Source organism: Brevibacterium sp. HMSC08F02 (assembly GCF_001807555.1).
GTDB classification, from domain to species: Bacteria; Actinomycetota; Actinomycetes; order Actinomycetales; family Brevibacteriaceae; genus Brevibacterium; species Brevibacterium ravenspurgense.
In genome coordinates this window covers 110,514-167,058 of the sequence record NZ_KV789345.1, presented here as the reverse complement: position 1 = coordinate 167,058, position 56,545 = coordinate 110,514, and the positions used below count along the sequence as shown (strand labels likewise).

Annotated in this window: 57 protein-coding genes and 4 tRNA genes (2 of these 61 only partly in view); 38 read left to right on the top strand and 23 right to left on the bottom strand. The window is 62.6% G+C overall.

Features of this window, described 5'->3' with window-relative positions:
- From pstA to HMPREF3172_RS02520, 4 genes are all read left to right on the top strand, one after another.
- A protein-coding gene (pstA, locus tag HMPREF3172_RS02535) for a phosphate ABC transporter permease PstA (protein ID WP_070515158.1) crosses the window boundary here: on the top strand, nt 1–397 show its end. It extends 764 nt beyond the left edge of the window; only the last 397 of its 1,161 coding nucleotides appear in the window; its start codon lies off the left edge, out of view; its stop codon occupies nt 395–397.
- Between the two features lie 109 nt (nt 398–506).
- Nucleotides 507–1,286: a phosphate ABC transporter ATP-binding protein PstB gene (gene pstB / locus HMPREF3172_RS02530; protein WP_070515156.1), complete on the top strand. Its 780-nt coding sequence runs from the start codon at nt 507–509 to the stop codon at nt 1,284–1,286.
- A 305-nt stretch (nt 1,287–1,591) separates the two neighbouring features.
- Nucleotides 1,592–2,125 (top strand): glycosyl-4,4'-diaponeurosporenoate acyltransferase CrtO family protein, encoded by a 534-nt coding sequence (locus HMPREF3172_RS02525; RefSeq protein WP_070515154.1) that lies wholly within the window; start codon nt 1,592–1,594, stop codon nt 2,123–2,125.
- Nucleotides 2,126–2,174: 49 nt separating this feature from the next.
- A tRNA-Lys gene (locus HMPREF3172_RS02520) sits at nt 2,175–2,247 on the top strand.
- A 184-nt stretch (nt 2,248–2,431) separates the two neighbouring features.
- Here the strand turns inward: HMPREF3172_RS02520 and HMPREF3172_RS02515 are convergent.
- The 9 genes from HMPREF3172_RS02515 to HMPREF3172_RS02475 form a co-directional block, all read right to left on the bottom strand.
- Complete coding sequence (locus tag HMPREF3172_RS02515; protein WP_070515153.1) at nt 2,432–2,833, bottom strand: DoxX family protein; 402 nt, start codon at nt 2,831–2,833, stop codon at nt 2,432–2,434.
- A 107-nt stretch (nt 2,834–2,940) separates the two neighbouring features.
- Complete coding sequence (locus tag HMPREF3172_RS02510) at nt 2,941–3,444, bottom strand: hypothetical protein (protein ID WP_070515151.1); 504 nt, start codon at nt 3,442–3,444, stop codon at nt 2,941–2,943.
- Between the two features lie 70 nt (nt 3,445–3,514).
- Complete coding sequence (locus HMPREF3172_RS02505) at nt 3,515–3,877, bottom strand: hypothetical protein (protein ID WP_141741556.1); 363 nt, start codon at nt 3,875–3,877, stop codon at nt 3,515–3,517.
- Between the two features lie 2 nt (nt 3,878–3,879).
- Complete coding sequence (locus HMPREF3172_RS02500) at nt 3,880–4,485, bottom strand: hypothetical protein (RefSeq protein WP_141738864.1); 606 nt, start codon at nt 4,483–4,485, stop codon at nt 3,880–3,882.
- Between the two features lie 32 nt (nt 4,486–4,517).
- Entirely contained in the window at nt 4,518–6,086 is a 1,569-nt protein-coding gene (locus HMPREF3172_RS02495; RefSeq protein WP_141741555.1) for a hypothetical protein, read from the bottom strand.
- Nucleotides 6,087–6,154: 68 nt separating this feature from the next.
- Nucleotides 6,155–6,775: a prepilin peptidase gene (locus HMPREF3172_RS10240; protein WP_176746119.1), complete on the bottom strand. Its 621-nt coding sequence runs from the start codon at nt 6,773–6,775 to the stop codon at nt 6,155–6,157.
- Entirely contained in the window at nt 6,772–7,233 is a 462-nt protein-coding gene (locus HMPREF3172_RS10365; protein ID WP_141741554.1) for a hypothetical protein, read from the bottom strand. Before HMPREF3172_RS10365 ends, HMPREF3172_RS10240 begins: the two co-directional genes overlap by 4 nt.
- Nucleotides 7,234–7,244: 11 nt before the next feature.
- Complete coding sequence (locus HMPREF3172_RS02480; protein WP_070515138.1) at nt 7,245–8,459, bottom strand: hypothetical protein; 1,215 nt, start codon at nt 8,457–8,459, stop codon at nt 7,245–7,247.
- Nucleotides 8,456–10,165, bottom strand: coding sequence for an OmpA family protein (locus tag HMPREF3172_RS02475; protein ID WP_070428178.1), 1,710 nt, complete (start codon nt 10,163–10,165; stop codon nt 8,456–8,458). The genes HMPREF3172_RS02480 and HMPREF3172_RS02475 overlap by 4 nt, the downstream gene beginning before the upstream one ends.
- A 576-nt stretch (nt 10,166–10,741) precedes the next feature.
- Between HMPREF3172_RS02475 and HMPREF3172_RS02470 the strand changes: the two genes are divergently transcribed.
- The 13 genes from HMPREF3172_RS02470 to HMPREF3172_RS02410 all read left to right on the top strand — a co-directional run bounded on the left by HMPREF3172_RS02470 (nt 10,742) and on the right by HMPREF3172_RS02410 (nt 23,267).
- Nucleotides 10,742–11,560, top strand: coding sequence for a hypothetical protein (locus tag HMPREF3172_RS02470; protein WP_070515136.1), 819 nt, complete (start codon nt 10,742–10,744; stop codon nt 11,558–11,560).
- Nucleotides 11,557–12,351 (top strand): Flp pilus assembly protein CpaB, encoded by a 795-nt coding sequence (gene cpaB / locus HMPREF3172_RS02465; RefSeq protein ID WP_070428180.1) that lies wholly within the window; start codon nt 11,557–11,559, stop codon nt 12,349–12,351. The genes HMPREF3172_RS02470 and cpaB overlap by 4 nt, the downstream gene beginning before the upstream one ends.
- Before the next feature lie 32 nt (nt 12,352–12,383).
- Nucleotides 12,384–14,174 (top strand): CpaE/TadZ family protein, encoded by a 1,791-nt coding sequence (locus HMPREF3172_RS02460; protein ID WP_070515134.1) that lies wholly within the window; start codon nt 12,384–12,386, stop codon nt 14,172–14,174.
- Nucleotides 14,171–14,575, top strand: a complete 405-nt coding sequence (locus HMPREF3172_RS02455) for a TadE/TadG family type IV pilus assembly protein (protein WP_070515132.1) — start codon at nt 14,171–14,173, stop codon at nt 14,573–14,575. The genes HMPREF3172_RS02460 and HMPREF3172_RS02455 overlap by 4 nt, the downstream gene beginning before the upstream one ends.
- Nucleotides 14,575–15,903 carry a TadA family conjugal transfer-associated ATPase gene (locus HMPREF3172_RS02450; protein WP_070515130.1) on the top strand — a complete coding sequence of 443 codons (1,329 nt, stop codon included), beginning with the start codon at nt 14,575–14,577 and terminating at the stop codon, nt 15,901–15,903. The genes HMPREF3172_RS02455 and HMPREF3172_RS02450 overlap by 1 nt, the downstream gene beginning before the upstream one ends.
- Nucleotides 15,900–16,832, top strand: coding sequence for a type II secretion system F family protein (locus HMPREF3172_RS02445; RefSeq protein WP_070515129.1), 933 nt, complete (start codon nt 15,900–15,902; stop codon nt 16,830–16,832). Before HMPREF3172_RS02450 ends, HMPREF3172_RS02445 begins: the two co-directional genes overlap by 4 nt.
- Nucleotides 16,829–17,737 carry a type II secretion system F family protein gene (locus tag HMPREF3172_RS02440; RefSeq protein ID WP_083272024.1) on the top strand — a complete coding sequence of 303 codons (909 nt, stop codon included), beginning with the start codon at nt 16,829–16,831 and terminating at the stop codon, nt 17,735–17,737. Before HMPREF3172_RS02445 ends, HMPREF3172_RS02440 begins: the two co-directional genes overlap by 4 nt.
- Nucleotides 17,734–18,939, top strand: coding sequence for a sensor histidine kinase (locus tag HMPREF3172_RS02435; RefSeq protein WP_070515126.1), 1,206 nt, complete (start codon nt 17,734–17,736; stop codon nt 18,937–18,939). Before HMPREF3172_RS02440 ends, HMPREF3172_RS02435 begins: the two co-directional genes overlap by 4 nt.
- Nucleotides 18,908–19,636: a LuxR C-terminal-related transcriptional regulator gene (locus HMPREF3172_RS02430; RefSeq protein WP_070428186.1), complete on the top strand. Its 729-nt coding sequence runs from the start codon at nt 18,908–18,910 to the stop codon at nt 19,634–19,636. Before HMPREF3172_RS02435 ends, HMPREF3172_RS02430 begins: the two co-directional genes overlap by 32 nt.
- A 43-nt stretch (nt 19,637–19,679) precedes the next feature.
- Nucleotides 19,680–20,450, top strand: a complete 771-nt coding sequence (locus HMPREF3172_RS02425) for a hypothetical protein (RefSeq protein ID WP_070428187.1) — start codon at nt 19,680–19,682, stop codon at nt 20,448–20,450.
- A gap of 136 nt (nt 20,451–20,586) precedes the next feature.
- Nucleotides 20,587–20,805: a hypothetical protein gene (locus HMPREF3172_RS02420; RefSeq protein WP_070428188.1), complete on the top strand. Its 219-nt coding sequence runs from the start codon at nt 20,587–20,589 to the stop codon at nt 20,803–20,805.
- Between the two features lie 121 nt (nt 20,806–20,926).
- Nucleotides 20,927–21,445: a ferritin gene (locus HMPREF3172_RS02415; RefSeq protein ID WP_070515123.1), complete on the top strand. Its 519-nt coding sequence runs from the start codon at nt 20,927–20,929 to the stop codon at nt 21,443–21,445.
- 151 nt (nt 21,446–21,596) lie between these two features.
- On the top strand, nt 21,597–23,267 hold the full coding sequence (locus HMPREF3172_RS02410) for a long-chain-fatty-acid--CoA ligase (RefSeq protein ID WP_070515121.1): 1,671 nt from the start codon (nt 21,597–21,599) through the stop codon (nt 23,265–23,267).
- Nucleotides 23,268–23,439: 172 nt separating this feature from the next.
- On the opposite strand, the gene HMPREF3172_RS02405 is transcribed toward HMPREF3172_RS02410, so the two are convergent.
- On the bottom strand, nt 23,440–24,981 hold the full coding sequence (locus tag HMPREF3172_RS02405) for an AMP-binding protein (RefSeq protein WP_256173121.1): 1,542 nt from the start codon (nt 24,979–24,981) through the stop codon (nt 23,440–23,442).
- 143 nt (nt 24,982–25,124) lie between these two features.
- Between HMPREF3172_RS02405 and HMPREF3172_RS02400 the strand changes: the two genes are divergently transcribed.
- A complete protein-coding gene (locus HMPREF3172_RS02400; RefSeq protein WP_070515118.1) occupies nt 25,125–25,748 on the top strand; it encodes a PH domain-containing protein in 624 nt (207 codons plus the stop codon).
- 68 nt (nt 25,749–25,816) lie between these two features.
- Nucleotides 25,817–26,044 (top strand): amphi-Trp domain-containing protein, encoded by a 228-nt coding sequence (locus HMPREF3172_RS02395; RefSeq protein ID WP_070423803.1) that lies wholly within the window; start codon nt 25,817–25,819, stop codon nt 26,042–26,044.
- Nucleotides 26,045–26,144: 100 nt separating this feature from the next.
- Here HMPREF3172_RS02395 and HMPREF3172_RS02390 read toward each other — a convergent pair whose 3' ends face one another.
- From HMPREF3172_RS02390 to HMPREF3172_RS02360, 7 genes are all read right to left on the bottom strand, one after another.
- Nucleotides 26,145–27,911 (bottom strand): dipeptide ABC transporter ATP-binding protein, encoded by a 1,767-nt coding sequence (locus HMPREF3172_RS02390; RefSeq protein WP_083281375.1) that lies wholly within the window; start codon nt 27,909–27,911, stop codon nt 26,145–26,147.
- Entirely contained in the window at nt 27,908–28,840 is a 933-nt protein-coding gene (locus HMPREF3172_RS02385; protein WP_070515116.1) for an ABC transporter permease, read from the bottom strand. The genes HMPREF3172_RS02390 and HMPREF3172_RS02385 overlap by 4 nt, the downstream gene beginning before the upstream one ends.
- A gap of 3 nt (nt 28,841–28,843) precedes the next feature.
- Entirely contained in the window at nt 28,844–29,773 is a 930-nt protein-coding gene (locus tag HMPREF3172_RS02380; RefSeq protein ID WP_070515114.1) for an ABC transporter permease, read from the bottom strand.
- A 130-nt stretch (nt 29,774–29,903) separates the two neighbouring features.
- Nucleotides 29,904–31,541 (bottom strand): peptide ABC transporter substrate-binding protein, encoded by a 1,638-nt coding sequence (locus HMPREF3172_RS02375; protein WP_070515259.1) that lies wholly within the window; start codon nt 31,539–31,541, stop codon nt 29,904–29,906.
- Nucleotides 31,542–31,701: 160 nt separating this feature from the next.
- Nucleotides 31,702–33,009, bottom strand: a complete 1,308-nt coding sequence (locus HMPREF3172_RS02370) for a TRAP transporter large permease (RefSeq protein ID WP_070515112.1) — start codon at nt 33,007–33,009, stop codon at nt 31,702–31,704.
- The gene (locus HMPREF3172_RS02365; RefSeq protein WP_062020632.1) at nt 33,006–33,485 is read right to left on the bottom strand and encodes a TRAP transporter small permease; all 480 of its coding nucleotides are present in this window, start codon (nt 33,483–33,485) and stop codon (nt 33,006–33,008) included. Before HMPREF3172_RS02365 ends, HMPREF3172_RS02370 begins: the two co-directional genes overlap by 4 nt.
- Entirely contained in the window at nt 33,482–34,531 is a 1,050-nt protein-coding gene (locus tag HMPREF3172_RS02360) for a TRAP transporter substrate-binding protein (RefSeq protein WP_070515110.1), read from the bottom strand. Before HMPREF3172_RS02360 ends, HMPREF3172_RS02365 begins: the two co-directional genes overlap by 4 nt.
- A 262-nt stretch (nt 34,532–34,793) precedes the next feature.
- On the opposite strand from HMPREF3172_RS02360, the gene HMPREF3172_RS02355 reads away from it, so the two are divergent.
- Nucleotides 34,794–35,564 (top strand): enoyl-CoA hydratase, encoded by a 771-nt coding sequence (locus HMPREF3172_RS02355; protein ID WP_070515108.1) that lies wholly within the window; start codon nt 34,794–34,796, stop codon nt 35,562–35,564.
- Between the two features lie 130 nt (nt 35,565–35,694).
- On the opposite strand, the gene HMPREF3172_RS02350 is transcribed toward HMPREF3172_RS02355, so the two are convergent.
- The gene (locus tag HMPREF3172_RS02350) at nt 35,695–36,972 is read right to left on the bottom strand and encodes an MFS transporter (protein WP_070515107.1); all 1,278 of its coding nucleotides are present in this window, start codon (nt 36,970–36,972) and stop codon (nt 35,695–35,697) included.
- Nucleotides 36,973–37,227: 255 nt separating this feature from the next.
- The gene (locus HMPREF3172_RS02345; RefSeq protein WP_070515257.1) at nt 37,228–38,250 is read right to left on the bottom strand and encodes a hypothetical protein; all 1,023 of its coding nucleotides are present in this window, start codon (nt 38,248–38,250) and stop codon (nt 37,228–37,230) included.
- A 49-nt stretch (nt 38,251–38,299) separates the two neighbouring features.
- On the opposite strand from HMPREF3172_RS02345, the gene HMPREF3172_RS02340 reads away from it, so the two are divergent.
- The 3 genes from HMPREF3172_RS02340 (at nt 38,300) to HMPREF3172_RS02330 (ending at nt 40,727) form a co-directional block, all read left to right on the top strand.
- On the top strand, nt 38,300–38,896 hold the full coding sequence (locus HMPREF3172_RS02340; RefSeq protein ID WP_070515104.1) for a hypothetical protein: 597 nt from the start codon (nt 38,300–38,302) through the stop codon (nt 38,894–38,896).
- A gap of 185 nt (nt 38,897–39,081) precedes the next feature.
- Nucleotides 39,082–39,696 (top strand): DUF47 domain-containing protein, encoded by a 615-nt coding sequence (locus tag HMPREF3172_RS02335; protein ID WP_070515102.1) that lies wholly within the window; start codon nt 39,082–39,084, stop codon nt 39,694–39,696.
- A gap of 2 nt (nt 39,697–39,698) precedes the next feature.
- Complete coding sequence (locus HMPREF3172_RS02330; protein ID WP_083281372.1) at nt 39,699–40,727, top strand: inorganic phosphate transporter; 1,029 nt, start codon at nt 39,699–39,701, stop codon at nt 40,725–40,727.
- Between the two features lie 31 nt (nt 40,728–40,758).
- On the opposite strand, the gene HMPREF3172_RS02325 is transcribed toward HMPREF3172_RS02330, so the two are convergent.
- Nucleotides 40,759–41,400, bottom strand: a complete 642-nt coding sequence (locus tag HMPREF3172_RS02325; protein WP_070427861.1) for a YitT family protein — start codon at nt 41,398–41,400, stop codon at nt 40,759–40,761.
- A gap of 18 nt (nt 41,401–41,418) precedes the next feature.
- Between HMPREF3172_RS02325 and HMPREF3172_RS02320 the strand changes: the two genes are divergently transcribed.
- The 12 genes from HMPREF3172_RS02320 (at nt 41,419) to HMPREF3172_RS02265 (ending at nt 54,486) form a co-directional block, all read left to right on the top strand.
- On the top strand, nt 41,419–42,618 hold the full coding sequence (locus HMPREF3172_RS02320; RefSeq protein ID WP_070515100.1) for an MFS transporter: 1,200 nt from the start codon (nt 41,419–41,421) through the stop codon (nt 42,616–42,618).
- Between the two features lie 64 nt (nt 42,619–42,682).
- The gene (locus tag HMPREF3172_RS02315; protein WP_070515098.1) at nt 42,683–43,501 is read left to right on the top strand and encodes a (Fe-S)-binding protein; all 819 of its coding nucleotides are present in this window, start codon (nt 42,683–42,685) and stop codon (nt 43,499–43,501) included.
- The gene (locus tag HMPREF3172_RS02310; protein WP_070515096.1) at nt 43,498–45,006 is read left to right on the top strand and encodes a lactate utilization protein B; all 1,509 of its coding nucleotides are present in this window, start codon (nt 43,498–43,500) and stop codon (nt 45,004–45,006) included. Before HMPREF3172_RS02315 ends, HMPREF3172_RS02310 begins: the two co-directional genes overlap by 4 nt.
- On the top strand, nt 45,003–45,656 hold the full coding sequence (locus tag HMPREF3172_RS02305; protein WP_062020656.1) for a LutC/YkgG family protein: 654 nt from the start codon (nt 45,003–45,005) through the stop codon (nt 45,654–45,656). Before HMPREF3172_RS02310 ends, HMPREF3172_RS02305 begins: the two co-directional genes overlap by 4 nt.
- A 242-nt stretch (nt 45,657–45,898) precedes the next feature.
- A complete protein-coding gene (locus HMPREF3172_RS02300; protein WP_083281384.1) occupies nt 45,899–47,191 on the top strand; it encodes an MFS transporter in 1,293 nt (430 codons plus the stop codon).
- 257 nt (nt 47,192–47,448) lie between these two features.
- Nucleotides 47,449–48,237 carry an ABC transporter substrate-binding protein gene (locus tag HMPREF3172_RS02295; RefSeq protein WP_070515092.1) on the top strand — a complete coding sequence of 263 codons (789 nt, stop codon included), beginning with the start codon at nt 47,449–47,451 and terminating at the stop codon, nt 48,235–48,237.
- Nucleotides 48,238–48,370: 133 nt separating this feature from the next.
- Nucleotides 48,371–49,186: an ABC transporter substrate-binding protein gene (locus tag HMPREF3172_RS02290; protein ID WP_070515090.1), complete on the top strand. Its 816-nt coding sequence runs from the start codon at nt 48,371–48,373 to the stop codon at nt 49,184–49,186.
- A gap of 89 nt (nt 49,187–49,275) precedes the next feature.
- Nucleotides 49,276–50,070: an amino acid ABC transporter permease gene (locus tag HMPREF3172_RS02285; protein WP_062020666.1), complete on the top strand. Its 795-nt coding sequence runs from the start codon at nt 49,276–49,278 to the stop codon at nt 50,068–50,070.
- A 1-nt stretch (nt 50,071) separates the two neighbouring features.
- The gene (locus HMPREF3172_RS02280) at nt 50,072–50,845 is read left to right on the top strand and encodes an amino acid ABC transporter ATP-binding protein (RefSeq protein ID WP_070515088.1); all 774 of its coding nucleotides are present in this window, start codon (nt 50,072–50,074) and stop codon (nt 50,843–50,845) included.
- A 26-nt stretch (nt 50,846–50,871) separates the two neighbouring features.
- Nucleotides 50,872–52,548 (top strand): amidohydrolase, encoded by a 1,677-nt coding sequence (locus tag HMPREF3172_RS02275; RefSeq protein ID WP_070515086.1) that lies wholly within the window; start codon nt 50,872–50,874, stop codon nt 52,546–52,548.
- A 28-nt stretch (nt 52,549–52,576) separates the two neighbouring features.
- Entirely contained in the window at nt 52,577–53,812 is a 1,236-nt protein-coding gene (locus HMPREF3172_RS02270; protein ID WP_083281370.1) for a M20 family metallo-hydrolase, read from the top strand.
- Between the two features lie 2 nt (nt 53,813–53,814).
- Nucleotides 53,815–54,486 (top strand): YigZ family protein, encoded by a 672-nt coding sequence (locus tag HMPREF3172_RS02265; RefSeq protein ID WP_083281369.1) that lies wholly within the window; start codon nt 53,815–53,817, stop codon nt 54,484–54,486.
- Between the two features lie 45 nt (nt 54,487–54,531).
- Here the strand turns inward: HMPREF3172_RS02265 and ybaK are convergent, their stop codons facing one another.
- The 3 genes from ybaK to HMPREF3172_RS02250 form a co-directional block, all read right to left on the bottom strand.
- Nucleotides 54,532–55,020: a Cys-tRNA(Pro) deacylase gene (gene ybaK, locus HMPREF3172_RS02260; RefSeq protein ID WP_070515082.1), complete on the bottom strand. Its 489-nt coding sequence runs from the start codon at nt 55,018–55,020 to the stop codon at nt 54,532–54,534.
- 194 nt (nt 55,021–55,214) lie between these two features.
- Nucleotides 55,215–55,589, bottom strand: coding sequence for a thioredoxin (gene trxA / locus HMPREF3172_RS02255; protein WP_070515080.1), 375 nt, complete (start codon nt 55,587–55,589; stop codon nt 55,215–55,217).
- 116 nt (nt 55,590–55,705) lie between these two features.
- Entirely contained in the window at nt 55,706–56,059 is a 354-nt protein-coding gene (locus tag HMPREF3172_RS02250; RefSeq protein ID WP_019175866.1) for a metallopeptidase family protein, read from the bottom strand.
- Nucleotides 56,060–56,236: 177 nt separating this feature from the next.
- Here HMPREF3172_RS02250 and HMPREF3172_RS02245 point away from each other — a divergent pair.
- From HMPREF3172_RS02245 to HMPREF3172_RS10490, 3 genes are all read left to right on the top strand, one after another.
- Nucleotides 56,237–56,309 (top strand) — tRNA-Glu (locus tag HMPREF3172_RS02245).
- A gap of 32 nt (nt 56,310–56,341) precedes the next feature.
- Nucleotides 56,342–56,415 (top strand) — tRNA-Asp (locus HMPREF3172_RS02240).
- A gap of 62 nt (nt 56,416–56,477) precedes the next feature.
- A tRNA-Phe gene (locus tag HMPREF3172_RS10490) sits at nt 56,478–56,545 on the top strand; it runs 52 nt beyond the window's last position.

Genomic DNA, 56,545 nt, shown 5'->3' with positions numbered 1-56,545 from the left:
TCTGCGCCTGGTCCCTCACGACCTGCGCGAAGCTTCCTACGCGCTCGGTGTTCCCAAGTGGAAGACAATCGTCAAGATCGTCCTGCCCACCGCGATTTCGGGCATCCTGTCCGGTATCACCATCGCAATTGCCCGCGTCATCGGTGAAACAGCGCCGATCATGGTGACAGCCGGCTTCGCGGCAAGCGTCAACTGGAACGTATTCTCGGGATGGATGTCCACCCTGCCGACGTTCATCTACGACTCCGTGACCCGACCGACCGCACCGGGCAGCGCAGCAATCGCCTCGGTTGACCGCGCATGGGCCGCAGCGCTCGTGCTCATCATCATCGTGATGGTGCTCAACCTCGGTGCGCGCATCATGGCAAAGGTCCTTGCCCCCAAGGCCGGCCGCTGACCCACCCAGCACAACAGACAAGAATTCAGCCGACTTCCACCTCGTGAATTCAGTCGGCACCCCGGATCCCGGGAAACGGCATAAGCCGCAACAGATTTTTGGAGGAAACGTGTCCAAGCAGATCGACATCGAAGATCTCAACATCTTCTACGGCGACTTCCGCGCTGTCGAAGGCGTGTCCATGACCATCGAACCGAAGTCCGTGACCGCTTTCATCGGCCCATCGGGCTGCGGTAAGTCCACCGTGCTGCGCACGCTCAACCGCATGCACGAAGTGATCCCGGGCGCCAGCGTCCAGGGTTCCGTCAAGATGGACGGCAAAGACATCTACGGCCCCGGCGTTGACCCCGTCAACGTGCGCCGCGAAGTCGGCATGGTGTTCCAGAAGGCCAACCCCTTCCCCACCATGTCGATCAAAGAAAACGTGCTTGCCGGGGTTCGCCTGAACAACAACAAGCTTTCCAAGTCCGAAGCTGACGATCTCGCCGAGCGCGCCCTGCGCGGCTCGAACCTGTGGGAAGAGGTCAAGGACCGTCTGGACAAGCCCGGCTCGGGTCTTTCCGGTGGTCAGCAGCAGCGTCTGTGCATTGCACGCGCAATCGCCGTCGAACCGGAAGTCATCCTCATGGACGAACCGTGTTCAGCTCTTGACCCGATTTCGACGCTCGCCATTGAGGACCTCATCAACACCCTCAAGGACAAATACACCGTCGTGATCGTCACCCACAACATGCAGCAGGCCGCCCGTGTGTCGGACAAGACCGCGTTCTTCAACATCGCGGGAACCGGCAAGCCCGGCAAGCTCATCGAGTTCAACGAAACCTCGACGATCTTCTCGAACCCGGACAAAGAAGAAACGCAGAACTACATCTCCGGCCGATTCGGATGATCTGCGACTGAAACCGCCTGCCTGCACGGTTTGTTGACGGTACAGGCAGGCCGCTCCCAGCAGGCCCACAGGGTCTGAACCACACAGTCTGAGGCGTTCACCGAGGAGTTTCTGGGTAGGTTCTCCCTTTGGACGGCTCATCCCCCGCGGGGGTGGAAGGAACTAGTCCTCCTTCCACCCCCGCATTCTTATTGTCTGGTATTCGAAATGAACGGGACTCGTCCGGCACGCCGTGTGAGGCGGCGTTTGAACCTGCCGGATGTCCCGGTGTGGGATCATTTCACGCGGAGAGGTGGGGAACAGACGTGATTGCACTTCTGCTGACGCTCGCATCAGCGGGCGGCCTTTTTGTCGTGGCAAATGCCGCTGGCGCAGGCTCGGTGGGCTTCGCGATTACGGCGGCGCTCTTGAGCTTCGGACTTGCCCCTTTCGTCGGAGATTCTCTGCAGCGCCGCATTCCCGATGGAGTATGGGCGCAGCTGTCGTTGTCAAGCACTGCCGCACGACGATGGGGAGTCGATCTGTTCAACGCGATTCTGTCGACAGTCGGATGGAATCGCCACGTCCTGGCCCTGCGAAAAGGCCGTTCAGAACGTCCGACAGCTCAGATGGATCCGCGACACATGCGGGCTGCCGCTCTCGGCCACGCGTGGGCGTTCGCACTGCACATCGTCAGCACCGTGTTGGCGAGCGCGTATCAGGGACAGCTGTGGGCCGCGGCGCTCTTGATAATCGGCATCGTGGGTCACCTCTACCCTGTCCTCCTACAGCTGCGCATACTGACACGGTTGCGGCTGCTGCATACCCGACTGGGCGCAGACCAGAACCGCAGCGGGTGATTTGAGCCGCGGCATGCCAAAGGATAAACTGGTCAGGCGCTGTGTGCGCGGGCCTCTAGCTCAGTTGGTAGAGCAACGGACTTTTAATCCGTGGGTCGTGGGTTCGATCCCCACGGGGCCCACTTTTTTATGCCCTTTACGCCCTGCACGAATAGTCGTGCAAGCTGTTTCGCACACCCCTTAGCCGGAATACACCCGTTAGCAGTGCGCACACTCCCTGTAGCCGGATTCTGCGGCATAGAAGCTGCTTCTATGCCGCAGAATCCGGCTACAGAGTGGGCGGGCGTATGGACGGGTCTCGACGTCTTACTTCTTTGCGCCCACCACAGCCAGCAGACCTCCGACGATGGCCGCGTTCTTGTAGAACTGAGTCTTCTGAGCCGCCCGCTTGCTTTCGTCTTCTTCCTTCCAAAAAGCGTGGCCTGCGATCGTAGTCGGAATGAGCGAACCGGCGAGCACGGCGGCCGATGTCTTTGGGAAGAAGCCCAGGCCCAGGGTGAGGCCCGCTGCTGCCTGGATGCCGCCGTTGATGCGCACAACGAGCTCATCGTCATTTGGGATCGCCGGAATGTACTCGCGCAGAGCGTCGAGCGTCGGAGCAGCCATCTGGGGTCGAGGTCCTGGCGCCTTGGCAGCCGCGAGACCGTTGACAGCGAACAGCGGAGCAATCGCAACACGGCCGGCGGTGCGAGCAAGAGCGTTGAACATGCGTCCTCTTTTAAGTCGGGTGAAATCTGCTTGCACTTTCAACCCTACGCTTGGGGGGCGCCGTGGTGGTCACGGCCATAGCCGATAGTGAGTGACCCCACTCCCCTTCAGTTCAGCCGCCACCTGATCCGCTCATCCGGTGAGTTCGGTGGAATAAACAACACCGGCAACGGTCTGGCCAGCTGGAATTCGTAGCCGCCGTGCTCGGCTGCTTCTGCCGCGCGCCGGCGCTCAGCCTCGTCGTCAATGTTGAAGTTGAGATTGTGTCGGCGGGCTTTCAGGCTGTAGACCTGCCTCCGGATCTTCATCGGCAGATTGTTCGGACGCACGGGCCGATCAACAAACCGCTGCCGTCCATGAGGTGTATCTGCGTCGATGCATACCTGGTTGAGCCGACGGTCGATCCGCACTCCGACCTTGGCGAATGGGTCCGGTTCGAGGGTCACGCGCACTGCGCGCACGACGCCGTCGACGGCCCCGGAGCGCTTTGACACGCTTGCTCTGCCCGGCATCATGCGGAAGACCCCAAAGACGATGATGCCGAGGATTGCTGCAACGCCCAAAAAGTTGCCAACAAGCGACATGATCACCATCATCAGATCCGAAGTCATATCCGAATCCTAAGTCGGACGGGATAGTCTGCAACACAGCAAGCGCCCGCGTCGTGCACCATCGAAAAGCTCAGGCGTCCGCGGACAGGACGAAGCGCTCCACCACGTGCACAATCACTGCGCCAATTGTCGCAGCCAGTGCGAACAGCGCGCCCGTGGTGATGTCCATGAGGATACCCGTCGACAGGTTCCACGGGGTAAACAGCGCGTAGTAGATCGACAGCAAGATCGGTGCGCCGAGCACTGCGATCGCGTGGCGAATCCAGCCTCCCTCACCCGACCACAGGTGCACGGCTGCCGCTGCGACACCCGCCAGGAGGGGGCACAGGAAGTTGAGGAACATCAGCGACCCAAACGGCAGGACCAGTCCCAGGATGAAGTCAACGACGACGAAAACGACTGCGCCGACAACCCATGCGCGGATGATGTCCATGATCACTTCCCCGGCTTGAGCTCAATCGAGTCCGCAATCTTCTCCATGAGATCCTCGCTGAGGGTGTCCTGTTCGCCGGCGATCTCGATTGTCACGACCTTGTTGGTCTCCGGGTCCGTCATAAGGACCCACCGGCCGCGCATCTGCGAATCATCATCGGCAACATAGGTGAAGTCGGCAGTGAAGCCGCGTGACGCTCCGTCGATGTCTGCTTTCTCGCGCTTACCGCCCTTCCAGTCGGGACCGTAGAATCCGCCGACCTGCGCACGAGCCGCCAGCTCGGCCTCTACAACATCCGGGTGAGGCGAGTCGTTGATCTCCGGTGCTACGCGAACGCGGATCGTGGGGCTATCAGCAGAATCGTCGTAGCCTTCAGTCCAGTCGCCGTCGAAGTCCTCTTCGGGGCTCTTCACCCAGCCTTCGGGAACTTCGAGGCTGACCTGGTCAAGCATTACGTCCTGCATACTGCCTTTCTTCGTCTGCTGCGCTTCCTGAGCCTGGGGAGCGTCACCGGCGCTCTGCGACTCCGAGGAGTCACCCGAACCACCGCACGCGGTCAGCGAGAGCGCAAGCACCAGACCTGCACATCCCAGCGTCGTCTTCCGCATATTCAGCTTCACAGTGTTGTCCTCTCCCTTGCTCACTTGAGGCAATCGGCGTTGGTTTCGACCTTTCGGAGACCGTCCTCGCCTATATCTCCAGCGTACTTCGAATCGACAAGCTCGTAATTGGAGTTCTCCTTTTCACGTTCAGCGCCGAAACCGAGGATCTTGGCCCCATCCGATGATTCGCTCTTATCGAGTTCGTACGTGTCCTGCGCCAAATCGCTGGCCTCGGTATTGTTGTAGATGATCTCCTCGAGCTCATTGCTCGGGCCTTTGTTCATGAGCTGATTGAGATTCACATTGTCAAGACGGCCGGTAAAGGCTGCCATTTCGACCTTCTCGCGGTCTTCCTTCGAAAGCTTCGTGAGATCGACATCGAGGGATGTCCACCTCTCCTTGATCTTTCCGCCCTTCAAACTGCGATCACGATTACCGTAGTCCGGAAGATCTTCGTTATTCGCGTCTTTGCCGTTTCCGTTTGGACCAGCTTGCGGAAGTTTGGCCTCACCGGAGACCTTGCCCTGTGCGCCGTAGGTGAACTTCTGGCGGACGCGGACGTTATTCAGTTCGTGGTTGTCGTTGAATCCCAGCACCGTTCTTTCTCCGCCGCCCAGCTGGCCGCCGAGGTTGGCGTTGCCTTCGATCTGTGGTGCTGACTTGCTATCAGCCTTTGACTCAGCCTTGAACTGGCCGTTGAGTTCGCCCTTGCGGTTGGAATCGACGATGATGTTGTAGTCGCCGCTGTCGGTGAAAGTCTCGATCCCGTACATTTTGTTGCCATCGAGACTGAGTTTTGCTCCGAGCTTGGTGTCGAACGCTTTGCCGGATTTGAAACCGGCATTGCCCTGCACTTCGCCCTTGCCGCTGATGTCAAGCGCTTTGCGCTTTGAGTCGGGTTCCGGTGGCGGCTTCGGCCCACCGGTCAGCCTCGAGAAGAATTGGCCCACAGTGTCGCCGCTGACATTGTCAAACATCTTGTAGTGCGCGTAGTCCTTGAGGTTTTCAGCAAATTCCTGCGCCTCTTCTGCACTGTCGACCTCCCACGTGTCACCCATCTCGAGGCCAAGGCGTGCGCGAATCTCAGCTTTCAGCTTTGCTTTGCCGACGTCTCCGCCTTCTTCCGCACCTATGCCGCCTCCGTAATCCGTCGACAGTCGCAGCTTGTGCTTGCCGTCGCTGGTGACATCGTGTTGCAGCCCCCAGCCACTGTCGATTTCGAAGAACTTGCCCGATCCGGAGTACGAAGTCTTTTCCTTAGAGCGGCTCACGGTGCACGTCGGCGGTTCGACCTCGTGCTGTTCACCGTCGCTTTCAGCAATGGGGCTCTGCCCTTGGGGGCCGCCTTCGCACCCCATGCCGAAGATCTTGCACACTGCGTCTTTGAAGCCGTTCGTCACCGTCGGCTGCGTCGAGACCGGAACGGCGACGAGCACACCGATGAGTGCAGCGGCAATGAACGCTGTGGCCAGGTACTCCACTGATACGAGGCCGCGCTCGCCATTCCGTCGACGAGGGGCACCCGAGGTGCCTTCCGGGGACTGTCGGTGTTCGCTGTGCTGCCGTTCTTCTTCACGACGATGCCGAGGTGGCGCAAAGACTGTCATGCACGTCACGGTATGGCCTGGCTCGCCTGGGCAGAACAGCACAAGGGCCCACCTTGGGGCCCATATGTTCAGGTCAGCGCTGCGGCACCAACACAGGTGATGAGAGCAGCCACCAGCATCGCGGGACCAAAGGCGATGTGAACGTTCTTCACACGCCGGAGCACGACCGCGACAAGCAGCCCGTGAACAACTCCCACGCACAGCGTCAGGACGAGGGCGCCAATGACCATTCGCCAGCCATACCAGCCGATCAGCAGGCCGATGACCGCGGCGAGTTTGACATCACCGAACCCCAAAGACGCGGGAGCCAGAACAAACAGAACGCCGAAAACCGCGGTGAGGAGCACCGCGCCCACAACCGCCTGAACTAAGCGGTCCCCCGCATCGTCAGCTATCGCGGCCCACACGCTGCCCGCAATGACAAGCCCCAACAGCGGCAGAACAACAAGGTCCGGCAGTCGGTGCTCACGCAGATCCACCCAGATCAGCAGCGGCACAGCAAGAGCGAAGATCACCGCGGGAACCCGGTGCCAACCGGCACTGGGCCCCATAAGCAGCCACACGGCACAGGCAAGGACAACCGCAACAACAGCACAGATACCCCAGCCCCACCTCGTGGGCTCAGAGTCAGCGAACAGAGTTCGCGTCCTCAGCCAGGTGCGGAAGCGACTGTCTGATTCCCGGCTCATAGGCGCCGGTTTCGCTGCCGCCGGTTCGCAAAGCGCTGAGACACACCGGCACTGGCCGAAGGCCACACGGCAGCGACTGCCAGCCCCAAAGCAACGCTTAGCACGGCCCATCCCAGCATGAAAGCCGCCTGCACGTACAGTTCATGTTCCACCGGCTGGGCCCACACGTAGATTCCCGCGGCAGCCAACCCCACCCCGAGCGCAATGACAATCACGTGCGCAACCAGCATGTTCACCGCGCACATGGAAAAAGACGCCGACAGTCGGCGCATAGCCACCGTGAACGCACCGTCAACACAGACGTGCAAAAGCAGCACACCGACAAGGACCAGAACAGACGCCGCCGCACTCCCCCACAGAACGGAAACGCTCGGAATGACCATCAGACCGACGGCCGTCGAAAACAGAACAACAACCAGGTGCGCGAAAGCAGCGAACACGACGATGGAGGGAAACACGCGCACCCCACTCACCCCTGTCCTTCGGGAGTGCTGTCCGCATCGCAGTTGACGAAGGGCTCAAACCGGTCCTGCGGCCGCTGCAGGTCGATTGCCTCACCGCTGATCAGCCGCGGTTCAAAGGCGTCAGCCGCACCTGCCGTGCCAGACGAGCCCGCAGCCATGGGCGCGCCCGCGGCCAAAGCCAACGTCGCCTGCGCCGAAAGGGGCCCGCCGGTCGGGTTCTTGTACGAGGTTTCAACGAGAACCGCGTCCGACTGCAGTCGCCGTGCAAGATCGTCTGTTGGGTACCTGCGGTCATCACCCGGCGCTGAGCTTTCCGCGTACGGGCGCAGCGGCAGCGACCGGAAGGTGTAGCCCACAGCGCTCTGCTCATTTGTAAACGCCGCGTCGAAAACCTGCGCGTTCTTCTCTTCAGTCAGATCCAGGGTGTAGGACCGCAGTGTGAACAGCTGGCTGTCCGTCTGGCTTTTCTTCGTAAACTTCACTGACGGCTGCGTACCCGTCAGAACACGCAGGTCCCATCCTTTGCTAGCAGGCCCCAGCAGGGTCAGGCTTAAAGGCTTGCCGTCAGCGCTGTACTCGGTGGCGACGATGACGTGGTGGTCAATACCCAGCCACTGCACCAGGCCCGTCAGCCGTCCCCCGACCGGCGCTGGGAGTTCGACTGCCTGAGCCACGCTGTAGCCGCCGCCGGGCTTGCCGGCGGCCACCGTCGAGCCGTCTTCGGTCCGAGCAACGTCCGAGGTGTCGCCCGCCTCGGTGCGCGATCCCAAGCCCACTTTGTCGAGGGAACCGAGGACCGCTTGGGTTGGTCCTGTCACGCCTGGACCCCAGACCCGGTCTGCTGCCCGGGACTCTGTTTGGTTTCGCCCGACCATCCACCGCAGGGCTCTCTGGCCGCTGGAAAAGCGATGAGACCGCATCCCGTCCCCACCGTCGCCGACCACGCCGGCTGTGCCATCGGCGAAGAACCGCAGACCCATACCGCCCGCCTGTTCGTAGTAGACGGGGGTCGCAGCCTGTCCTCTCACGGTCGAGGTGGTGTCGACGGTGCACGCACGGGTCATGACTTCCGCTGTGCGACAGGAACCGAACGCTTCGCACGTCTTCGCCTGCCCGCTGAAGCCGATGCGCGGGGCCACCGGGATGAGCACCGCGCTGGCAACGCCGATGACCGCCAGGCCGGCGATTGCGGCCGACTGCAGGCGGCCGAAGAGCCTCACTCCTGCCCGCCGCTGCTGATTTCGTCAACGGTCAGCGGCCACGTTCCGCTGTTGGCGATGCGCAGGGTCAGCTTTTCGCGTTCCAGCACTTCCGCCGGGAACATCGAGAACATCTGGGAGGGTTCGACAAAGGCGCCTTCGACCGTTGAAGCGCCTTCCGTGCACAGGCAGTCCGCGTCGCCGCCGGTGACCGGCAGGAACTGCTCCCCAGTTTCTTCGTCGATGAGCGACACGTTGGCGCCCGACGGCGCACCTGCGTAACTGTAGGGGTTGAGACCGAAGTGCAGAAATCTGGTCACCTGTTCGGTTCCGACGAACAGTCCGGCTACAGGCTGCGCATTTTCGTCCGGCAGCGCAAACGCGTAGTCAAGCCGGGCGAACTTGCCATCGGCTTTCAATCCGCGCAGGTCAATGCGAAGGTCCTTGCCGCCTGTCGACATTCCCGGCTGCTTGAGGATGGCCGATGCAGCAGCACCGTCCGCTGTTTCGGCTTCCTCCATTTTTGGAGCGTCCTCCAGCTTTTCGCCAGTGTCGATCTTCGTGTCGGCACCTTCTTTCGGCGTGTAGTCGAAAGACACGCGGCGGTTCTGCTTGCGGTTCTCTTCGATCGGCTTGCCCTCTGAGTCCTTGTTCGGCGCCAGCGGTTCTTTTTCACCGCGGCCTTCCGTCTTCAAGGTGATGTCCGCACCTTCGAGGGGCTTTTTGAGGGCTTTTTCAACAGCCTTCGCCCGCTCTTCGGAGAGCTTCTGGTTGTACGCCTCTTCACCCTGATCGTCCGTGTGTCCGACGATCGTCACAGTCTGTCCCTCAGCGCTTTCGCGCAGCGTCTTCGCGGCATCATCAAGAACCTTTTTGCCCTCTGAGGTGATGGTGCTGGAATCGAAGTCGAAGAGGACGTCCGAAGTCACCGACAGCTGAAGCTGGTCATCTGCCTGTGTCTGGCGCGAACCAGCGACGTTCTTGATGTTCTCTCGCAGCGGCAGAACAGCTCGCTGTGCGTCAGCACTGCCGTATTCGTCCGGAGGGTCTTCTTCGAAAGCGGCCTTTTCTGGAATCGGGTTCTCAAAGGGCGTGTCTGTGCTTATGGGAAGGGCTTCGGTCGGCACCGCGTGTTCGCCCATGAGAACACGGACATCGGAAGACTCCGGTGCGGGGAAATCAACCCAGAAAAGTTCGACGTTCCCCTCCCTCGGCTCAAAGAACGTCCTGCTTTTGGCCTCGGAGCACAGGCACGCGTCTTTTCGATCGAAGGATCCAGCTTCAGCGCCTGCTTCCTGCAGCGGCTCGTAGAGCTTGCCGCCGGCTTCGTCGACCAGTCGAATCCAGGGACCCCTGTGGAAGGCTTTGCGGCCCACCGCCAGAGTCTCCGAACCCAGCGAGGCGCCCTCAGAAGAGCGCAGCCACGCGCCGACCATGCGAACCGTATCGCCGTTCTTGTCGAGTGACAGAATTCTGGCGCGGCTCTTTGCTTCCACGCTGCCGTCTGCGCCGAATGCGGGAACGTTAAAATCCACGGTGCCGATGCCGGCGAGTTTCGGGTCGCTGAAGAACCCCGAGTCATCCACTGCCGGCTGTGTCGACTGCGTGTCCTCGGTCGCGTGATCTTCTGTCTTGTCCGCTTTACCCTCCGATTCACCCCCGAAGGAACATCCAGAGAGCACCAGAAGAGACGTCACAAAAACAGAAGCAGCGGTTCGCAGGCGCACCGTGGAATTCCTCCTATGCGAGTTCGGCCTGGTCAGGCTAGCCGCACGGGCTAAGACACAGGCGAACTTAGCACCCGATGCTCAGCCGGATCAGCACTGTCAGAAAGCGTGCACACACTGTTCACGTGGAGTTAACTGACTTTCACGCCACCTCCGCTACCGATGTTCCGCGCCTGGTCAGGGCTGTGCGGGGGCATCACCACCACAGCCCCGCCGACTCCCCCTCTCATCATGTGGACGCCACTTAGGACCGTAGACCCTAATCGAGGCCCACAGAAACGAAGCCGCGGCGTGCCGCTGGCGGCAGGCTCAGACGCCGAGATCCCCGAGTTTTCCGGCCAAACAGCCTCTGACCTGCACAAACAAGCGCGCATACAGCGGGTTAATCCTTATTGAACCTTCGCTGACCAGGACTTTTGGGCCTTGATTGGCAGGAAAACGCCGCCCTAGAGTCAAGGCCGTAAGCACTTGGGCACCGCGTCCCGCCGCCTCGTAATCCGTATCGATGCAGTGAGCGGCCACTAGCCACGAACCTGCGCCAAGTCACAACCGATACAGCAAACGAGGGAGATATCCGTGTCCGACCGCCGGGTCCTGCTTCCCGAGAATGTCTGGTGCTTCGACGGTACGTTCGAATGCGCCGCCCTCGCGGTCGAACGCGCGGGGGGCAATCCCCCGCTGATCGTCATCGAAGCCGGCAACACCAGCGAAGAAACCCTCGTCGGCCAGGCGCGTTCCGCTCAAGTCGACTCTGAGCTCATCATCTTTCCCAGCCGCCTGGGCTCTCTGGGGCGCGCAGCCATGGCCGATTTCGCCAGGCAGCTGACAGCTCAACACGACCCCGGCCTCGTCATGGCGATCCTGGAGGAAATCGAGCGAGCCTCGCGCAACTTCGTCATCACCGGCAAGCCGGGCAGCCTCAAGCGCCCCAACCCCAAGCTGTGGCAACACCTCCTCGGTTTTCTGCCGTCACGGACCGCGCTCGGCGAGCTCGACGGAAGCGTAAGAATCATCGGTCCCAAGGGACTCCCCGACGACACGCGCCGCGAGTACGCCTTGCCGAACATGGTGCTGCACTCCACTGCACCACAGGCAAACGCTGAAGCGTGCCGCAGAGTGCTCAGCGAGTTCTCGCAAGCTGCTTCAGCGGCACAGCACATCACCCACCCGCGGCTGACAGAAACCCAAGCCGAATGGTGGGGACCGCGCGACGCCGTCGAAATCGTCGCCGTACCCGCCGACATTTCGCCGATCACCGCTTCGGTCAAACACCGAGCGCGCACCTGCTCCTGGTGCGGTCTGTCGACCGTCACCCCTGTGTGCGGCTTCTGCCGCGCGGACGGCGAAGCACCCCGTTCCACCTCGCGCCCCAAACCTGAAGGACAGTACGCATGAATCCTCGTCAGCGCCGCGGTGTCATCACCCTGATCATCGCCGCTATCGGTGCGATCGCCGTGTTCCTCGGGATCGTCGCCTACGTCGGAAACGTCAACGCCGAAGTGGGCCCCCGCGTGACCGTGTACAAAGCGGCCGAAGACATCGGCACGTACCAGACGATCAACCCCGAAGAAGACGTCGAAACGGTCGAGATTCCCGAAAAGTACGTCACCCCGCTCATGATCACCTCGCTTGATCAGCTTGCCGGGCAGAAGGCGCGCACATCGATCACCGCCGGTTCAATCCTGCAGACCGATTCGCTCACCCCCGTTTCAGCTCTCGAAGACGGCGAGCGCGAAGTGACCATCACGTTTGAAGCCGCGGAGGGCATCAACGGACGCGTACAGCCCGGTGACGTCGTCGACGTGGTCGCCGCCTTCGCCCGCGAACGCGAAGACAAATCAAACGGCGGGGACTACCGACGCGCGGACATCCCCTACAACGTCGCCGGTGTTCTCGTGGCAAACGCCAAAGTCATCGCGGTCGGCCAGGCCGCCCCTGAGATCGACGTCAAAGGCGGCCAGGGCGCTGGCGAATCCGCTGTCGAAGGCGTAGCTGAAAAAGTCGCCGTGACATTCGCAGTATCGGTCAAAGACGCTGCCCGACTGTCCTACGGCGAAAGCTTCGCGGTGTCCATGCGCCTGCTGCGCTCGGGCAACAACGAAACCGGTTCGAAGATCAAGGACGGCGACAAGTCCTTCGAAGATCCCGATCTGCCGCCGGCTCTTGGGTCGACGGGCAGCAAGTGACCAACGCGGCAGAACACAGGAGGAAGCACACCATGACCACCGCGCTCATCGTCAGCGCCGATGAACAGAGGGCCTGGCAGATCCGGGAGGCACTCAGCGCTGCCGATGTTGAAATCGGCCAGGTATTCGCCACCTCCCACGCACTGCTTCACCGACTGGCCCAGCCCGGCGAAGCTCCCGTCGACCTTCTGGTGATCGACGAGAACTCAACCCCGATGAACCAGTGGGACCTTATCCGCGAACTCGGAGTTCGACAGCCGACAAGCGCTGTTCTCGCGGTTGTCACCGAGCCTCAGCCGGAGGACTACACGGCCGCGCTGTCCAACGGCGCCCGCGGTGTTGTGCGCTTCCCGCTGTCCTACGAAGAGATTGCCTCGCTGGTCGAAAGCGCTGTCGGCTGGTCGGCCGTTCTGCGCGACGCGGTTGCCACACCGACAGAAGACACGATTGACCGCGGCGGCAAGATCCTCGTCACAGCAGGAGCGAAGGGCGGCACCGGTACAACCACACTGGCCCTGCACATGGCTCTGCGCGCAGCGGCGCACCGCCCCAATGACCGGATCGTCTTCGTGGACCTCGATCTGCAGAAGCCCGACGCTTCGGTGCTGCTGGACGTGCCCCAGAACCGCAACCTCACGGACCTCCTGGGCGTCATCGAGGAACTCACACCGCGTCACCTCGACGATGTTCTGTTCCGCCACCCCAGTGGCCTGCGGGTTCTCTTCGGCCCGGAACACGGCGAAGACGGCGAGCGTGTTACAGAGTTCGCCGCGCGCCAAATGCTCAGCATGCTCGCCGCACGCGCGGACTTGGTCGTGGTCGACATCGGCTCTGTCATCGGCGAAGCGGGAGCCACCGCTTTGGAAATGGCGCACACAATCCTCAGCGTGTCGACCCTCGACGTTCTGAGCCTGCGCGGTGTGCACCGGCAGACGGAGCTGTGGGACAGGCTCAACATCCAAACGGAAGGCTCCGTGCGGATTGTTCTGAACAAGGTCACGAAGAACAGCGACCTCAGCCCGAGCGCTGCTAAGCGCATCCTCAACTATCCACTGCTCGAAGCCGTGGCTCACGAAGACACAAAGGGCTTGGAAGCAGCGGTCAACCGCCGCGATGCCGAGCTTGCCTCACCGGTGTGGAAGCAGGACCTCGACGCTATCCTGCAGGAGCTGGGCATCATTGCTCCCCCGTCGATTCACGACAAGCCACAGCGTCCCCGCTTCGGCAGAGGCGGCAAGAAGAAAAAGGGCAGCGACTCTCCCGAGGCTCTCCCACCCGGCGGACAGAACAGCAGTCCAGCCCCGGCGGCACAGGCAGACCATGGCCAGCTTCCGCCTCGACCCGAACAGCCACCGGCAGTCGGCAGCCAGCCCACAGGTGCTCTCCAACCTGCTGGCGCGTCAGCACCCGTCGCGAGCGCAGACAATGCGGAGGCTTCGCTCAAGCGCCCTCGATCGCGCAGCCGCTTCCGCAGGGCGGGCAAGGCCGGTTCGGAACACGGAGCAGTCAGCATCGAGGCGTTGGGCATCGCCACCCTATTCGGCGTCTGCGCGGCAATTGCATTCCAGATGCTGCTCGTAGGCGTCACGTTCGTGCTCGCCAGCCACGCAGCTGACGAAGGTGCCCGCGCAGCCGCGGTCGGGGACAATGCCACCGCCGCCGCGGTGAGCGCCACACCCGGCGCGTGGGCTGACGACATGACGGTGAGCCAGGCCGGCGATCGGGTCACCGTGAGGATGAAAGCCCCGACTCTCATTCCGAAGACCAGCGATTTCGCCCTGACCATTCCCGCCAGCGCAGGCGTTGTGAAGGAGCCATCATGATGAGCGTCCGCAAACTCAAAGACCGCCTGTACGCTGCGCGCAAGGGTGAGCGCGGAGTCGTCAGCATCGAATTCCTCGGCAGCGCCACCATGTTCCTGGTCGCAGGGCTGATCGCCCTGCAGATCATGCTCGCCATGCACGCCCTGTCTCAGGCAAACCACGCTGCGCGCAACGGCGCTCGTGCCGAGGCCATCAGCATGGGCAGCGGCACCCCGGCAGCCTACGCGGCAGTCAGCGAATCGCTGCGCAGCGAAACCCGCGCGCACTGCGGCGGGGCCAAAGAGATCAACTGCACGGTGCAGATCGACATGCCGTACCTGGGCATGAACTGGATTTCGCAGATCATTCCGCCCGTCACGGTCACGCGCACTGCACACTTTGTACGGACGGAACCCTTCTGATGGCACTCCTCAACCGCACCCGCGGCAAACGCACCGACGACTTCGAGTTTACAGGCGGTGAACAGCTCAGCCCCGAACAGCAGACCATCCGCACCTACCGGAAGATGCTGCTGGACGAAGTCGACCTCGACGAGCTGAGCAAATACGACGCAACACAGCGCCGTGTTCGGCTCGAGCGTGTGCTCAGCCACCTGATTTCCCAGTCCGGTCCCGTCATGTCGGCATCTGCCCGGCAATCGCTCATCCGCCGCGTCGTCGACGAAGCACTCGGCCTCGGTGTTCTCGAACCCCTGCTGGCTGACCCATCCGTCACCGAAATCATGGTCAACGGACCCGACGATGTCTACGTTGAACGCCGCGGTCGCCTGCAGAAGCTCGACATGGGCTTTTCGAACTCCGCACAGCTGATGCAGACAATCGACAGGATCGTCGCGGCGGTCAACCGCCGCGTTGACGAGTCCTCCCCCATGGTGGATGCACGCCTGCCCACCGGTGAGCGCGTCAACGTCATCGTCCCACCCCTGGCGCTCGACGGCCCCACCATGACCATCCGCCGCTTCCCCACTCCCTTCACCCTCGACGACCTCATCGAAAAAGGATCACTCGACCCCACCTCGCGCGACTTCCTCGCATCATGCGTGCGGGCACGATTCAACATCGTGGTCTCCGGAGGCACCGGCACGGGTAAGACGACGATGCTCAATGCGCTGTCCGGTCTGATCTCGGATGCCGACCGCATCGTCACGATCGAAGACTCCGCCGAACTCCAGCTGCAGCAGCCCCACGTGGTCCGCCTGGAATCCCGTCCGGCCAATATCGAAGGCAAGGGGCAGGTGACGATTCGCGACCTGGTCCGCAACAGCCTCCGCATGCGGCCTGACCGCATCATCGTCGGTGAGGTCCGCGGTGGTGAGACCCTCGACATGCTCCAGGCGATGAACACCGGTCACGACGGCTCTTTGGTGACAGTGCACGCCAACAACGCAGCCGATGCGGTATCACGACTTGAAACCCTCGCATCGATGAGCGAACTGTCAATTCCCTACGCTGCGCTGCGCGACCAGATCAATTCCGCGGTCGACCTCATCGTCCAGCTGTCCCGCGGTGTTGACGGTTCGCGCCGCATTTCCGAGATCGCCGCCGTGACCTCCAAGAGTCGCGAAGAGTTCACGCTCTCCCCCATCATGAGCTTCAACGCCGACCCGATCACGGAAGAGCGCAGGGTTACGGGACGCTTCGTCTTCCACCCCCTGCCGGAGATCATTGCCCACCGCATGTGGCTTGCCGGTGAACAGCTGCCCGCGGGCATCCCCGGGGTTGAGGCATGAATCCAGCAGCGATTCTGCTGATCGCCGCCGCCGTCGTCATTCTCGGCGCGGCGGGTTTCTCTGCTTTCCTCCTGGGCACGTGGGACCGACAGTCGATCGTTCAGCGCGAGCGCTCGCTCATTCGCAGTGCGGGACTGCGCGCGACGATCTTCGACCCCCTCGATCGACTGCTTATGAAGCTGTCGCCCATTCGGAAACTGCAGCGGCTCATGACAGAAGCGAACGTGCGCCGACTGCGCGTCAGCGAGTTCCTCCTGCTGGTGACAGCGGCCGCTGTGCTGACAACCGTCATGTTCAACCGGATCATGGCGCTGCACTGGGCGGTGCTGCTGGGCGCCGGCGTTTTCTTCGTCGCCTTCTACGTTCTCACCGTGCTGCACCGCCGCCAGTACGAGCAGATTGTGGCCCAGCTGCCCGAGTTCGCCCGCATTCTGGCCTCAACGACCGGAGCTGGTCTGTCCATTCAGACGGCGCTGCACATTGCCGGTGAAGAGCTTCCCGACCCCGCCGGCCGCGAAATCAGAATGCTGTCACGCGAACTCGATCTGGGCACTCCGCTGGACATCGCGTTCGAACGCCTGCGTGATCGGGTTCCCGGCCGCGACTTGGGAGTTCTCGTGTCCACACTGGTCATTTCCCACCGTTCCGGCGGTTCGCTCATCACAGCTCTTCGCGACCTGTCCACCACACTGGAGAACCGCAAGGAAACCACCCGTGAGGTCCGCACCCTCGTCGCCGAAGCCAGCTACACCGGCTACATGGTCGCCGGCATGGGCGTAGTTCTCATGGCCGTGCTCATGCTCATCAATGACCAGGTTCTCTACGAGATGACCAGCTCAATCGTCGGCCAGGTGGTCCTCGTCATCACGGGAGGCGCCTACCTCCTGGGTCTCTTCATCATCAACCGTCTGACGAGGGTCAAACTGTGATCGCACTCGCTTTCGGGCTGTGCGCCCTGCTCATCTGCCTTACCGCCTACCGCGGGCTGAGCATGATGCGCTCAGACCCCCTCGACGCCCTGTCAGAACAGGATCGCGCGCTTGTGCGCGTTCCCGTGCAGAAGCAGAAAGCCCAAACGGGTCCTCTCAGCCGTCTGGCTGAGCGCTTCGGGCGAGAATTCGAGAACATCCTCGGCACCGGGTATCGGAACCTGATGTCGCGCAAGATCGTCGAATCCGGCAAAGCCGACTACGCGAACTTCTCGCAGTTCATGACGATGAAGACGAAGCTCACGCTTCTGGGCATCGCTCCCGCTCTATTGCTTGGCGTGTTCTTCGGCTACTGGCTTGCCACAGTGGGAATCGTGCTGGCCCTGTTCTTCATTCCGGACATCGCCCTGTGGTCAAAGGCTTCGGAGCGGCAGGAGAAGATCGAGGACGACCTTCCGGACTTCCTCGATGTTCTGGCCGTCACGGTTTCAGCTGGTCTTTCATTCCGCGGAGCTCTCGAACGAGTCATCGACCGCTCGGAGGGTCCGCTGGCGGAAGAAATGCAGCTTGTTCTACGCCAAATGGACGTCGGGGAATCACGGTCGGAAGCATTTGCGAGCCTGCGTGCCCGCAACTCGTCGAAGTCCCTGGACTCTTTTGTCGTCGCACTGCTGCAGTCGGAAGAGCTCGGCTCTCCGCTGACCGAGGCGCTCAACCAGATTGCCCTCGACATGCGCCGGGTAACGGCACAGCGTGCCCGCCAGAAAGCATCGCGAGCGAACCCCAAGATCTCCGCGGTCGTGTCACTCATCATGGTTCCGGCCACCATGCTGCTGATCGGCGTGGGCATGTACTACGCCGTCGACTTCGACTTCGGCGAAATCTTCGGAAGGGTCAAGCAGTGAAGCCGTCGTGGTCGCGCACCGAGTGGGAGCCGGGGCAGGTTCTGATCCAGGCGGGAAAACTCGTGCTGTTCATGCGTCTGCTGGCCAATCTGCCGATGGTGCTTGCGTGGCGCGACGAACCGCCGACGGTTTTTGCCGTTGTCTTCGCCGCGCTGACGACGACGGTCACCCTCGTGCTCATTCTGGCGTGGTCGTCAGTCATCCCGTTCGTCGTCAAACACCCTGCAACTGTTCTGGTCGATGTCGGCCTGTCGACGGTTCTCGTAGCGGTCTCGAGCTCATCCGCGGTGTACATTGCATACCTCCTGTGCGGCGCGTTCCTCGTGGGGATGCTGTTCGATGCGTCCTACCGGCACCTCATCACGGCACTCATCGTCGTTGTGTACGCGGCCGTGTTCATCTTCGATCCCCGCGCGACCGACACCCAGCCGGCCATCACATCGGTTTCTGTGTGGGCAACAATCGTCACGCTGATCGTGTGCGTCCACATGGGCGCAACTCTGCGCACTCTGCAGTGGCGGATTGACGCCGCCCTCGAACAGTCGGCTCAGAGCGCGCACGATGCCGCACTCGGCGAAGAGCGTTCGCGCCTTGCCCGCGAACTCCACGATTCTTTGACGAAGACACTCGTGGGCATCGGCCTGCAGGCCACGGCACTGCGGATGAAGCACCCCGAGTGCGCTGAGACCGCCGACACCATCACGCAGGCTGCCAACGAGGCGGTCAAAGAGTCCCGCAAGATCCTCACGGACCTGCGCGACGGGACGGAAACCTCCGTCAGGGAGTCGCTGCAGCGTGCGCTGGAGGAAATCGGCACGCTTTACGGCATCACAGTTAACACAGAAATCGAATCGCTCAACGTTCGCGCTTCTGAACCTGCGGTCTACGTGGTCCGCAAGATCACGGAAGAGGCCGTCATCAACGCCGCCAAACACAGCGGAACGGACGAGGTCGACGTTACGGTCCGCTTGCTGCCCGGGCGCATTACGGCTGTTGTCAGCGACAAGGGGGCTGGTATGAGCAGGGGAACCTCCGGTCGCAGCGTCGGGCATTTCGGCCTGACCGGCATGCGCGAACGCGCTGCATCGATCGGCGGCCGGGTCGACATCGATTCGAAGCCCGGGACCGGAACGACCATCAGCATTGCTGCACCGCTGAAAGGACAGGAACATGACGCAGAATCTGCGTATTCTCATCGCTGACGACAATTCGGTTGTGCGGGTGGGCCTTGAACACATCATCAAGGCGCTTGACGATTTTGAGCTCGTTGCCGTGGCAGCCGATGGGGCCGAAGCGATTGAGAAGGGCCGCGAGGTCAAGCCGGACATCTGTCTGCTTGACGTGCGCATGCCCGGAACGGACGGCATTGCGGCAGCCGCCGCGCTGTCTGAGATCAGCACTGTCATCATGCTGTCGCACAGCGAAGAAACCGAGATCATCAAGGCCGCTCTGCAGGCCGGCGCACGCGGATACGTGGTCTACAGCGAATTCGATCCCGACAGCTTTGCGCACAACCTTCGGTCGGTTGCCGCCGGTTCATTCCTCATTTCTGAAACGGCTGCGGGAGCTTTTTTCCCGCCGGGAGCTGACGAGGTGCCGGCCCGGGATTCTGCCGAAGACGGCACCTTGGCAGAGCGCACCGTGGACGCCGTACCGGCTGTGGAAGCTTCTCCGGCCTCGGCTGTTGGCGGTTCAGCCCCCTTCAGCCTGTCGCAGAGGGAACGCGAAGTCATGGATCTCATTGCCGACGGTCTGACGAACCGCGCGATTGCCGAAACCCTGTTCCTGAGCGAAAAGACCGTCAAGAATCACGTCAACCACATCTTCGCCAAGCTCAGCGTGGCAAGCCGTGCTGAAGCAGTCAGTGTGTGGCTGCGCACTGTGGCGGTCCCCCACTGACCAGCGCCGAACGGAAATCAGGCACTGCAGAAAGGAAGCTCCGATGACCGATCAACCAGAAACAGCTGACGCTCCCGCGAATACTCAGCGCAAGCGTGCCCACGTGCGGCAGGACAGCGGAGAATCCGGCCAGGTGTCGATCGCCGTGATCCTCACATCGCTCGCGGTCATCGGCGCTGCGTTCGCATTCACTGTCTTCGCCGAAGCCGTCGACGTGCGCTCAAGTACCCAGAAGGGGGCCGACTCCGCGGCCACCGCAGCCGCCGAACAGGCCCGCGACCAGTGGATCGAAACCTGGCTGCGGGCGCAGAAGGCCAGCCCTAAAAAAGACCCCCGGGAGGACATGGACGAAGACCTCCCCGAGGGCGAAAAGCCGAAGGACGAAAAAAACGAGGACAAGCTGCCCGTCGAACACTTCTATTCCCCACCGGAGCCGTTCTGGGCGGGTGCGGCGATCGCGGCCCAGCCTGCGGCAGCCGCCTACGCGCAGAAGAACGACGGCGGCATTCTCACCAAGTACGTCCCCAGCGGCGGCAATCGCATCACTGTTGACGTCTTCCGAGCCAAAGACACCAAGAGCCCGCAGGGCAAAAAGTATGTTCCCGCTATTGCCGGTGATTCAACCGCCACCGCGCAGGTTGTCACTCCGCCCGGCCTTTTCTGCGCGCCCCTGCCGAACGGCACGTGGGAATCATGGACTCTGGAATGCATCAGCGCGAAGGGCACGGCCACGGCACAGTACGCAAAGAATGTGCTCGTCGCTTGGGACAAGCCGGCATTCCGCAAGATGTACACCATCCGTCTGGATCGCTGAGCGCACCCGTCTGCGGTGGGCCCAATAGCCAATTGAGCGATGGGCACAACAACCGGCCCCTGGGCCCTGGGGGAAAGAGCGGAACTGAGAAATATTTGGTTCGTAAGCACAACAGCAATTCCGAAAGGAACCTCCCATGACTGCTCTGCTCAAGATGTCCAACGAAATCCGCAACCGCGCAGAAGCTCTGCAGGATCGCGTCAACGAAAAGGGCGCAGTGTCCATCGAATACCTGGCAATCGCACTCGTCGTCGCCACGCTTCTCATTGTCGTGATTGGCGCAGCAGGCAGCGTCAGCGGTGTCCTCCAGAGCGGCTTCACGAACGCTGTCAATAAGATCTTCACCCAGGGCTGACCTCCTGATTCAGCTCAGCTGGGGCTCGGAAGCGCACGCTTCCGAGCCCCGCTTGTTTTCTCCTGGTGTTTTCCACCACTGTGCTCTTCAAATACACAGGTGGGAGTCCTAGAATTGAAACATGACACTCACACCAGAACTCGAAGCGAAGTTCAACGACCAGATCACCCTCGAATTCGAAGCCAACATGGTCTACCGCCAGCTGGCCATCGAAGCTGACAAACAGGACCTTTCGGGCTTCGCCAACTGGCTGCGCGCTCAGGCTGACGAAGAAATCGAGCACGCCAACAAGTTCATCAACCACCTGCTGGCCCGCGACGGTTCGCCCATCATCGGCGCTCTGTCGGCACCGAACGTCGCAGCTGATCCGTCGGCTCTGACCATCTTCCAGGCCGCTCTCGACCACGAAAAGAAGGTCTCGGAAGCCATCCGCGAGCTCTACCGTGCTGCAGAAGCAGCCGGTGACCTCGACGCCCGCCCCATCCTCAACTGGTTCGTCGACGAACAGCTTGAAGAAGAAGACACCGTCGGCGAAATCGTCGGCCAGCTCGAACTGATCGACGGTGACGGCTCCGGTCTGCTGCGTCTGGACAGCGAACTGGGCGCCCGCACCAGCGCGGGAACCGAAGACGACGACTGAGCCTGAGTCCACCTCGGGCACGGACCTGAATTCTCATGGGCCGGCCGCTGCACCCGCAGCGGTCGGCCTGTGACATTTTCACCTCCGCGCTGCCAGGTCACGTGGTTGTGTTGATCCCAATACACAACACACCGCACACGAAGGAGACCACGTGCAACCCTGGATCACCCAGCTGACCCCGCTGTCGTTTCTCGAACGTTCAGCGGAGGTGTTCCCGGACAGCCCTGCCATTGACTACAAGGGCACCGTCTGGACGTTCGCCGAGCTGAAAGAAGCCGCGGAGAAGCGCGCACACATGTTCCTCGACCTGGGAATCCAGCCGGGCGACCGGGTGGCCTACATGCTTCCGAACGTGCCGGAAATGCTGGCCGCCCACTACGCCGTGCCGCTCATCGACGGCGTGCTCGTGGCGATCAACACCCGCCTGGCGCAGGAAGAAGTCCGCTACATCCTCGATCACTCCGGCGCGAAGGCACTCATCATCGACGCTGAGTTCCTGCCGACCATCGCCGACATTGCCGACGAACTCGAAACCGTCACCACGATCGGCGTCATCACCGACCCGCATGCCGAAAGGCCGGCAAACAGTCCAGCAGGCAGCCCAGCCGGCACCTCGTCCCTTGAAGTAGGCACGCCCTTCGAAGACTTGCTGGCCGCAAGCGAAGTCAAGACAGAGCCAGCCGTCCTCGACTGGAGTGTCGATGACGAGAACCGTCACATCTGCCTCAACTACACATCCGGCACCACCGGCAAGCCGAAGGGCGTTCTCTACACGCACCGCGGCAGCTACCTCAATGCGCTCAACCAGATCACCCACCTGGGGCTGAACCACAGCAGTCGCTACCTGTGGACGCTGCCGATGTTCCACTGCAACGGCTGGACGAATCCGTGGGCGCTGGTTGCCGCCGGCAGCCTCCAGGTCGGCCTGCGGGCTGTGCGCAGCGACGAAGTATGGCGGTTGATCGAACACCACCGTCTGACCCATCTGTGCGCAGCCCCCACCGTGATCCGCACCATCACCCACGCACCCGAGGCGCACCAGCTGACCCACCCGCTGACGATCACCTCGGCGGCGGCCCCGCTGAGTCCCACCACGCTGTCGGAAGTCGAAGAACTCGGCTTCACCGTCCTGCACGTGTACGGGCTGACCGAAACCTACGGGCCGTACACGGTGTGCGAACCGCAGACCGAATGGGCCCAGCTGCCCACACCGCACCGCGCCCGCTTCCAAGCCCGACAGGGTGTTGCCCAGGTGCTCTCCGACCCCATTCGCGTAGTCGAGGCCTCCCCCGATGTTGACGGCCGCCTGGTCGATGTGCCGCGCGACGGTGTGACTGTCGGTGAGATCGTCATGCGCGGCAACACCGTCATGGCCGGGTACTTCCGCGACCAAGAAGCCACCGACAAGGCGTTTGCCGGCGGCTGGTTCCACTCCGGGGACCTCGCCGTGTGGCACGAGGACGGCTACGTTGAAATCCGCGACCGCGCCAAAGACGTCGTCATCTCCGGCGGCGAAAACATTTCGACCATCGAAGTCGAACACGCCGTCGGCTCGCACCCGGCTGTCAGCGAGGTCGCGGTCATCGGCATTCCCGACAAAGACTGGGGCGAGCGCCCCGCCGCGTTCGTCGTGCTGCGTCCGGGCCAGGAAGCGCAGCCGCAGGAGATCATCGAGCACGTGCGCACACACATTGCGCGCTACAAAGTCCCGAAGGTCGTCGAAATCGTCGACGAACTGCCCAAAACCTCCACCGGCAAAATCCAGAAGTTCCAACTGCGCAATACCGCCTGGCAGGGCCACGACAGCAGCGTTCAGGGCTGATCGGCTGACAAGGCTCACGAGGTGCCGGGCCAGCCCGGGTGGGGCCGGCCCGGGTGACCCGCTCCCGAGGTGCCGGTCCTCGGGAAGCCGGCGGCACCTCGGGAACGAGTCACCTGAACAGAAGTGCCCGGGTGGGAGTTTCCTCCCACCCGGGCACTGTCATGCTGCTGACTCAGCCTTCGTATTCTTTGAGCTTGTAGCGCTGGGTCTTGCCTGACGGGGTCTTGGGCAGTTCGTCCACAAAGTGGAAGCGGCGCGGGTAGGCGTGGGCGGAATAGCCTTCGCGGACTGCCTGCTGCAGTTCCTTCGCCAGTTCGTCGCCGCCGGTCCAGCCGGAGCGCAGGACGATGAATGCTTCGGCGATTTCACCGCGCACACCTTCGGGGTCGGGCCTGCCGACAACCGCAACATCCGCCACGGAGTCGTGTTCAACGAGCACGGATTCAACGTCGAACGGGCTGATGCGGTAGCCGGCCATGAGGATGAGGTCGTCATCACGGCTGGCGAAGAACACGTCGCCGTCTTCGTCGATCCGGCCGAGGTCACCCGTGAGGTACCAGCGGCCGTCATCGGAGTAGCGGACCGCGGTGCGCTCGGGTTCATTGTGGTAGCCCATGAACCAGAAGTTCGGGCTGTTCTGGGTGTCGATCGCAATGACGCCCTCGATGACGTCAGCCACGATGCCCGGCATGGGGCGGCCCATCGAGCCCTTTTTGACCGGCTGACGGTAGCCGTCGGCCCAGTGGCTGCAGATGACCATGCCCAGTTCCGTCTGGCCGTACTGGTCGCGAACCTCACAGCCCAGAGCGTCCGGCGACCACGCGAGGATGTCCGCCGTCAGCGGCTCACCGGCCGAGGATGCCCTGCGCAGGTTGGCCTTGTGATCCGTGTCGGCCTTCGCGAGGGTTCGGTAGAGCGTCGGAGCGCCGGCGAAGTTCGTCACACCCAGTTCCGTCAGCACGCGCAGAGTGTCCTCCGGACCGGCCTTGCCGGTGTACAGGATGTTCGGCACGCCGATGGCCAGCGGGCCGACAACGCCGTAGTACAGGCCGTACGCCCAGCCGGGGTCGGCTGCGTTCCAGAAGACGTCGTCATCGCGCACATCGAGGCTGATCCTCATGTAGGTCTTGAAGGCCGCCAGTGCGCGGACGGGAACCGGCACTCCCTTGGGCGCACCCGTGGTGCCGGAGGTGTACAGCTGCAAGAACGGATGATCCGGCGCGGCCAGGTAGTTCTCGGTGACCGGTTCTGCGGTTTCCAGCGCGCGCTGGTATTCGCTTCCTGCCATGAACACCGGCAGACCCAGCGGTTCAACCTTGAACAGCTGCGAGTCCTCCGTGACGACAAGCTTCGCATCCGAGGCCTTCATGCGCATTTCCACCGCCGGGGTGGCAAAAGCGGTGAACAGCGGAATGTACACCGCGCCCAAACGGACGAGGGCAACAAGAGTCACCACGAGCTCTTCGCGCTTGGTCAGCAGAACACCCACGCGGTCGCCTTCGCCGATGCCCTGGGCTTTGAAATGGCCGGCAAGCTTGCGGCTGCGCTCCTCCAGTTGACCGTAGGTGAGCTTTGCAACGTTGAGGTCGTGGTCGACGAAAGTGAAGGCGACAGCATCCTGCGGGTGGCTGTCGCACAGCTTCGCGGCGACATCGACATCACCGGCCAGCACTTCTTCCAGCCACGTATCGACCGTTGTCTGATCAATTGCCATGGTGACTCCCATCTCTGTGTGTGATTCAAGTCATCGTATCGAGCGGGCGATGCAGGCCGCGCAGGGGTCTCTTTTCATAAGACACACCGCTGCGCAGCCACGGCACGATACGGCGCGAGCACCCACCGCATAGGCTTAAGGGCATGCCTGACTCCGATTCTCCCGCCGACCGCAGCGTCCGGCTGACCCGCTCCAGGGCAGCCGCCGTGTGGACGGCCGTCCTCGGCGTACTGGTGCTGCTTGCAGTGATCGACTGTGCGGCCCGCGGCTGGTTCACAATCGCCTCGGCAGTCTTCTTCGGAGGTGCCGCCCTGTGCTGGCTCTCACTGAACCTGTTCGTGTTCCCCGCCCTCATCGCACACCGGGACGGGCTGGAAGTCCGCAATCCGCTGCGCACCGTTTTCCTGCCGTGGGGCTCCATTGCCCAGGCGGGGGGCCGCTATTTTGCCGAGCTGACCGACACTGCCGGCGAAGTCACGCGCGTATGGGCCGCTCCCCTGTCCGCTGTGCGCACCCACAAGCAGAAGCTGCGCAAAAAGGCCGCCGATGCTGACCTTCTGGCTTCCGGCATCGACCCGAAGGCCATTCCCGATCACGCACAGCCGGGCACAGTCGACCTGATCCGCCGCACAATCGCCGAACACAGCGGAGAGAAAAACAAGGAGAACAGCGCACCCCGGCAGGTGCGCCGATCCTGGAACACCGCCTCGTGGCTCGTCTTCACAGGCCTAGCCGCAGCCTCCATCGTTCTCGCCGTCATCGCTTGACCCTGCCGCCGCTCAAGCCGCCGGCTCGCACTCACCGACCGTTCACACTCCCCTGTTTGAATGGGCGCATGAGCAAACTCTTTGAACACGAAACCGAAGAAACCATGACCCGCGAACAGGCCGCAGAGCGCCTGCGCGAACTCGCCGACGCCCTGGCCCGCCAGAACAAGGTCCGCGTGACCGACGGCGAACACGACGTCACCGTCGACGTCCCCGACACCGTGACCTACGAATACGAAATCGAGGTCAAAGAAGGCGGCAAGTCCGAAATCGAAATCGCCATCACCTGGAAGTGAGCGCGGCAGCCGCTGCGGCCTTCCGACCCCACACAAAAACGAGGTGCCGGTGCAGAATTCTGCACCGGCACCTCGTGTGTTTCTTCAGCCCGAAACCGGGTCACAGTCCCAGCAGGAACTTGCCTCCCGGGATGGCGTCGAGAAGATCCTTCGTGTACTGCTCGCGGGGGCTGTCGAACACCTCGTCCGTTGTGGCCTGCTCAACCAGCCGGCCCTCGCGCATAACAGCCACGTGGTCAGCGACCATCCGCACAACCGCGAGGTCGTGGGTGATGAACATGTAGGTCAGACCCAGTTCACGCTGCAGCTGTGCCAGCAGGTCAAGCACCTGCCCCTGCACCAGAACGTCGAGGGCCGAAACGGCCTCGTCCAACACAAGAACCTCGGGCTTAAGAGCCAACGCGCGGGCAATCGCAATGCGCTGACGCTGACCGCCGGACAGTTCACCCGGATAGCGGTTGGCCGTGGCCTTCGGCAGCGACACCTGGTTCAGCAGCTCCTCGACCATGGCGTGCCGGGTGCGCGGATTGCCGATCTTGTGGGTGACAAGCGGCTCGGCAATCGACGTGCCAATCGAGCGCATGGGGTCCAGGGTTCCGTAGGGGTCCTGGAACACCGGCTGCACGCGACGGCGGAACTCCAGCAGACGACGTTTGGGCCAGCTGGCAACGTCCTCACCGTCGAACATCATCGAACCGGACGTGATGTCCTCAAGTTTGAGGAACATCTTCGCGATCGTCGACTTTCCGGAACCGGACTCGCCCACAATCCCTAAGGTGCTGCCCTTGGGGATGGAGAAGCTGACATCGTCAACAGCCTTGAAGTCCGTGGTCTTCAAGCCTTTCTGACGGATCTTGTAGACCTTGGTGACGTTCTTGACCTCAATGAGCGGAGCGTCTCCGGCATCAGAAGCGGAGGCCTTTTCGCGTTCCAGCAGAGCCTGGTCGGCAGCCGAGGCCGCCTGCGAATCGCCATCCATGACCGCCTGGATGCGGCGCGATGCCAGAGAGGGTGCCGCGCCCACGAGCCGCTTGGTGTACGGGTGCTGGGGGTCCTGCAGGATCTCCTGCGAATCGCCGTACTCAACCACCTGGCCCTTGTACATCACCACGAGCTTCTTGGCGCGCTCAGCAGCCAGGCCGAGGTCGTGGGTGATGAAGATGACCGAGGTGCCGTGCTCCTTGGTCAGGGTGTCAATGTGGTCGAGGATCTTCCGCTGGACCGTGACATCGAGCGCTGAGGTGGGTTCGTCTGCCACCAGCAGGTCCGGACGGGCCGCCATGCCGATGCCGATAAGCACACGCTGGCGCATACCGCCGGAGAACTGGTGCGGGAACTGCTTGAGTCGGCTGCCCGGGTCCGGCAGACCGGCCTCCTTGAGCGCCTCGATTGCCCGCGCCTCCGCTTCTTTGCCGCGCAGCTGAGTATTCGCCTCGATGGTTTCGCGCACCTGGAAGCCGATGCTCCACACCGGGTTGAGGTTCGACATCGGGTCCTGCGGGACGTAGCCGATCTCCTTACCGCGAACGTCTTCGATTTCCCGGCGCGACAGCTTCGTGAGGTCCTTGCCCTTGAACAGGGCGTGCCCACCCGTGACCTTGCCGTTCTCGGCCAGCAGGCCGAGGATCGCGGTCACGGCGGTCGATTTTCCGGACCCGGATTCGCCGACGATTGCCAGGTTCTCGCCGCGGCCCAGTTCGAAGCTCACACCGCGGACGGCGTTGACCGGACCGGCAAGGGTCGAGAACGTGACTTCGAGGTCTTTCACGTCCAGCAGCGGTGCGGCATCTGCCGAGGTGCCAGCGGGTGCCGCTGCCTGCGCAGCTGCAGCTGCGGTCTTGTCAGTGTGCTGGTTGGCTTCCGTCATCGGCGGGTCCTCGCTTTCGGGTCGAGTGCGTCGCGGACGATGTCGCCCAGCAGCAGGAACGCAAGAACGGTCAGGGCAAGAGCCCCGGCCGGGTAGAACAGCAGGCCGGGAGCGGTGCGGATGACGTTCTGTGCGGTCGAAATGTCATAGCCCCACGAAATGACCGACGGCGGCAATCCGACACCGAGGAACGACAGGGTTGCTTCGGCCACGATGTACGTGCCGAGCGACACGGTCGCGATGACGATGACCGGCGCCAGCGAGTTCGGAATGACGTGGCGAATGAGGTTCTTGGTGCGTGAAACGCCGAGCGCGATTCCCGCTGTCACGAAGTCGGACTGTTTGACCGTGAGCACGGCACCGCGCATGATGCGGGCAACCTGCGGCCAGCCGAACACCGCGAGCGTCAGCGACAGCGTCCAGATGCCGCGGCCGAACGGGGCAACCTGCATCATGACGATAGCGCCGAGCACCGATGGGATGGCGAAGAAGATATCGCCGATGCGGGACACGACGGAGTCGAGCCAGCCGCCGAAGTAGCCGGCGGCCGCACCGATGATGCCGCCCAGCAGTGTTGCCAGTCCGGTCGACAGCAGGCCGACAGCAAGCGAGGCGCGAGTGCCGTAGATGACGCGCGTGTACACGTCACAGCCCTGACGGTCGAAGCCGAAGGGGTGGCCGGGCTCAGCCTTGTTGAGCGATTTGCCGAGGTCGCAGGCCGCACCGGAGGGGTCCCCCGATGTGAGCAGCTGCGGGAAGAGAGCGGCGAACACCACGAGCCCGACGAGTGCCAGGCACACCCAGGTGAGCCAGCGTTTGCGCATGTCGCGCCACGCATCACCCCAGATGCTCGTGGGCTTCGTCGAAACGTCGACCTCGTCGACAGCTGCGAGAGGTGTTTCTGCAATGGGAGCTACATAGCGTTTCATGAGTCACTTCCCGTAGCGAATACGCGGGTCGAGGACAGCGTAGAGAATGTCGACCAGAAGGTTGGCCAACATGAAGATGATGACCATCACGGCGACGAACGACACGACGGTCGGGCCTTCACCGCGGATCACGGCCTGGTAGACGGTGCCGCCGACGCCGGGGATGTTGAAGATGCCTTCTGTGACGATCGCACCGACCATCAGTGCGCCGAGGTCAATACCGAGGTAGGTCACAACCGGGATGAGCGAGTTGCGCAGAATGTGCACCCGGATGACGCGCCCGCGCGACAGGCCCTTGGCGGAAGCCGTGCGGACGAAGTCAGCGCCCATGTTTTCTGCTACGGATGAGCGGGTCAGGCGCAGAGTGTTCGCGATCGACACTGATGCGAGAACAAACGCGGGTGCGATGTACGCCGAAATGCCCGCATTGGCCGACACCGAGGTCGGTATAAGGGCCAGTTCAACGCCGAAGATGTACTGAATGAGGAAGCCGACGACGAACGTCGGCACCGAGATCAGCAGAAGCGACACGACGAGCGACACGGTGTCGAACACGCCGCCCTTGCGCAGACCGGCCACAAGGCCAACCGTGATGCCGATGATCGCTTCGAAGAGAAGTGCGAGAACAGCCAGTTTGGCGGTCAGCGGGAAGGCGCGGGCCATGATGTCGCTGACTGCCTGACCGTTGTAGGCGATGCCGAAGTCGCCAGTGAATACGCCGCCGACCCAGATGAGGTACTGGACGATGAACGGCTTGTCGAGGTTGTACTGCGCGCGGAGGGCGTCGATAACAGCCGGCGGCGGTGTTTTGCCGCCGAAGAGCGCAGCGATTGGGTCGCCGGGGAGTGCGAACACCATGAGGTAGATCAGAAAGGTCGCTCCGAAGAAAACGGGAATCAGCTGGAGCAGCCTTCGGCCGATGTACCAGAGCATAAGAGCCTCTGTTCGTTTCGGTTCTTTACAGCGCCGCGGGCTTTCCGCGACCGGGGATCAAGACCGAAGAATACCGCGGAGTGCATAAACTTGCACTCCGCGGTATTCAGTCAGTCATCTGTTATGGATGTCAGCCCTTGGTGACCTGGTCGTACAGCGGGACGGAGTTCCAGCCGAACTTTACGTTCTGCACCTGGTCGTTCCACACGCCGTTGACGTTCTGGTACCACAGCGGCACAACCGGCAGGTCCTTCATGAGGATGCCCTGTGCTTCGGCGAACTTCTCAGCTGCCTTGTCAGCATCAGCTTCGGACGAACCGGCCTTGAGCGCCTCATCGAATTCCTTCGACGAGTAGCGAGCGTAGTTCGAACCGGCCCCGCTCTGGTACAGCGGAGCGAGGAAGTTGACCTGGGCCGGGAAGTCGGCCTGCCATCCGGAGCGGAATGCACCGGTCATCTTGTCCTGCTCTTCGTCGTCAAGCAGTTCGGCAAACGACGGGTATGCCTTGCCCTCAGCCTTGATGTCGAGGGTCTTGGCGATCGAGTTCGCAGCAGCGGTGACCCACTCTTCGTGACCGCCGTCGTTGTTGTAGGCGATCGTGAAGGTGCCGTCGTACTTGCTGATTTCGTCGGCCTTCTTCCACAGTTCCTTGGCCTTTTCGGCATTGAACTCGGTCACTTCGTTGCCGTCGATGTTCTGACCCCAGTCGTCCCATCCTTCGAGGGTCGGCGAAGTGAAGTCCTTAGCCGGGGTGCGGGTGCCCTGGAAGATCTTGTCGGTGATCTGGTCGCGGTCAAGAGCCATCGAAATGGCCTGGCGGCGCAGTTTGCCTTCCTCGTCCATCTTGAAGTGGTCGAGGTAGGTGGGGATCGTCATGGTCTGGACGATCGCGGCAGCCTGGTTGACGTGAGTTTCCGGGAAGTCGCCCTCGTAGGTCTGGAAGTTCGACGGGTCAACCTGGTCGAGGATGTCGAGGTTGCCGGACTGCACGTCAGAGTAGGCGGTCTTCTGCGATTCGTAGAACTTGATCTCCACGCCGCCGTTCTTGGCTTCGCGCGGACCGGAGTAGTCCTCGTTCTTGACCAGCTTGATGCCCTGCTTGTGGACCCAGGAGTCCTCGGCTTCCAGCTTGTACGGGCCGTTGCCGACGGGCGATTCGCCGAACTTCTTGGTGTCTTCCAGAGCTTCGTCGGTCATCGGCACGAATGCCGAGTAGCCGACGCGCTTGGCGAAGTCAGCTTCCGGGCTGTTGAGGGTGACGGTGAACTCGGTGTCCGACTTCTTTTCCAGACCGGTGAGCTCAGCACCGTCCTTGTCTGCCGAGTAGCCCTTGATGTTTTCGAAGAAGTACTGGCCGCCCTGTGCGTTTGCGGGGTCAGCGCCGTAGTTCCAGGCGTTGATGTAGGAGTCTGCGGTGACGGGGCTGCCGTCGGTGAACTTCGCGTCTTCCTTCAGCTTGACGGTCCACACGGTGGCGTCGTCGTTCGGTTCGACCGATTCGGCCTGGTCCATGCGGACTTCGCCGTTTTCGTCGAACGAGGTCAGCCCGGAGAACACCAGGTCGATGATCTTGCCGCCGCCGACTTCGGTGGTGTTGGTGGGGATCAGCGGGTTCTGCGGTTCAGTTCCGTTGGTGGTGATGACTGCCGATGAGTCACCGCCGCCGGCGTCGCCATTGTCGCCGCCACCGCCGCCGCAGGCTGTGAGGCCCAGCGCGGCCGTGGTCACCAGCGACAGAGCCGCCAGCAGTTTCCGATTGCTCTTCAATTCAACCTCCGTGAGGGTCAGGTACAGGCTCAACCGCCGCATCCCGCGAGCGGGGTTCGCAGACGCGGATAAGCCTCCGGCGGCACTGCCGAAATGTGATCAGCACCGCAATTCGGCCACAAGTATAGAGGAAGATGAACAGATGCTGAATATCAGCCGATTATTTGACCGAGATGATTCCCGGGAACCAGGTGGCGATCTCCGGCACAAAGATCATGACAACCATGAGGGCAAGTTCGATGAGCAGATACGGCACCGCACCTCGGATGATGTCCTGGATCGCCAACTGCGGCATCACTGATTTCATGGCGTACAGGTTCAGTCCCACCGGCGGGGTGATGACTGCGGTTTCGAGCACGACAACCAGAATGACGCCCAACCACAGCGGGTCGTAGCCCAGTGCCGTGAAGATCGGCAGCAGAATCGGGGTGGTCACCAGCAGCAGTGAAGCCGCATCGACCAGGCAGCCCAGCCCCATCACGACCAGCAGCAGAAGAACGGCAACGACCCACGACGGGACAGTGAGCGCACCCGCCCACTCGGTAACGTGCTCGGCAAAGCGAACGAGCACCAGCATCTGCGAAAACACAAACGCCGCACCGACGATGATGAGCAGGCCGGCCGAAATCTGCGTGGTCTCAGCCAGGATCTTCTTGATGTTCGCCCACGACAGCTGGCGCTCAAAAACACCGACGACCACAATCGCGCCGATGACGCCGACCGCGGCGGCCTCCGTCGCCGTGGCGATGCCGGTGTAGATGGAGCCCAGAACCAGCACAATGAGCACGAGCGAGGGCAGGACCTTCTTCGTCGCCGCCAGCTTCTCCCCCAGCGCCACTTTGGCTTCCGTGCGCGGAGCAATATCCGGGCGGACCAGCGCAGTGATCATGACGTACAGAGCCATGACAGTCGCCAAGAGAAAACCAGGCACAAGACCGCCCGCAAACAGCTCGCCGATGCCCACACCGGAAATCGACGAGTACAGAATGAACATCAGGCTGGGCGGTATGAGCATCGCCAGAGCGCCCGAAGCGACAACCGACCCCGTCGCAAAGGACGGCCGGTAACCGCGCTCAAGCATTTCCGGCACGGCCATGCGACCGACCACGGCAACCGAAGACAGGGACACGCCCGACATCGCACCGAAAACCGTCGACGAACCGACCGAAGCCACACCCAGACCGCCGGGCAGCCTGCCCAGCCACGCATGGGCAAAACGGAAGAACGCCCGGCCCAAACCGCCGACGGCCAGGATTTCCCCCATGAGGATGTACATGGGGGCAGCAACCAGCGAATAGCTTTCCAGCTGGGAGACAAAGGCGATCGGCACCTGCTCCAGACCGCGCGGGCCCTCCAACAGAAGCAGACCGATGATCCCCGACGCCGACAGCGCCACAAAGATCGGGGCGCGCAGCGCAATGAGAACTGCCAAGACGAGCAGCGCAAAACAGACGATGACAGCGTTCACCGGGCATCCACCTCGCGAGTCCGCAGGACGTACTGCAGAGGAATCGTGACGGCTGACGTGAGGAAGCCGAACGCCACCAGGAAGTAGTGAATCCACACCGGAATATTGAAATTGCCGGCCGTTTGGATCTGCGCACCGAAGAACGACGCGAACGTGTTCAGCGACACCACACCCGCTGTCAGACACACGGCGAAGGCGGCTGCAGCGACAACCGCATCGGCAATCTTCTGCACACGCGGGCTGAACTGGCGGTAGAAGAGATCCATCGCAATGTGCTCACCGCGAAGCGCAACATCCGGGATTGCCAACATGATGATCGCAATGAGCCCCACTGAGCTGATGGTGATCGACCAGTCCAAAGGCAGAGCGAAAACATAGCGCATGATGACGTCATAGCCGGTGATGAGCACCAACACCACAACAATGACACCGGCCAGCATGCGCAGGGCGTGGGCGATCTTCGACAGCACTGTCACGGGTTCCTCACCTGCTCCAGCGCACGATCGGCAAGATCGTCATCGCCCACCTTGCTCCTCCACCAGTCCTCAACCCATTTCGTCGCATTGCGGAACTGACGAGTCTGACTCTTATCAAGCTCAATGAGCTCAATGCCCGAGCTTTCGAAAACCGGCATGTACTCGTCATCCTGCACGTCTTTGGCCAGCTTCGTGCCGTCAACCGAGAACACGCGACCAGAGTCGTGCACGGCCTCTCGCACCTCCTGCGGCACACGGTTGAACCAGTCGAGGTTGGCGTAGGCGTCATAGGTGTACGCACCGAAATGGCCGATCGTGGCATAGCGAAGAACATCCTGCAGTGACCGGGACACAACAGTGCCGGGATAGGACACCATCCCATCGACCGTGCCGCGCTCCAGCGCCTCGTAGACCTCGGCTGACGACAGGGCGACGGGAGCGGCGCCAAGGGCCTTGAGCATCGCGCCCTCCACGTGGCCGGACACGCGAATGCGCAGACCCCGAATATCCTCCGGCTTCGTCACCGGACGGTTGACGGTGTAGATCCATTCGGTGGGACACATGATGGTGCCCACACTCATGACGCCCTTCTTGGCAAACTCCGCATTGAAGGTCTTGCGCAGGTCCGAATGCGGGCTCACAGCCTCTTTCAACGTCGGATAGTCCGCACCGCTGAAGGGAAGTTCAATAGCCCCCAGAATCGGGAAGCTCGTCGACACAAAACTTGAAGTCTGCATAGCAACATCCGCAACGGCACGCAGCAGACCGTTGAGGGTCTGATCGGAGTTCAGCAGCGTGCCGGCGCCGTAGACATCAGCGGTTCCCTCACCCAAGCGCGCATCGACGTTCTTCGCGAACTGCGCAATGGACGGCTCAAGGTCCGTGTAGCTGGGCGTGAGGTAGTGCGACACCCGCACCGTGCCGTCGGGGCGCAGACCGCCGTCAGGAATCAGCGGAGAACAGCCGGCAAGACTGCCGCCGAGGCCCAAGGCGGCGAGCGCACCGGCGCCGAGGACAGCTCTGCGACTGACAGCAGGTCGTTCCACCGGACCCCTTCCCTTCACGTCGCCCCCGGCCACCGCAATTGCAGCGGCACGGCCGACAGACCCAATGATTCGAGCCTCAACTATACGGTTCCAACCAGTTGGATTCGGGCGCGCATGTCGCTGAATGCAATAAAACCCGCATGCAATAAAACCCGCTGCTGCGCCTGCGCCTGCAATCAAGCGCAACAATTCGCGCAGGCAAAGCGTCACAGCAGTCAGAATTCGCTACAGTGACACCAGCCACAGACTTTCAGGAGTGAATATGAGCGAAGTTCTGACCGCCGTCGACGCCGGGGTGCTGACCATCACCATCAACCGCGAAGACAAAAAGAACGCGCTGACGAACGATATGTACACCGCGCTGGCCGACGCACTTGAAGCCGCAGTCGACAACAGCGATGTTCGCGTGGTCGTCGTCCAGGGCAGCGAACGCGTTTTCAGTGCGGGCAACGACCTCGGCGATTTCCAGAACACACCTGCCGAGGTGGGCCTTTCACGGCCCGTCTTCCGCTTCCTCCACACTCTTGCCGTGTTCCCCAAGCCGCTGGTCGCAGCCGTGTGCGGACCGGCCGTCGGCATCGGCACCACCATGCTTCTGCACTGCGACCTGGTGTACGCCGGAACCAACGCGAAGCTCAGCCTGCCGTTCGTCAACCTGGGGCTGTGCCCGGAAGCCGCATCGTCCCTGCTGCTTCCCAAAGTCGTCGGGCATGCCCGCGCGGCTGAGCTGCTCATGCTGGGCGAGCCGTTCTCTCCCCAACTGGCTTACGAGGCGGGGCTCGTCAACGCTGTTCTCGAACCTGACGAGGTGCTCCCGAAGGCGCAGGAAACCGCGGCGAAGCTTGCGGCCAAACCCGCAAAGTCGCTGCGCGTGACGAAGGAGCTGCTGCGACCGGAAGCGCTGCGCCAGCAGATCCTGGAGCGCATTGACGACGAAGCTCAGACTTTCAGCGCCATGCTCCACGAACCGGCCGCACGTGAAGCCTTTGCCGCGTTCATGGAAAAGCGCCGCCCGGACTTCAGCGGCATGTGAGCGCCGTGCCAGAGTCACGCGCAAATGCAGATTCACGCTTTAATGCGCCGCATTTGCGCGTGAATCTGCATTAAAGCGCAAATCTGGGGTATCCCGGCGAATGCGCACAACCGTCGGCACAGCGCACCCTTCAGTCAGCGACGACCTCCCTGCCTGCGCGGCCCAGCACGAAGCCGTCCCTGGCCGCCAGCACTGACACCGCAAACAGCACGGCGTACACGCACAGCAAAGCGATGATCGGCACGGTCCACCCTCCGCTGAAAGAGTGCAGGGCACCCATTCCAATCGGACCGGCGGCTGCCAGAATGTAGCCGAAGCCCTGCGCCATCGTCGACACCTTCGCCGTCATCGGCACCGAAGGCGAGCGCCACACAATGAAGCTCAAGCTCAGTGCCAGCTGCGCACCCTGGGCAAAGCCCAGCAACGTCATCCACACATAGGGTGCGGCCAGCGGAGCAGTCAGCATCCCCACAAAGCTGCTCATACCCAGCCCGACCACAATCAGCATCGGCAGCCACGTGGGTCGAACCCGCTGGGCGAACACCGGCGCAAGAAGGGAAGTGACAGTTGCCGGGAACACGGTAAACGCCACCATCCACCCGGCTTTGTCCGCAGGCATTCCCGCGGCCATGAAGATCGACGGCACCCACGTGAGCGACGCGTAGTACGTCATCGACTGAATGCCCATTGTCAGCGTCACCGCGATCGCAACCGGGTCGGTCAGCAGCTGGCGCATTCCCGCGCTCACCTTCACGGCGTGGGGGCCGCTGATGCGGTCCTCCCCCTGCCCCACCTCGTCTGCCGAGGTGCCGCCGGGTTTGGTTCCGGCACCTCGCCGGATTATCTGGGGAACCCAGGTCAGCAACGCGAATACGGCCAGACCGGCCCACGCGGCCAGCGCCCAGCGCCAGCTGCCACCGAAACTGTCCCGCAGCGGCACGGTCAGTCCCGCGCCGAGTGACGCGCCGATGCCGATGAATGTGGAGTACAGGCCCATCATGAGCCCGGACTTTGCGGCGAAATCACTTTTGATGACAGCCGGAATGACTACGTTGCCCACCGCGATGGCAGCACCTACGAGGCACGTGCCGAGGAACAGCAGGGCGAGCCCGGGCACGCTGCGCAGAAGAATGCCCGCGGCCAGGACCACCAGAACGAGGCCCAGGAGTCGGTGCATCCCCAAACGCTTCGACAGCCCGGGCACCGCAAAGGCGAAGATGCCGAAGGCGACGACGGGAATCGTGGTCAGAAGCGACGCCGCGGCAGCAGAAAAGCCAAGGTCAGCGCGGATGTCGTCAATCACCGGCCCAATTGAGGACACGGCGGCGCGCAGATTGAGTGAGATTGCCAGCAGACCCACCGCGGTCATCCACGCGGCGGCGGTGCGGGCAGGCCTTGGTCCAGTCATGGAAGCGACTGTATCCAATGCGCCGGCGGCAGCCCGTCGCCGCTGGCGTCCACGTCGCCTCCTGTGCCAGCTCTTCGCCGTTGCAGCTCTTCGCCGCCGGAATCACGCTTTAATGCAGATTTGCGCTGTAATGCGGCGCATTAACGCGTGAAACTGCATTAAACCGCAAATCTGGCTTGGCCTGACGGTGCGCTGAAGTGCCCGCGCCGAAGTCAGCGCTCAGTCAGGAATCAGCCGCGGTGTGTGCGCAGGCCGTCAGCCGCGGTGTGTGCGCGGACCGTCATCGGCAGTGCCAGACGCGGCAGTGCCAGACGCGACGCTCGCAGCTTCAGCCTCCGCGCCGTCACTCGCACCTTCATCAAGCTCGGCAATGTCATCGACCATGCTGAGCTCACCCGAAGCAGCAGAATCGGCCGAGTCACCGGAGCCATCGTCGGACTTCTTGCGCTTGCCGACAAGTGCACCCAGCTTCTTGAGTGAACTCAGAATCTTCCGGTCTTCGCGCAGGCTGGTGATCCGAGGGTCGGTTTCGGCGATGAAATCATCCGGCATGTCGCCGAAGGCACTCGAGGCGCTTTTGATGACGACGTTCGCCATTGACCGGTTGACCATGATGCCGACGGCAGCGCCCAGTCCGAACGGCAGGATCCGACCGATGGTCGAGCCGATCGTCTTCGTGCTGTAGCGCTTGATCATCTCGTCGCGCATCTTCTTGATGAGTGAGTTCAGGAGGTTCGACGGGATGGACTGCGTGACCATCGACGCCCACGCCCGTCCGGTGCGCTCGACGTTCGTCTGGCCGGCAACCCCGGCGTCTTCTGAGAATTGGCGCACCAGTTTCCGCCCGGCTTTGCCCAGCATGAGGCCCAGCACCAGAGCGTTGGCGCGGGGGCGGTCGACAATCGTCATTCCGTGCAGTTCGGCCATAGCCTGCGCGTAGAGTGCGGAGGCTTCGAGGAACCCGGCGGTTTCAGCGGCTGAGACTCCGAGCGCGGCAGTTGTGCCCAAACCCGGGAAAACGGCAACAGCGCCGACGGCCGCGCCGGAGCCCATGGCCACGTTGCGGTAGTGCTTGCCGATGATGTCGGCCAGTTCCTGCGGGGATGCGTCCGGATTGCGCCTGCGCATGGTCCGCAGGTAGGCCAACACCATGGGCCGCTGCACGCTCAGCAGTTTGCTCAGCGAAACCTCAACGGCCGGCTGGAGAGTTCCGTCGCGGCGCACGGCAAAGCCCGCGGCCTTCTGTGCGCCCTTGAGCGCTTTGTTTGTCTTAGACACGAACCCCACTGTAGTAGGCGGTTCTGAACGGCTCCTTAGACTGGAATCCATGAGCTCCGAACGCCGGTTCCACAAACCCGTGCGCCGCCCGAACCTCGATGGCACCGATTTGCGCCCCGGCCCGGCTGAGCAGTCCGAGCTTGCTCACGAGCTTGCAGGCATGGTGATCACCGATCCCTCCCGCACGCGGGATTCTGCCAGCACCGAGCGTTTTGTCCGCCTGGCTGACGAGCACGGTCTGGAGCAGATTGCGCAGCTGTGGGCGCGGTCCCCCGCGGTTTCCCTGCCGGGCGCGCTGTGGCGCCTGTACGTGCTGCGCACCTGGATCCGCCGCCGAGGTGCCGAGGCCTCCCGCTGGTATCGCACCGGTCTTGCTGACGGGGGTTCCACGGTGGCCGAGGTGATCGCGGGCACCCCTCCCATGCCCACCCCGGAAGAGCTGGCCGATGTTGTCGACGACATCATGCGCGGGGCGTTTCGCGGGGACTTCGCAATCGCGCTCGAACGTGCCGCGGCTTTTGTTGCGATTGTCACCCGCGGACGGGCCGCTGACGATGCCGACAACTCTGGTCTGCGGTCATTTGCGCAGATGAGCGACGACCTGCGCGCCTGTGCCGAAGAGTTCCGCCGCGGACGTTTGGTTTAGCGGCTCCGCACAGCTGGTCTTCGCTCCGCTGGGTCGCTTACAGTGGAGGTGTGCTCTTCGGAGCACCGGTGTCGGGCCGCCAGATGCCCCGGGCTCCAACATTTGCCGCTTCGAGCGGCCTTCCGCCGAGAGGCGCACTCGGCCCGACACCACCCCCCTATGTGTTGAATAGACGAGGACAGGACATGCCCCGAAAGGCCGCGAGCGCAGTTTTCTTTGATCTGCTCGCCCAGCTGTCTTCCGCCATGCAGGAAGCCAACCTCGTCCTGGCTGAACTTTCCGGCATTGACGCCCCACATCGTCGCGAAGCACAAGCACAGCTCGAAATCATCGCGGGCAAAGCCGACGATCACTTCGATGCGCTGACGCGCGCTCTGCGCGAGTCCTATCTCACGCCGATCGACCGCGCGCTGCTGTACCGGCTGGCCGCCGCTATGCGCGATTGCTGCTACGAACTGCGCTCGGTGGGCTTCGCCCTGACATCATCTGCTTTTGAAGAGCTCCCAGCGGGCGCACTGGAAATGCTTGCCCTGCTGTCGAACTACGCGGACAACACCAAGCGCATGACGCAGCGACTGCCGGCCAAATTCGACCAGTGGGAGTACACGGCGTCGGTCCACACCCTGTCCAAGCGCGCGCTGGCTCTGCGCCTGCAGCTGTCGGACACCGTGCCGGCTTCGCGCAAAGGATCCGTGTACCTCAGCGCCGCTATCCAGCTGACTCTGACGTTCCGGGACACCTGCAATGCTTTCCAGGAGGTCGGCCGCATCGTGGCAGAGATTGCTCTGACGGAATCCTGACCGTGGACCCTCTGCTTCTGGCCGCCGGCCTTCTGTGCTTGGCTTTCGGTGTTTCCAACGGCTTCCACGATGCCGGTATGCAGGTGGGCAATGCGGTGGCCACGCGCACGCTGCGCCCCCGCCAGGCTCTCCTCATGTGTGCGGTATTCAACTTCATCGGCGCGCTGCTGGGGCAGGGGCTCCTTCTGGCGCTGACGGGTCACCTGCTCACCGTGGACACCCTGGGGCACGATCTTCTGCTCATCCTGATTCCGGGACTGTTCGCGGCTCTGGTCATCAACACCTCGACGTATTTTCTTGCGGTCCCGATTTCAGCCACGCACTGCCTTTTCGGCGGTCTGCTGGGAGCCGGTTTCATCTACGGTGCGCAGCCGCTCAACACGGACCTGGTCGTGGATTCGCTGTTCCGTCTGGCCATCAGTCCGATTGCCGCGCTTTTCATCGCGTGGCTTGCGCTCACCCTGCTGATGCCGTTTCTGCTCAACCGTTCACCGAAGCCCGTCTTCCGAGTGTTCCGTCAGGGTACAGCCGTGGGAACAGCCGCCCTGTCTGTCGCCCACGGTTCGCAGGACGCGCAGAAAATCGGCGCCGTCTTCATTGCCGCGTGGCTCTCTTCGCGCGGCGACACCAGCATGAACCAGCTGCCGGGCTACGTGCTGTGGATCATCATCGTGCTGAGCGCCCTGGCCATTGCCGGCGGCACGCTCCTGTCCGGATGGCGTGTTGCCGACACCGTCTCAAGGCGCCTGTCGACCCTCGACCCGGTGGGGGCCGGCACCTCGACCATGGTTGCTGCCGTGCTGTCCTACTTGGCGGCGTTCGTTCTCCGCGTGCCGATCTCCATGAGCTTCCTCGTGGTCGGCACCAATATCGGCGCGGGGCTGGCCTCACCGCACAGCAGGTTCGCCTGGCGCAGTCGGAATCGTCTGCGCACCCTGGTGTTCGTGATATCAGTCTGGCTTATGGGCATGCCCGCCAGCGCTCTGCTGGCCGCAGCATCAGCCGTCGTGTTCCGCGCAATCGCCGCCTGAGCGGTCAGCAGCCTGCGAGCCTGCCGCCGTGTCAGTATCCGGTGTAGCGGCCGGGCTTGTGGTTGACGGCGAGCACTATGTTGAGCACAACAACGCCGATGACGGAGACCAGCACCGTCTGCCACGGGCTGACGAAGAACGACGCCAGCACAATGACGGCATCGAGCGCCATGAGGACCGAACCGGCGTTGAGACCCGCCCGCTCCTGCAGGATGAGCGCCAGAATATTGAATCCGCCCAAAGATGCTCCGTGGCGGAACAGAATGAGAATGCCGACACCCGCAATCACACTGCCGGTGGGCACCCCGTAGAGAATCGGGAGGTCGTGAAGGCCGAGCATCGCTTCGTTGAAATCAGCCAGCACACCGACAACCGACACTGCCAGAAGGGTCCGCAGGGTGAATCCCCACCCCTTCTTCCAGATGGCCAGTGCGAAGAACGGCAGATTGACCAGCGGGAAAAGCACACCGATGGGCAGGTCGACGACATAGCTGACGAGCAGCGCCAGACCAGCCGTCCCGCCGGTGACCGCCTGCGCTGAGTGCAGAATGGCCAGACCGATCGACGTCAGGTAGCTGCCGGTGATGAATCCCAGCATGTTTTCGTACCAGCGGTGGCGCACCGGGGCGGGAAAAACCGGCGATGACACTGGGTTTTCAGCAGAATTCGGCACTGAGCCATAATAACCAGCATGCCCCAGCAGCACTCGCGCGGAAGAATCATTGCAGCCATCACCGCTCTGGCGGTCGGCACCTTCGGCATTGGGACAACGGAATTCGCAACCATGGGCTTGCTTCCGAACATTGCGGAAGCGTTTTCGACGTCGATCACCCACGCCGGTTCCGCTGTCACTCTCTACGCGCTCGGTGTTGTCATCGGCGCCCCGGTCATCACGGCACTCGGGGCGAAGCTCAACCGCAAAATGCTGCTGGTGGTCCTGGCCGCCATCTTCACCCTCGGCAACGTGGGGGTCGCCGCTGCACCCAGCCTCCCGGCCCTGCTGGCGGCCCGCTTCTTCACGGGTCTGCCGCACGGAGCCTATTTCGGCCTGGCCGCGGTTGCCGCTGCCGGAATCGTCCAGGAGGGAAGACGCGCTCGCGCCATGGCCGCCGTCGGTTTGGGGCTCACAGTCGCCGCAATCCTCGGTGTTCCCGCGGCAACCGCTGTTGGGTCCCACCTCGACTGGCGGCTCGCCTATCTGCTGATTGCCGCGATTGGCGCAGTCACCGTCGTGGCGATCCTCGTCATCGTCCCTGCGGTGCAGCCGACGGTCCCGCCGTCGGTCCGCGGTGAGGTGCGCTCTCTGGCGAACCCGCAGGTCATCCTCACGCTCCTGGCCGGAGCTGTCGGCTTCGGCGGCATGTTCGCCGTCTACACCTACATCGCACCCGTCGTCACAGACCTGGCCCACCTCCCCCAAGGGGCCGTTCCCTGGATCCTCGTCACCTACGGCGCCGGAATGACGGTGGGACAGGTCGTTGCGGGTCCTCTCGCAGACGCCTCAATCGAACGAGGCGCCGTCACCGGGGCCTCTCTCATGGGGTCTTCCCTGGTTGTCTTCGCGTTCACGGCTCACCTTCCCGTGATGCTTTTCCTGTGCGTGTTCACACTGGGGATCTCCGGGTCTGTTTTCGTCACCGCCCTGCAGATGCGGCTGCTGCGCGACTCACACGATGCCCCGAACCTGTCGGCGGCGATGAACCACGCCGCGTTCAATACCGCAAATGCGGCGGGTGCGTGGCTTGGCGGGATTGTTCTGGCCGCCGGGTACGGCCTGCGGTCGCCCGCTATTGTCGGCATCGGCCTCAATGTGGTCGGCCTGGCGCTTCTGCTGATCGCCATTGCACTGCATCGCAGATCACGCGCTTCACGCCAAGTCCTGTCGCTGTAATTCCGCTAGGCTGAAACTGTGAGCAGTGCCATGCCGCGCACTGCCGAACACGAGAGGAGCAGCCATGCGGATTGCCCTGTTCGCCACGTGCATTGTGGACGCGATGTACCCGGAGACGGCGAAAGCAACCGTCGCGATCCTGGAGCGTTTGGGCCACACCGTGATCTTTCCCCGCAAGCAGGCCTGCTGCGGGCAGATGCACATCAACTCCGGCGCTTTCGCCCAGGCCTACCCGGTCGTGAAGAACCACGTCGAAGCCTTCGAATCAGAAGAATGGGACTGGGCGGTCGCCCCGTCGGGGTCTTGTGTCGCTTCGCTGGGCCACCAGCACGGCATGATCGCCGAATCGCAGAACGACGAATCCCTCAAGTCCCGTGCCGACGACATCGCCGGGCGCACTCTCGAACTCGCGCAGTTCCTCACGGATGTCGCCGGGGTGACGAACTCGGCTGAGGATCTCGGCTCCTACTTCCCCCACACGATTGCCTACCACCCGTCGTGTCACGGCATGCGCCTGCTGCGCTTGGGCGACCGGCAAGAGCGTCTGCTTTCGACCGTGGAGGGTGCGACCGTCGTTGCGCCGCAGAACCAAGACTCGTGCTGCGGCTTCGGCGGCACGTTCTCCGTGAAGAACCCGCAGGTGTCCACCGCGATGCTCCAGGACAAGGTCGAAGCTCTCGTCTCGACCGGCGCTTCGGTGTGCTCCGGCGGCGATGCCAGTTGCCTCATGCACATCGGGGGCGGCCTGCAGCGGCAAGAGGAGCTCATGCCGGCCATGGGCGAACCTCCCGCGACCGTGCACATGGCCCGCATTCTCGCCTCGACAAAGGACAATCCGCTCATGCTCGACCGCAGCATGGTCACAGGAGGTTCCCTGCGATGACTCAGACATTCCTCGGCATCCCATCCGTTCCACCGCCGGGCAAGGGCTTCCTCACGGAGGCCACCCCGTTTCCAGAAGTAGCTGAACACGAACTGACGAACGCGCAGCTGCGCGCGTCGCTGACCAACGCCACCGGAACCATCCGCCACAAGCGGAATCTGCGGATCAGCGAAATGCCGGACTGGGAAGCACTGCGCACCGCCGGCTCTGCCACAAAGGCCCACGTCATGAAGAACCTGCCGGAGCTGCTGCAGCAGTTTGAGGAGGCTTTCACCGCTGCCGGCGGCACGGTTCACTGGGCACGCGATGCTGATGAGGCCAACAAGATCGTCGAAGATCTCGTTGTCGAAAATGCTCCCGTACTCGAAGACGGCCGTCGCGAGGTAATCAAGGTCAAGTCGATGGCCACGCAGGAAATCGGCCTCAACGAATACCTGGCCGAGCACGACATTGACGCTCTTGAAACTGACCTGGCCGAACTCATCGTCCAGTTGGGTGACGACCGACCCAGCCACATCCTCGTGCCGGCCATCCACCGCAACCGCAATGAAATCCGCGAGATCTTCAAGCGCGGCATGTCGGATGTTCCCGACGACCTGTCGAACAACCCCGAAGACCTTGCGGAAGCCGCGCGAAAGCACCTGCGCCGCAAGTTCCTCGAAACCAAGGTGGCGATCTCCGGAGCAAACTTCGGCATTGCGGACACCGGCACGCTTTCGGTTGTCGAATCCGAAGGCAACGGCCGCATGTGCCTGACCCTTCCGGAAACCCTCATCACGGTGATGGGAATTGAAAAGCTCCTGCCGAGCTTCGACGATTTCAGCGTGTTCATGCAGCTGCTCCCCCGCTCTTCGACCGGCGAACGCATGAACCCGTACTCGTCGCTGTGGACCGGCAGGGCTGACGGCGACGGCCCTCAGAATGTTCACGTGATCCTGCTGGACAACGGGCGGTCCCGCGTGCTGTCTGACGAAGCCAGCCGCGAAACCCTGCACTGCATCCGCTGTTCGGCGTGCATGAACGTCTGCCCCGTGTATGAACGCGCCGGCGGCCACGCATACGGTTCGGTTTACCCCGGCCCGATCGGCTCAATCCTCACCCCGCTGCTGACGGGAGTCGAGGAGGCGGCCAACGGCTCGCTGCCCTACGCATCGAGCCTGTGCGGGGCCTGCTACGACGCCTGCCCGGTGAAGATCAACATCCCCGAGCACCTGGTGCGCCTGCGCAATCAGGACGTCGAGGCAAAGGAAAAGAAGAAGCCGGTCAAGGTGCCCACCAACCAGCTCGATGCCGCTCTCAGCGCCGCCAGCTGGCTGATGAGTGACGGCGACCGCTTCGGCAAAGCGCAGAAGGCCCTGCCGCTGGCGAACCTCGTCTCGCCCAAGGCCGGAGTGAAGGCACTGCCCGGTGTTGCCGGCAAGTGGACGCACTCGCGCACCATTCCCACTCCGCCCAAGCAGTCGTTCCGCGAATGGTGGAAGCAAGAACGAGGAGACAACGCATGAACGCCAAGCACGCAATCCTCGACCGCCTGGCCTCAGCGCTGGGCAGGCCCGTCACGGAGGGCAACACCGAACCCATCAGCAGCTCGGACATTCCCCGCGAGTACCGGACGACGGCTGATATGGGCGAGGCCGAGCGCATCGAGTTGCTCACCGACCGCCTGGTTGACTACGACGCCGGAGTTCACGAGGTGCCGCTCACGCAGGTGCCGCAGAAGGTCGCCGAACTGCTGGGGGATGCTGGCAGCATCGTCGTTCCGCACGACCTCGACTCGGGCTGGGCTGACAAGACCGATGCAAAGGTTCTTCAGGACTCGCGGGACGAGCCGCTGTCGATCGACGAACTCGACTCCGTCGACGCGGTCGTCACGGGTGCGACGGTCGCAATTGCCGACACCGGCACCATCTGCCTGGCTGGTGAGAACACCGGCCGCCGCGCAATCACGCTGGTGCCCGATCACCACATCATCGTGCTCAAGAAGAAAGACATCTGCACAATCGTCCCCGAGGGCGTTGCCGTGCTCGAAGAACGAGGGCTGACCACCTCCCCGCAGACGTGGGTTTCGGGTCCGTCCGCGAGTGTCGACATTGAGTTCCAGCGCGTGGCCGGCGTGCACGGACCGCGCACTCTCGACGTCATCATCACCGACTGATACAGCGTTTCCGCCGATCAGGGCTGCAGAACCACTGGGTTCTGCAGCCCTGATCGCGTTGTGGTCACTCGCCGCGCACAGCCTTCCTGTGCGCGGCGGGTGAACTTGGCGTGAGCAGGCTGAGAGTTTAGGCTGAGGAGCCAATCTGTAGTCCGCGCCACAGTCGGCGCTGCACACCGGGAGGCTCTGTGAGCACCACTCAGCCGTCAGGCGGCAATATGCGAACCGCCGCAATTTCCTCAATGACACCGGAACAACAGGAAAGAACGGCACGCAGGGCCGCAACCGCGGCCCTCGTCGGCACCGCCATGGAGTGGTACGACTTCTTCCTGTTCTCCACGGCCGCGGCCATTGTCTTCAACATCCACTTCTTCGCCTCCGACGACAAGGTCACCGCTCTGCTGGCCTCCTTCGGTACGATGGCGGTCGGCTTCATCGCCCGCCCCATCGGCGGCATCATCTTCGGCCACCTGGCTGACAAGGCCGGCCGCAAACTCGTCCTCATCGTCACCGTCACCGGCATCGGCCTGGCCACCGGCCTCATCGGCGTCCTGCCCACATTCGCCACGATCGGCGTGTGGGCACCCACCCTGCTGATCGTGCTGCGCATTGTGCAGGGCCTTGCCGTCGGCGGTGAGTGGGGCTCAGCCGTCACGGCGGCAGTTGAATCCGCTCCACCGGAGAAACGCGCACGCTACGCCGTCATGCCGCAGGTCGGTTCGCCCATCGGCACCATCCTGTCGTCCGGCGCCTTCTTCGTCATCGGCGTGCTCCTGCCGCCTGAAAGCTTTGAAGCCTGGGGCTGGCGCATCCCGTTCATCGCCGCCATCCCGCTGCTGCTCGTAGCTCTCTTCATCCGCCAGCACCTGGATGAAACCCCTGAGTTCCAGAAGCTCATTGCCGAAGGCGAAAAGGAATCGGTTCCGTTCTTCAAGCTGCTGAAGGAAGCACCGCTGGGCATCATCGTAGGCTTCATGACCACTCTGCTGGGTGTGGCGGGCTTCTTCGTCGTGACGACGTTCGCAGTGTCCTACGGGAAGAACTTCCTGGGACTTCCGGCCAACCTCATGCTCGCAGCAACCATGATCGGCGCCGTTCTGCAGATCATCGTCATGATCTTCTACGGCCGCGTGGGCGAGAAGATCGGCTCGGCGCGCGCTTCGATGATCGGCGGTCTGCTGACCATGGCGTTCGCCTTCCCCATGTTCTGGCTGATCGAAACCAAGATCTCCGTACTCGTCATCTGCGGTGTTGCCGCGGGCATCACGAGCGTGTCGCTGTCCTACGCGGTCAACGGCTCGGTCATCACCGCCCTGTTCAAACCGGAATACCGCACCTCGGGTGTTTCGCTCTGCTCGAACCTCGCCGCGATCGTGGCAGGATTCATGCCGATGCTCGCAACACTGTTCCTCGGCATGGTCGACGGCGCATGGTGGCCGGCACCCCTCATGCTCATGACGCTGGCAGCCATCACCGCGCTCGGCTCCGTGCTGGCACCGAAGGTCAGCCTGCAGATCGAGGGATACCGCCACTGAGCGGAATTTTCATACATCCGGTCAGCCACAGCTGACAGCGCGAAAAGCCGGGCCCCGCACTGCCGGGGCCCGGCTTTTTGCTGTCCTGGCACCTCGGCCCAGGTGTCGCAGAGAATTCGAGCCCCACACGGGGCGTGATCAGAACCTCACCCGCAATGAGTTATTATTCTTCTCAATGCATATTCATTAATGGCAGCTCGGGTCAGCCACCAGCACCACCTCAGGCAGACCCCCGCCACACACCCCTAGGAGCAGCCGTGAAGAAGATCCTCACCGCACTGACCGCCGTGACCGCACTGACCTTGACCGCATGCGGAGGAGGCGACGCCGACGACAGCGGCCTGGTCCAAAGCGGCAAACTCACCGTCTGCGCCACCGTCCCCTACGAACCGTTCGAGTTCGTCAAGGACGGTGAAACGGTCGGCTTTGACATCGACCTGGCAGACAAACTCGCCGAACGCCTCGACGTTGAAACCGAAGTTCTGAGCACCCCCTTCGAGGGAATCCAGTCCGGCACTTCGCTCGACACCGGCAAGTGCGACATCGCAATCTCCGGTATCTCCATCACCGATGAGCGCAAGACGAAAATGGACTTCACCGACCCTTACCTCAACGACAACCTCGGGCTGGCCGCCGCCAAGTCGGACGGCTTTTCGAGCCTGAAGGACGTCAAGGACAAGAAGGTCGGCGTGCAGGCCGCAACCTCGGGCGAAACCTACGCGCAGGACGAGGGCATCAACCCGGTGCAGTACGAAAACGGCGGAATGCTTACACAGGCCCTGATGGCCGGCAAGATCGACGCCGCAATCGGCAATATCTCGGTCATCTCAGCGGCAACCAAGGCTGACGACAAACTCGAACTGGTCGAAACCTACGCCAACGGAGAGCAGCTGGGCGCGGCAGTCAAGAAGGACAACACGGAGCTCACCGAAGAGTTCAACGCAATGCTGAAGGAAATGACTGACAGCGGCGAATACGCAGAGCTCATTAAGCAGTGGTTCGGCGAAGAAGTCGCAGACAGCCTCAGCGTGGCCAAGGATTCCTGACCGCGCGGCAGGTAACGATTTCGCACTGCGGAGAAATATCTGCCGAAGAATTCCCCAATGTGACCCGCGACACTGTATGGTCTGTTCCCATGGAGCGGCACGAATGGGCCTGCCGCGCTACTAAGGAGACATCGTGAAGAAAGCACTCTCGATCACCGCCTTCGCGGCGGCAGCATCCTTTGTTCTCGCCGGCTGCGGCGGTGGCGGTGACAGCACCGCAGACGCCGGAGATCTCGACCTGGTGCAGAGCGGCAAGCTCACCGTCTGCTCTGACATTCCCTACGAACCTTTTGAGTTCGTCAAGGACGGCAAGACCGTCGGCTTCGACATCGACCTGGCAGACAAGCTGGCAGAGCGTCTGGAACTCGAAACCGAAGTGCTCACGACTCCGTTCGAAGGAATCCAGTCGGGAACTTCCCTCGACACCGGGAAGTGCGACATCGCCATCTCCGGTATTTCAATCACCGACGACCGCAAGACCAAGATGGAGTTCACCGACCCTTACCTCAACGACAACCTCGGTTTGGCCGCGGCGAAGTCGGACGGCTTCAAGAGCCTCGACGACGTCAAGGACAAGAAGGTCGGCGTGCAGGCTGCGACCACCGGCGAAACCTACGCCAAGGACAAGGGCATTTCGCCCGTGCAGTACGAAACCGGCGGCATGATGACCCAGGCCCTCATGGCCGGCAAGGTCGATGCCGCAGTCGGCAACATCTCGGTCATCTCGGCAGCAACCAAGGCTGACGACAAGCTCGAACTCGTCGAAACCTATGACACCGGGGAACAGCTTGGTGCAGCCGCTAAGAAGGACAACACCAAGCTGACCGAAGAGTTCAACGCCATGCTGAAGGAAATGCTGGAGAACGGCGAATACGACGAACTCGTCCAGCAGTGGTTCGGCGATGAAGTCGCCGAAAGCCTCAGCGTGGCCGAAGGCTCCGAAGGCTGACATTCCAACCGAGGGGTGCCGCTCACCACGGGTGAGCGGCACCCTTTACCGAGCAGATTCCCCTCTTCCATCCCTGACCAGGAGGCACCGTGGCTCTGAGCATGAAGCAGCGCCGGCGCACATCCCTGACGATCCAGTACGCGATCTTCTTCATCGTTGTCATCATTCTGGCCGTCACAATCGACTGGCCGAATATCGTCGACAAGTTCTTCAACTTCCGGATCATGGCCCAGCAGTTCCCGGAAGTGATCACCACCGCGCTTAAGAACACGATCATCTACACGGCCCTGGGCTTTGTGTTCGCCATGGCGCTGGGCATCCTGCTGGCGCTCATGAAGCTGTCCTCGGTGGGCCCGTACCGCTGGGTCGCAACCGCGTACATCGAATTCTTCCGCGGCGTCCCCGCACTTCTCGTGTTCCTGGCCTTCGGCTTCGGCATTCCGACCGCATTCAAGGTCAACCTCGACAACTACCTCACGGTCATGCTGGCGCTGGGAATCGTCGGCTCTGCCTACATCGCCGAAACTCTGCGCGCTGGTCTGCAGGCTGTGCCGAAAGGACAGTACGAGGCGGCGCGTTCGCTGGGCATGAGCCACTCTCGGGCCATGATTTCGGTGGTCATTCCGCAGGCGTTCAAGATCATCCTGCCGCCGCTGACCAACGAAATCATCATCATGACGAAGGACTCGTCGCTGATCTACCTGCTGGGCCTGCTGCCCAGTCAGTTCGAACTGGCGCTGTTCGGCAAGAACGCCATCGCCGCACCGGAAGCCGGCCTGACGCCGCTCGTGGTAGCAGGTGCCTGCTACCTCGTCATCACACTGCCCCTGGGCTGGCTGGCCCGCAAGTTCGAATCCCGCCAGCAGAAAGCGAATGGAGCCTGACATGACTGCTGAACAGACCGCAGCCGTCACACCGGCTGTCAAAATCACCGATCTGCACAAGTCCTACGGCGACGTCGAAGTCCTCAAGGGCATCAACGTCGAGGTTCTGCCCGGCGAGGTCGTCTGCCTCATTGGGCCATCTGGTTCGGGCAAGTCGACTCTTCTGCGCTGCATCAACGTACTCGAGCAGTCCAACAGCGGCACCATCGAGGTTGCGGGCTTCACCGCCACGGACCCCGACACCGACCTCAACGTCATGCGCCAGCACGTCGGCATGGTGTTCCAGAGCTTCAACCTGTTCTCCCACAAGACGGTTCTGGAGAACTGCACGATCGCGCAGATCCGGGTTGCCAAGCGCGCCCCTGAAGAAGCGAAGAAGATCGCTCTGGAGAACCTCAAGATCGTCGGCCTGGACCACCTTGCAGATCGCTACCCCGACCAGCTGTCCGGCGGTCAGCAGCAGCGTGTGGCAATCGCGCGTGCGCTGTGCATGAATCCCGACCTCATGCTGTTCGACGAACCGACCTCGGCGCTCGACCCCGAAACCGTCGGCGATGTCCTCCAGGCCATGCGCCGCCTGGCAAGCCAGGGTATGACGATGGTCGTGGTCACCCACGAAATGAACTTCGCGAGCGAAGTGGCCGACAAGGTCGTCTTCATGGACGGCGGGGTCGTCGTCGAAATGGGTCCGCCGGAGGAGGTCATCGGCAACCCGCAGCACAAGCGCACGCAGAGCTTCCTCAAGCGCGTTCTCGACCCTGACCACATGGAATAGGAACCGGTTCGACGTAGTATCGAAGCATGCGCCTTGATCTGAGAATCGACAATGCCAATATTCTGACGATGGAGCCCGCCGGCGACGCCGACCCCTACGGCACGCGCGCTCGGCTGGGCTCCATCGGCGTCATCGGGGACAGGATTGTGGCGGTGGGCAACGAAGCCCACGACGTCGCAGCCGATCGCGTTCTCGACGCCGACGGACGCTTCCTCGCCCCGGGCTTCCACGACGTCCACTGCCACACCGCCTGGTACGGCATGACCCTGTTGGACGTCAGCGTTGAAAAGCTCGGCACGATGGACGCCGTGTACGCGGCACTCGACGCCGCCGCAAAGGAAAAGGCTCCCGGCGAATGGGTGACCGCCACCGGCTTTTCGCAGAATGACTACGACGGTCAGTACCCGGACATTCAGGTACTCGACCGGATTGCGGACGGCCGCCCCATGTTCATCCGCCAGGTGTCCGGCCACGCTGCCATCGCCAACACGGAAGCGCTCGAACGCGCAGGTGTTTTCCGCGATGATTTCGAAACTCCCGAGGGCGGCAAGATTGTCCGCGACGAGCACGGCAAGCCCACCGGACTCATTGAAGAAACAGCGCAGGCCCTCGTGCAGGACCTCATCCGCCCCTATTCGCGATCGCTTCTGGTCGAGGCCATTGACGCGGCCACCTCGTCTTATGCCCAACAGGGCCTGACCAGCTTCGGTGATGCGGGCATTGCCGCCGGCTGGATCGGCCACTCGCCCACAGAGCTCGGCGCCTACCAGGAAGCCCGGCAGAACGGCCGCCTGCACGCGCGCGGCCAGCTCATGCCGATGGCCGATGCTCTGCGCCCCCTGCACGCTCACGATGACGATCACAACGGGCTGGGACTCGACCTGGGCGTGGTCAGCGGCTTCGGCGATCCCATGCTCCGCCTGGGCCCGATCAAGATCTTCATGGACGGCGCTATGAGCTCTGAGACCGCCGCCATGTATGAAAACTACGAGGGCTCAGACACGCCCGGTTACTTCCAGGACGACCCCGAGGTGCTGCGCGCCCGGATCCTCGACACCTACCGGGCCGGGTGGTCGCTGGCGGTGCACGCGATCGGCGACAAGGCCGTCGCGAAGGCCATCGAATTCATCTGCGAAGCCCAGGACACCTACGGCTTCCCCGCCCAGCGCCAGCCGGGACACACGATTCCCAACCGCATTGAACACGCTGCCATGGTCAGCGACTCCCAGCTGAAGACCCTGCGCGACTACGGCATTGTGGTCACTCCGCAGGCGGCTTTTGCCGATGCGATCGGTGATGCTCAGAACGCGTCCCTGGGCGAGGCCCGCCGACCCCTGCTCTACCGGGCCAAGGCTTTCTTCGACAGCGGGGTGCTCCTTCCCGGTTCGTCCGACCGCCCGTGTGCTGACGGCACTCCCCTGCGCGGCATCCAGGCCTTTGTCGACCGCCGCACCCGCTCCGGCGACGTCATGGGCTCGGCTGATGAGCGCATCACACCCCAGCAGGCGCTGGCCGCCTACACCTCGATCGCGGCGGAAGCCTCCGGCGACCTCGCTGACAAGGGCACACTCAGCCGCGGCAAACTGGCCGACATCGTCTTCCTCGACGAAAACCCGGTTGCGGTTGACCCCACCACGATCAAAGACATCAACGTTGCGGCCACCATGCTCGGCGGCCGCTTCACGCACGGAAATCTCGACTGACCCCGTCGACAGCATGAAAGGAGCTGCAGTGTCCACAGACGCGCACGCCCAGGAATTCCTCACAGACTTCGCCACCATGAGCAGCTTCGGGCAGACCGCCCGCGGCGGTGTGGACCGGGAGGCAATGACGGAAGCCGACGTCGACCAGCGCAACTGGCTTGGCGGCTGGCTGAAAGAGCGCGGCTTCAGCGTTGAAGTCGACAGGGTCGGAAACCAGTTCGGCCTGTATCGCTTCACCCCTGATGCGCCGTTCGTCCTGTTCGGTTCGCACATGGACTCCCAGCCGACCGCCGGTCGCTTCGACGGCGCCTACGGTGTGCTTGCGGCAGCACACGCCGCCCACCGCGTGATCGAAGCCCACAAGGCTGCCGGAACCACCCCGAAGTACAACATCGGCGTGGTCAACTGGTTCAACGAAGAGGGCTCGCGCTTCGAACCGTCGATGATGGGCTCGGGCGTCTACACCGGCAAACTCGACGCCGACACCGTGCTCAAAACAGAAGACCTCGACGGAACGTCAGTCGAAGATGCCCTGCGCGCCGGCGGCTACCTCGGTACGGGCGACGGTCCGGAGGCCGCCGCCTACGGTGAGATCCACGTGGAGCAGGGCCGCCTCATGGAGGATGCCGGAAAGCAGATCGGGCTCGTGGAGGCCACGTGGGCCGCCCACAAGTACCACCTGATCGTCCACGGCGAGCAAGCCCACACCGGCTCAACTGTCATTGCCGACCGCCACGACGCCCTGCTGGGCGCATCGCACCTGGTCATTGCCGCACGCGAAATCGCCGATGAGTTCGGCATCCACTCCTCGGTCGGGCAGATGGTCGTCCTGCCGAACTCACCGGTCGTGGTGCCCAGCGAAGTGCGCATGCACATGGACTTCCGCTCCCCCAGCCAGGAAAAGGTTGAACAGGCCGATTCCAAGCTCAAGGAGCGCATCAAGCAGATCGAAGAGACCGCAGCGGTCCGCATTGAAGAGGGCACGGCGCACGCTTGGGACAAGCAGGCCTACCACGAATCCGGTGTCGAGCTCAGCCGTCAGGCCGCCGAAGACCTGGGCCTGTCGCACATGAACATCATGACCGTCGCCGGCCACGACTCAACGAACATGAAGGACATCGTGCCGACCGTCATGCTGTTCGTGCCCTCCGTTGAGGGCGTCAGCCACAACGAAGAGGAGTTCACCACCGACGAGGACATGGTCGCCGGTGTCGAACACTTCACTGAGGTTGTCCGTCGCATGGCCGACGGGGCTCTCGACTGAGCGTGAACGCTGAAGACTCTGCCGCACAGCTGCGGGAGGCTCTCGCGGAATTCCCCGTGGAAGCCTTCCGCACTGTTGCGGGTGCCGGCGAGGCGACGCTGGAGATCAAAAAGTCTGAGTTCATCGGCGTCATCGCCCCGGCAGCCACGGAAGAAGAGGCCCGGCGGATCATCGACGAACAGAAGCAGCTGCACCCGAAAGCCCGCCACTGGTGCACCGCCTACGTGTTGGGCCCGGACGCTCGCACGCAGCGTTCTAACGACGACGGCGAACCTGCGGGAACCGCGGGAGCACCGATCCTCGATGTTCTGGGCGGCAGCGGCCTGACGGATGTTGTTGCAGTTGTGACCCGCTATTTCGGCGGGGTTCTGCTTGGCGCGGGAGGGCTCGTCCGCGCATACGGTTCTGCCGCATCTGAAGCTCTTGCGCGAACAACGATCATCACCCGCAGTCTCATCGTGCCCGTCAGCGCAAGGCTTGACTATTCAACGGCAGACACCGTGCGGGCACGCGCAGAGCAGCGCGGGTGGAAGATCATTGATGCCGAATACGCAGCGGATGTCACGTTGCACGCGGGGGTTCCGGCGGACGATGTCGATGACTACGCGCGCATGCTGGCTGATATCAGCGCCGGTTCTGCACAGCCGATCATCGGCACACCCCGCTACGTGTAGCGGACGGCGGGGCTGGGCCTAAAAGAAGCCGGCCCAGGATTTCATTCAGTCGAGCGTTGCGATCCGGCCGATCTTGGCCTGGGTGAGCGACACGACGTCGTCTGGCTGCATTTCCACCTGAAGGCCGCGTTTGCCTGCTGATACAAACACCGTCGCATAATCGGAGATTGTCCTGTCGGCAATGACGGGGTGCTGACGGCGCTGCCCGAACGGGCTCACTCCCCCGGTTGTGAACCCAGTGCGGCGTTCAGTTTCCGCCACTCCCGCCAGCTGGGCTTTGCGACCGCCGGCTGCACTCGCCGCGGCTTTCAGGTCGAGCTGTCCCGATACCGGCACCAGTGCGATCACCGGTTTCCCGTCGACGAGGATCATCAGGGTTTTGAAAACCCTCCCGTATTCGACTCCCAGTTTGTCCGCCGCTTCTGTTCCGTAGCGGCGGGCCGCCGGATCGTGCTCGAATTCGTGCAGGGAATAGGAAACTCCCTTGACGTTGAGCACTTTGAGTGCGGTTGTCGATGCGGTCTGGGTCTTCACGCGTCTTCCTCCTGCACGGCGGGCGTGCGGGCTCTTATCCGTTTGGTCTGCCGTCCACCATATGAAAACCCGCTCCCTCGTACCAATTCGCGATGATTCGCTCACTCCCGCTCTCCCCTGCCGTCAAACGCACGAGGTGGTGCGCACCCGGGTGCGCACCACCTCGTGAGCGTTGTGTATGGGAGGAGTCTGCGTTAGTTCTGCTCTTCTGCTTCGGCTTCTGCAATGGTGCGGCGGACTTCGTCCATGTCGAGGTCTTTGACCTGGCCGATGAGGTCGTCAAGGGCCGAACCGGGCAGGGCACCGGCCTGGCGGAACACGAGCACTCCGTCGCGGAAGGCCATGAGCGTGGGGATCGAGGTGATCCCAGCCTGCGCGGCCAGCTGCTGTTCTTCTTCCGTATTGACTTTTGCAAAGGTCACGTCGGTGTGCTTTTCCGAGGCTTTGTCGTAGACCGGCGCGAACTGGCGGCAGGGGCCGCACCAGGATGCCCAGAAGTCAAGAAGCACAATGCCGTCGGTCAGGACGGTCTCTTCGAACTTTTCTGCTGTCAGGTCGATGGTGGCCATGGCAGTCCTCCTTGTTGTAAGTCTCTGCTGCGGGTTTCTGCCTTCACAACGTACACACCGGGCCCGTTCATTCCAGGGTTGTTCCGGCCCACGCCAGTGGGCCCGAGCCGGGAAGTTCAGGCCCAGCCGAGTTCGTGCAGGCGATCGTCATCGATTCCGAAGTGGTGGGCGATTTCGTGGATCACGGTGACGTAGATCTGGTCGCGCAGATCGTCGTCGTCCAAAGCAAAGTCGATGAGGTTGTTCTTATACAGGCTGATAGTGTCCGGCGGAACGAAGCCATAAGCCGAGTCGCGCTCTGTGAGCGCTATGCCCTCGTAGAGCCCCAGCAGGTCGGGTTCGTCTTCCGGGGCGTCGTCCTCAATGAAGATGACGACGTTGTCCATGGCTTCGCGCAGCTCATCCGGAAGGTCGCTGAGCGCAAGTTCGACAACCTCGTTGAACTCGTCGTCCGAAATGCTCTTCTCCACGCTTCCCTCCACGGTCCAGTCTAAGTCGGCACCGGGCGTCGGCCCAGGGCCGGGAAGACACGGATAAGCCACAGTGGCAAAGGTCACTCAGCAGATCTCCACTCGGTTTTGCATTCTCTCAGAGCGGCCTATATAGTTATCTCTGTTGCTCACCGCGAAAGCGGTCAGAAACACCAGGCCCCCATCGTCTAGCGGCCTAGGATTCCGCCCTTTCACGGCGGCGACACGGGTTCGAATCCCGTTGGGGGTACTCGAAACTTCAGTTTCGACCTAAAAGAATAAGGCCCTGTGGCGCAGTTGGTCAGCGCGCCGCCCTGTCACGGCGGAGGTCGCGGGTTCAAGTCCCGTCAGGGTCGCGGAGCACAAGGCTCTTCTGCTTCAGAAGAGCCTTTGTTCTATCAGCTGCCTGACAGCTGATGGCTCTGTAGCTCAGTTGGTAGAGCGTTCGACTGAAAATCGAAAGGTCACCGGATCGACGCCGGTCGG

Excerpts from the sequence above, each read along its gene's own strand:
- HMPREF3172_RS02515 (WP_070515153.1), bottom strand. The coding sequence starts at position 2,833 with ATGTTCAACGCTCTTGCTCGCACCGCCGGCCGTGTTGCGATTGCTCCG.
- HMPREF3172_RS02510 (WP_070515151.1), bottom strand. The coding sequence starts at position 3,444 with ATGACTTCGGATCTGATGATGGTGATCATGTCGCTTGTTGGCAACTTT.
- HMPREF3172_RS02505 (WP_141741556.1), bottom strand. The coding sequence starts at position 3,877 with ATGGACATCATCCGCGCATGGGTTGTCGGCGCAGTCGTTTTCGTCGTC.
- HMPREF3172_RS02500 (WP_141738864.1), bottom strand. The coding sequence starts at position 4,485 with ATGCGGAAGACGACGCTGGGATGTGCAGGTCTGGTGCTTGCGCTCTCG.
- HMPREF3172_RS02495 (WP_141741555.1), bottom strand. The coding sequence starts at position 6,086 with ATGACAGTCTTTGCGCCACCTCGGCATCGTCGTGAAGAAGAACGGCAG.
- HMPREF3172_RS10240 (WP_176746119.1), bottom strand. The coding sequence starts at position 6,775 with ATGAGCCGGGAATCAGACAGTCGCTTCCGCACCTGGCTGAGGACGCGA.
- cpaB (WP_070428180.1), top strand. The coding sequence starts at position 11,557 with ATGAATCCTCGTCAGCGCCGCGGTGTCATCACCCTGATCATCGCCGCT.
- HMPREF3172_RS02460 (WP_070515134.1), top strand. The coding sequence starts at position 12,384 with ATGACCACCGCGCTCATCGTCAGCGCCGATGAACAGAGGGCCTGGCAG.
- HMPREF3172_RS02455 (WP_070515132.1), top strand. The coding sequence starts at position 14,171 with ATGATGAGCGTCCGCAAACTCAAAGACCGCCTGTACGCTGCGCGCAAG.
- HMPREF3172_RS02450 (WP_070515130.1), top strand. The coding sequence starts at position 14,575 with ATGGCACTCCTCAACCGCACCCGCGGCAAACGCACCGACGACTTCGAG.
- HMPREF3172_RS02445 (WP_070515129.1), top strand. The coding sequence starts at position 15,900 with ATGAATCCAGCAGCGATTCTGCTGATCGCCGCCGCCGTCGTCATTCTC.
- HMPREF3172_RS02430 (WP_070428186.1), top strand. The coding sequence starts at position 18,908 with ATGACGCAGAATCTGCGTATTCTCATCGCTGACGACAATTCGGTTGTG.
- HMPREF3172_RS02425 (WP_070428187.1), top strand. The coding sequence starts at position 19,680 with ATGACCGATCAACCAGAAACAGCTGACGCTCCCGCGAATACTCAGCGC.
- HMPREF3172_RS02420 (WP_070428188.1), top strand. The coding sequence starts at position 20,587 with ATGACTGCTCTGCTCAAGATGTCCAACGAAATCCGCAACCGCGCAGAA.
- HMPREF3172_RS02415 (WP_070515123.1), top strand. The coding sequence starts at position 20,927 with ATGACACTCACACCAGAACTCGAAGCGAAGTTCAACGACCAGATCACC.
- HMPREF3172_RS02405 (WP_256173121.1), bottom strand. The coding sequence starts at position 24,981 with ATGGCAATTGATCAGACAACGGTCGATACGTGGCTGGAAGAAGTGCTG.
- HMPREF3172_RS02400 (WP_070515118.1), top strand. The coding sequence starts at position 25,125 with ATGCCTGACTCCGATTCTCCCGCCGACCGCAGCGTCCGGCTGACCCGC.
- HMPREF3172_RS02395 (WP_070423803.1), top strand. The coding sequence starts at position 25,817 with ATGAGCAAACTCTTTGAACACGAAACCGAAGAAACCATGACCCGCGAA.
- HMPREF3172_RS02390 (WP_083281375.1), bottom strand. The coding sequence starts at position 27,911 with ATGACGGAAGCCAACCAGCACACTGACAAGACCGCAGCTGCAGCTGCG.
- HMPREF3172_RS02385 (WP_070515116.1), bottom strand. The coding sequence starts at position 28,840 with ATGAAACGCTATGTAGCTCCCATTGCAGAAACACCTCTCGCAGCTGTC.
- HMPREF3172_RS02380 (WP_070515114.1), bottom strand. The coding sequence starts at position 29,773 with ATGCTCTGGTACATCGGCCGAAGGCTGCTCCAGCTGATTCCCGTTTTC.
- HMPREF3172_RS02355 (WP_070515108.1), top strand. The coding sequence starts at position 34,794 with ATGAGCGAAGTTCTGACCGCCGTCGACGCCGGGGTGCTGACCATCACC.
- HMPREF3172_RS02350 (WP_070515107.1), bottom strand. The coding sequence starts at position 36,972 with ATGACTGGACCAAGGCCTGCCCGCACCGCCGCCGCGTGGATGACCGCG.
- HMPREF3172_RS02340 (WP_070515104.1), top strand. The coding sequence starts at position 38,300 with ATGAGCTCCGAACGCCGGTTCCACAAACCCGTGCGCCGCCCGAACCTC.
- HMPREF3172_RS02335 (WP_070515102.1), top strand. The coding sequence starts at position 39,082 with ATGCCCCGAAAGGCCGCGAGCGCAGTTTTCTTTGATCTGCTCGCCCAG.
- HMPREF3172_RS02320 (WP_070515100.1), top strand. The coding sequence starts at position 41,419 with ATGCCCCAGCAGCACTCGCGCGGAAGAATCATTGCAGCCATCACCGCT.
- HMPREF3172_RS02315 (WP_070515098.1), top strand. The coding sequence starts at position 42,683 with ATGCGGATTGCCCTGTTCGCCACGTGCATTGTGGACGCGATGTACCCG.
- HMPREF3172_RS02310 (WP_070515096.1), top strand. The coding sequence starts at position 43,498 with ATGACTCAGACATTCCTCGGCATCCCATCCGTTCCACCGCCGGGCAAG.
- HMPREF3172_RS02305 (WP_062020656.1), top strand. The coding sequence starts at position 45,003 with ATGAACGCCAAGCACGCAATCCTCGACCGCCTGGCCTCAGCGCTGGGC.
- HMPREF3172_RS02300 (WP_083281384.1), top strand. The coding sequence starts at position 45,899 with ATGACACCGGAACAACAGGAAAGAACGGCACGCAGGGCCGCAACCGCG.
- HMPREF3172_RS02280 (WP_070515088.1), top strand. The coding sequence starts at position 50,072 with ATGACTGCTGAACAGACCGCAGCCGTCACACCGGCTGTCAAAATCACC.
- HMPREF3172_RS02275 (WP_070515086.1), top strand. The coding sequence starts at position 50,872 with ATGCGCCTTGATCTGAGAATCGACAATGCCAATATTCTGACGATGGAG.
- trxA (WP_070515080.1), bottom strand. The coding sequence starts at position 55,589 with ATGGCCACCATCGACCTGACAGCAGAAAAGTTCGAAGAGACCGTCCTG.